This is a genomic window from Stenotrophomonas sp. STEN030, assembly GCF_056759995.1.
The window spans coordinates 1-46038 of record NZ_JBRREB010000037.1; the positions used below are offsets into that span (position 1 = coordinate 1).

The 46038-nt window shown below is 62.6% G+C and carries 46 protein-coding genes; 30 read left to right on the forward strand and 16 right to left on the reverse strand.

Annotated elements, in window-relative coordinates; all coding sequences use genetic code 11:
- Positions 1 to 150: 150 nt before the first annotated feature.
- Positions 151 to 810 carry a response regulator gene (locus ACVOLR_RS13510; RefSeq protein WP_481536885.1) on the reverse strand — a complete coding sequence of 220 codons (660 nt, stop codon included), beginning with the start codon at positions 808 to 810 and terminating at the stop codon, positions 151 to 153.
- A gap of 116 nt (positions 811 to 926) precedes the next feature.
- Between ACVOLR_RS13510 and ACVOLR_RS13515 the strand changes: the two genes are divergently transcribed.
- The 8 genes from ACVOLR_RS13515 to ACVOLR_RS13550 all read left to right on the forward strand — a co-directional run bounded on the left by ACVOLR_RS13515 (position 927) and on the right by ACVOLR_RS13550 (position 10443).
- A complete protein-coding gene (locus ACVOLR_RS13515; RefSeq protein ID WP_481536886.1) occupies positions 927 to 2075 on the forward strand; it encodes an OprO/OprP family phosphate-selective porin in 1149 nt (382 codons plus the stop codon).
- A 122-nt stretch (positions 2076 to 2197) separates the two neighbouring features.
- Entirely contained in the window at positions 2198 to 3463 is a 1266-nt protein-coding gene (locus tag ACVOLR_RS13520) for an amino acid deaminase (RefSeq protein ID WP_481536887.1), read from the forward strand.
- Between the two features lie 23 nt (positions 3464 to 3486).
- Positions 3487 to 4842: a GntT/GntP/DsdX family permease gene (locus ACVOLR_RS13525; RefSeq protein ID WP_481536888.1), complete on the forward strand. Its 1356-nt coding sequence runs from the start codon at positions 3487 to 3489 to the stop codon at positions 4840 to 4842.
- Positions 4843 to 4844: 2 nt separating this feature from the next.
- The gene (locus ACVOLR_RS13530) at positions 4845 to 5720 is read left to right on the forward strand and encodes a MurR/RpiR family transcriptional regulator (RefSeq protein WP_481536889.1); all 876 of its coding nucleotides are present in this window, start codon (positions 4845 to 4847) and stop codon (positions 5718 to 5720) included.
- A 3-nt stretch (positions 5721 to 5723) separates the two neighbouring features.
- A complete protein-coding gene (locus ACVOLR_RS13535; protein ID WP_481536890.1) occupies positions 5724 to 7163 on the forward strand; it encodes an N-acyl-D-amino-acid deacylase family protein in 1440 nt (479 codons plus the stop codon).
- 33 nt (positions 7164 to 7196) lie between these two features.
- Positions 7197 to 7595 (forward strand): RidA family protein, encoded by a 399-nt coding sequence (locus tag ACVOLR_RS13540; protein ID WP_481530132.1) that lies wholly within the window; start codon positions 7197 to 7199, stop codon positions 7593 to 7595.
- A 315-nt stretch (positions 7596 to 7910) separates the two neighbouring features.
- Positions 7911 to 9116, forward strand: coding sequence for a sodium/glutamate symporter (gene gltS, locus ACVOLR_RS13545; RefSeq protein ID WP_481536891.1), 1206 nt, complete (start codon positions 7911 to 7913; stop codon positions 9114 to 9116).
- Between the two features lie 85 nt (positions 9117 to 9201).
- On the forward strand, positions 9202 to 10443 hold the full coding sequence (locus ACVOLR_RS13550) for an FAD-dependent oxidoreductase (protein ID WP_481536892.1): 1242 nt from the start codon (positions 9202 to 9204) through the stop codon (positions 10441 to 10443).
- Between the two features lie 6 nt (positions 10444 to 10449).
- Here the strand turns inward: ACVOLR_RS13550 and ACVOLR_RS13555 are convergent, their stop codons facing one another.
- The gene (locus ACVOLR_RS13555; RefSeq protein ID WP_481536893.1) at positions 10450 to 11706 is read right to left on the reverse strand and encodes a flavohemoglobin expression-modulating QEGLA motif protein; all 1257 of its coding nucleotides are present in this window, start codon (positions 11704 to 11706) and stop codon (positions 10450 to 10452) included.
- Between the two features lie 235 nt (positions 11707 to 11941).
- A complete protein-coding gene (rsgA, locus tag ACVOLR_RS13560; RefSeq protein WP_481530128.1) occupies positions 11942 to 13039 on the reverse strand; it encodes a ribosome small subunit-dependent GTPase A in 1098 nt (365 codons plus the stop codon).
- Between the two features lie 312 nt (positions 13040 to 13351).
- Here rsgA and ACVOLR_RS13565 point away from each other — a divergent pair, with 312 nt between their 5' ends.
- The 4 genes from ACVOLR_RS13565 to ACVOLR_RS13580 all read left to right on the forward strand — a co-directional run bounded on the left by ACVOLR_RS13565 (position 13352) and on the right by ACVOLR_RS13580 (position 16378).
- Positions 13352 to 14623 carry an aminotransferase class I/II-fold pyridoxal phosphate-dependent enzyme gene (locus ACVOLR_RS13565; protein ID WP_481536894.1) on the forward strand — a complete coding sequence of 424 codons (1272 nt, stop codon included), beginning with the start codon at positions 13352 to 13354 and terminating at the stop codon, positions 14621 to 14623.
- A gap of 9 nt (positions 14624 to 14632) precedes the next feature.
- Positions 14633 to 15274: an SGNH/GDSL hydrolase family protein gene (locus ACVOLR_RS13570; protein ID WP_481536924.1), complete on the forward strand. Its 642-nt coding sequence runs from the start codon at positions 14633 to 14635 to the stop codon at positions 15272 to 15274.
- 23 nt (positions 15275 to 15297) lie between these two features.
- Positions 15298 to 15969: a class I SAM-dependent methyltransferase gene (locus tag ACVOLR_RS13575; RefSeq protein WP_481536925.1), complete on the forward strand. Its 672-nt coding sequence runs from the start codon at positions 15298 to 15300 to the stop codon at positions 15967 to 15969.
- Positions 15970 to 16048: 79 nt separating this feature from the next.
- Positions 16049 to 16378: a DUF6172 family protein gene (locus ACVOLR_RS13580; RefSeq protein ID WP_481511729.1), complete on the forward strand. Its 330-nt coding sequence runs from the start codon at positions 16049 to 16051 to the stop codon at positions 16376 to 16378.
- A gap of 273 nt (positions 16379 to 16651) precedes the next feature.
- Here ACVOLR_RS13580 and ACVOLR_RS13585 read toward each other — a convergent pair whose 3' ends face one another.
- Together ACVOLR_RS13585 and ACVOLR_RS13590 are read right to left on the reverse strand one after the other, a co-directional pair.
- Positions 16652 to 17908, reverse strand: coding sequence for a DEAD/DEAH box helicase (locus tag ACVOLR_RS13585; RefSeq protein ID WP_481536895.1), 1257 nt, complete (start codon positions 17906 to 17908; stop codon positions 16652 to 16654).
- A 41-nt stretch (positions 17909 to 17949) separates the two neighbouring features.
- Positions 17950 to 18729 (reverse strand): polysaccharide deacetylase family protein, encoded by a 780-nt coding sequence (locus tag ACVOLR_RS13590; RefSeq protein WP_481536896.1) that lies wholly within the window; start codon positions 18727 to 18729, stop codon positions 17950 to 17952.
- Between the two features lie 60 nt (positions 18730 to 18789).
- On the opposite strand from ACVOLR_RS13590, the gene grxD reads away from it, so the two are divergent.
- Positions 18790 to 19716, forward strand: a complete 927-nt coding sequence (grxD, locus tag ACVOLR_RS13595) for a Grx4 family monothiol glutaredoxin (RefSeq protein ID WP_481536897.1) — start codon at positions 18790 to 18792, stop codon at positions 19714 to 19716.
- A 321-nt stretch (positions 19717 to 20037) separates the two neighbouring features.
- Here grxD and ACVOLR_RS13600 read toward each other — a convergent pair whose 3' ends face one another.
- Positions 20038 to 20577 carry a DUF924 family protein gene (locus tag ACVOLR_RS13600; RefSeq protein WP_282272308.1) on the reverse strand — a complete coding sequence of 180 codons (540 nt, stop codon included), beginning with the start codon at positions 20575 to 20577 and terminating at the stop codon, positions 20038 to 20040.
- A gap of 248 nt (positions 20578 to 20825) precedes the next feature.
- On the opposite strand from ACVOLR_RS13600, the gene ACVOLR_RS13605 reads away from it, so the two are divergent.
- The 3 genes from ACVOLR_RS13605 to ACVOLR_RS13615 all read left to right on the forward strand — a co-directional run bounded on the left by ACVOLR_RS13605 (position 20826) and on the right by ACVOLR_RS13615 (position 22861).
- Positions 20826 to 21770 (forward strand): DegV family protein, encoded by a 945-nt coding sequence (locus ACVOLR_RS13605; protein ID WP_481536898.1) that lies wholly within the window; start codon positions 20826 to 20828, stop codon positions 21768 to 21770.
- 71 nt (positions 21771 to 21841) lie between these two features.
- On the forward strand, positions 21842 to 22180 hold the full coding sequence (locus ACVOLR_RS13610) for a hypothetical protein (RefSeq protein WP_481536899.1): 339 nt from the start codon (positions 21842 to 21844) through the stop codon (positions 22178 to 22180).
- Positions 22181 to 22183: 3 nt separating this feature from the next.
- Positions 22184 to 22861 carry a Dph6-related ATP pyrophosphatase gene (locus ACVOLR_RS13615; protein ID WP_481536900.1) on the forward strand — a complete coding sequence of 226 codons (678 nt, stop codon included), beginning with the start codon at positions 22184 to 22186 and terminating at the stop codon, positions 22859 to 22861.
- 291 nt (positions 22862 to 23152) lie between these two features.
- On the opposite strand, the gene ACVOLR_RS13620 is transcribed toward ACVOLR_RS13615, so the two are convergent.
- A complete protein-coding gene (locus ACVOLR_RS13620; RefSeq protein ID WP_481536901.1) occupies positions 23153 to 24412 on the reverse strand; it encodes a GGDEF domain-containing protein in 1260 nt (419 codons plus the stop codon).
- A 487-nt stretch (positions 24413 to 24899) separates the two neighbouring features.
- Here ACVOLR_RS13620 and ACVOLR_RS13625 point away from each other — a divergent pair, with 487 nt between their 5' ends.
- On the forward strand, positions 24900 to 25712 hold the full coding sequence (locus ACVOLR_RS13625; protein ID WP_481536902.1) for a hypothetical protein: 813 nt from the start codon (positions 24900 to 24902) through the stop codon (positions 25710 to 25712).
- A gap of 99 nt (positions 25713 to 25811) precedes the next feature.
- Here ACVOLR_RS13625 and fghA read toward each other — a convergent pair whose 3' ends face one another.
- The 3 genes from fghA to ACVOLR_RS13640 form a co-directional block, all read right to left on the reverse strand.
- Positions 25812 to 26639 (reverse strand): S-formylglutathione hydrolase, encoded by an 828-nt coding sequence (gene fghA / locus ACVOLR_RS13630; RefSeq protein WP_481536903.1) that lies wholly within the window; start codon positions 26637 to 26639, stop codon positions 25812 to 25814.
- Positions 26640 to 26727: 88 nt separating this feature from the next.
- Positions 26728 to 27837: an S-(hydroxymethyl)glutathione dehydrogenase/class III alcohol dehydrogenase gene (locus ACVOLR_RS13635; RefSeq protein ID WP_481536904.1), complete on the reverse strand. Its 1110-nt coding sequence runs from the start codon at positions 27835 to 27837 to the stop codon at positions 26728 to 26730.
- A 48-nt stretch (positions 27838 to 27885) separates the two neighbouring features.
- The gene (locus ACVOLR_RS13640) at positions 27886 to 28161 is read right to left on the reverse strand and encodes a metal/formaldehyde-sensitive transcriptional repressor (RefSeq protein ID WP_282268719.1); all 276 of its coding nucleotides are present in this window, start codon (positions 28159 to 28161) and stop codon (positions 27886 to 27888) included.
- Between the two features lie 362 nt (positions 28162 to 28523).
- On the opposite strand from ACVOLR_RS13640, the gene ACVOLR_RS13645 reads away from it, so the two are divergent.
- Positions 28524 to 29225, forward strand: coding sequence for a response regulator transcription factor (locus ACVOLR_RS13645; RefSeq protein ID WP_481536905.1), 702 nt, complete (start codon positions 28524 to 28526; stop codon positions 29223 to 29225).
- Here the strand turns inward: ACVOLR_RS13645 and ACVOLR_RS13650 are convergent.
- On the reverse strand, positions 29190 to 30746 hold the full coding sequence (locus tag ACVOLR_RS13650) for a sensor histidine kinase (RefSeq protein ID WP_481536906.1): 1557 nt from the start codon (positions 30744 to 30746) through the stop codon (positions 29190 to 29192). The genes ACVOLR_RS13645 and ACVOLR_RS13650 overlap by 36 nt on opposite strands.
- 125 nt (positions 30747 to 30871) lie before the next feature.
- Positions 30872 to 31201, reverse strand: coding sequence for a hypothetical protein (locus ACVOLR_RS13655; protein ID WP_481536907.1), 330 nt, complete (start codon positions 31199 to 31201; stop codon positions 30872 to 30874).
- Positions 31202 to 31311: 110 nt separating this feature from the next.
- Between ACVOLR_RS13655 and ACVOLR_RS13660 the strand changes: the two genes are divergently transcribed.
- The 4 genes from ACVOLR_RS13660 to ACVOLR_RS13675 all read left to right on the forward strand — a co-directional run bounded on the left by ACVOLR_RS13660 (position 31312) and on the right by ACVOLR_RS13675 (position 34785).
- On the forward strand, positions 31312 to 31668 hold the full coding sequence (locus ACVOLR_RS13660; protein ID WP_481536908.1) for a hypothetical protein: 357 nt from the start codon (positions 31312 to 31314) through the stop codon (positions 31666 to 31668).
- A gap of 731 nt (positions 31669 to 32399) precedes the next feature.
- Positions 32400 to 33173, forward strand: coding sequence for an SDR family oxidoreductase (locus ACVOLR_RS13665; RefSeq protein WP_481536909.1), 774 nt, complete (start codon positions 32400 to 32402; stop codon positions 33171 to 33173).
- 137 nt (positions 33174 to 33310) lie between these two features.
- Positions 33311 to 33580, forward strand: coding sequence for a hypothetical protein (locus ACVOLR_RS13670; RefSeq protein ID WP_481536910.1), 270 nt, complete (start codon positions 33311 to 33313; stop codon positions 33578 to 33580).
- An 8-nt stretch (positions 33581 to 33588) separates the two neighbouring features.
- Positions 33589 to 34785 carry a low temperature requirement protein A gene (locus ACVOLR_RS13675; protein ID WP_481536911.1) on the forward strand — a complete coding sequence of 399 codons (1197 nt, stop codon included), beginning with the start codon at positions 33589 to 33591 and terminating at the stop codon, positions 34783 to 34785.
- Between the two features lie 129 nt (positions 34786 to 34914).
- Here ACVOLR_RS13675 and ACVOLR_RS13680 read toward each other — a convergent pair whose 3' ends face one another.
- The 3 genes from ACVOLR_RS13680 to ACVOLR_RS13690 all read right to left on the reverse strand — a co-directional run bounded on the left by ACVOLR_RS13680 (position 34915) and on the right by ACVOLR_RS13690 (position 36792).
- A complete protein-coding gene (locus tag ACVOLR_RS13680; RefSeq protein WP_481536912.1) occupies positions 34915 to 35364 on the reverse strand; it encodes a hypothetical protein in 450 nt (149 codons plus the stop codon).
- 194 nt (positions 35365 to 35558) lie between these two features.
- Complete coding sequence (locus tag ACVOLR_RS13685) at positions 35559 to 36101, reverse strand: hypothetical protein (RefSeq protein WP_481536913.1); 543 nt, start codon at positions 36099 to 36101, stop codon at positions 35559 to 35561.
- Between the two features lie 106 nt (positions 36102 to 36207).
- The gene (locus ACVOLR_RS13690; protein WP_481536914.1) at positions 36208 to 36792 is read right to left on the reverse strand and encodes a TetR/AcrR family transcriptional regulator; all 585 of its coding nucleotides are present in this window, start codon (positions 36790 to 36792) and stop codon (positions 36208 to 36210) included.
- 133 nt (positions 36793 to 36925) lie between these two features.
- On the opposite strand from ACVOLR_RS13690, the gene ACVOLR_RS13695 reads away from it, so the two are divergent.
- From ACVOLR_RS13695 to ACVOLR_RS13725, 7 genes are all read left to right on the forward strand, one after another.
- Complete coding sequence (locus tag ACVOLR_RS13695) at positions 36926 to 38131, forward strand: MFS transporter (protein WP_481536915.1); 1206 nt, start codon at positions 36926 to 36928, stop codon at positions 38129 to 38131.
- Between the two features lie 33 nt (positions 38132 to 38164).
- Positions 38165 to 39364, forward strand: coding sequence for an MFS transporter (locus tag ACVOLR_RS13700; protein ID WP_481536916.1), 1200 nt, complete (start codon positions 38165 to 38167; stop codon positions 39362 to 39364).
- A gap of 125 nt (positions 39365 to 39489) precedes the next feature.
- Positions 39490 to 40506 carry an AraC family transcriptional regulator gene (locus ACVOLR_RS13705; RefSeq protein ID WP_481536917.1) on the forward strand — a complete coding sequence of 339 codons (1017 nt, stop codon included), beginning with the start codon at positions 39490 to 39492 and terminating at the stop codon, positions 40504 to 40506.
- Between the two features lie 90 nt (positions 40507 to 40596).
- The gene (locus tag ACVOLR_RS13710; protein ID WP_481536918.1) at positions 40597 to 41496 is read left to right on the forward strand and encodes a type 1 glutamine amidotransferase domain-containing protein; all 900 of its coding nucleotides are present in this window, start codon (positions 40597 to 40599) and stop codon (positions 41494 to 41496) included.
- A gap of 123 nt (positions 41497 to 41619) precedes the next feature.
- Positions 41620 to 42006 (forward strand): nuclear transport factor 2 family protein, encoded by a 387-nt coding sequence (locus tag ACVOLR_RS13715; RefSeq protein WP_481536919.1) that lies wholly within the window; start codon positions 41620 to 41622, stop codon positions 42004 to 42006.
- Between the two features lie 383 nt (positions 42007 to 42389).
- Positions 42390 to 42935 carry a hypothetical protein gene (locus ACVOLR_RS13720; RefSeq protein ID WP_481536920.1) on the forward strand — a complete coding sequence of 182 codons (546 nt, stop codon included), beginning with the start codon at positions 42390 to 42392 and terminating at the stop codon, positions 42933 to 42935.
- Positions 42936 to 43034: 99 nt separating this feature from the next.
- Positions 43035 to 44108 (forward strand): serine hydrolase domain-containing protein, encoded by a 1074-nt coding sequence (locus ACVOLR_RS13725; protein ID WP_481536921.1) that lies wholly within the window; start codon positions 43035 to 43037, stop codon positions 44106 to 44108.
- A gap of 76 nt (positions 44109 to 44184) precedes the next feature.
- On the opposite strand, the gene ACVOLR_RS13730 is transcribed toward ACVOLR_RS13725, so the two are convergent.
- Positions 44185 to 44940, reverse strand: a complete 756-nt coding sequence (locus ACVOLR_RS13730; protein ID WP_481536922.1) for an alpha/beta fold hydrolase — start codon at positions 44938 to 44940, stop codon at positions 44185 to 44187.
- Between the two features lie 134 nt (positions 44941 to 45074).
- On the opposite strand from ACVOLR_RS13730, the gene ACVOLR_RS13735 reads away from it, so the two are divergent.
- Positions 45075 to 45956, forward strand: a complete 882-nt coding sequence (locus tag ACVOLR_RS13735) for a LysR family transcriptional regulator (RefSeq protein WP_481536923.1) — start codon at positions 45075 to 45077, stop codon at positions 45954 to 45956.
- Positions 45957 to 46038 lie beyond the last annotated feature (82 nt).

Genomic DNA, 46038 nt, shown 5'->3' on the forward strand with positions numbered 1-46038 from the left:
TCGGCTCGTCTGTCGGCTGGTACCCGCAGATATCATGTTGACGGTCCCTCCACCCTAGCTCTTACATACCTCGTAGGAGCCGGGAGGAACATACAAGCCATGCTCGGCTGGAGCCTTACCGGGAAAGCCTCTGCCGAGCATGGCTCGGCACTACCCAGCTGTTCCAGGCGACTCCGGCTCCCACTCCGCCTCAAGCGTCTTCAACAACACCGCCGCCTGCGTGCGGCTAATGCATTCAAGCTTCTTCAGCACGGCGGTGACATGCACCTTCACCGTGTTTTCGGCCAGCCCCAGCACGTGGGCGATCTGCTTGTTGAGCAGGCCATCGGCCATGCACAGCAACACGCGGATCTGCTGCGGGGTCAGCCGTGCCAGCCGTGAGGCCAGCAACGCGTCGTGCTCGGAGCGTACCGCTGCCAATGGCGGGAAGCAGGTATCACCGTCCATCACTGCGGCCACTGCCGCACCTATCGACTCCACCGGTGCGGATTTGGGAATGAAGCCGACCGCACCAAACTGCTGTGCGCGGCGGATTACCCGCGGATTGTCATTGGAGGAAATGATGATCACGGGCAAGTCGGGCCTTTCCCCGCGCAGCCACACCAGCGAGGAAAACCCGTGCGCGCCTGGCATGGTCAGGTCAAGCAGGACCAGATCCACATCGGCTTGCTTGGCCACGGTCTCGGTCAAGGCCGAAACACTGGCCACTTCCAGCATCTCGCCCACAGCTCCGCCATCACGCAATGCATGCAGCACGGCGGCGCGGAACAGCGGGTGGTCGTCGGCGACAAGCACCTTGATAAAGCTCATACCGCCAGTCTGGCACGCGCATAGCCCGCCCGCTCTAGCCCTAGTCCCAAATCGCTATTGGTGACCACACGGGCGCTGCCTATCTTCCGCGCTCCCCTACTGCACCGAGGCAACGGATGGCCGTTTTCCCCCTGCGCGCTTCATTTACCGGCCTGCTGATGCTGGCTGCCACACCCGCCGCGCTAGCCAACGACAACTTCACCGCCACTGCCAGCGGGCGCCTGTATTACGAATTCGCCCATTTCGACAACGACGAACGCGGCCCGGCCGAACGTAGCGGCGATGATCTGCGCGCGGCGTGGCTGGGTGTTTCCGGCAAGGTCCACAGCGTGGGCTACAAACTTGAAGCCGACTTCGCCGGCCATCGACCGGTCGCCCGCGATGTCTACCTCACCTACAAGGTCGGCAGCACCCAGCTGACCGTGGGCCAGTTCAAGCAGTTCTATACGCTGGACGACCGCAGCAGCGCCAATCACACTCCCACCATCGAGCGCAGCTTTCTGGTGCAGTCGGTGGGCACGACTTACCGGTTAGGGGTCGGCGCACAGGGAAATCGCGACGGAATCTTCTGGAGCGGCAGCGCTTTCAGCCTGGAAAGCATCGACGTATGGCAGGCGAAGGGCCATGGAATCGGCGGCCGTGCCGGCCTCGCGCCTTGGAGCCAACCCGGCCATGTTCTGCACTTTGGTGTGTCCGGTGCCCGTGAACGCCACAGCCATCCGGGCGCCGATGGTGCCCTGCCGCTGCGTGCTCAGGCCCGTACCACCGGCCACTATGGTGACAACGGTCGCTTGCCGCTGGTGGACTTCCGCAGCGGTCGCGCGGTCACGGTCAACCGCTACAGCTTCGAAACCGCCGGCGTCTCCGGCCCGTGGTCGTGGCAGGCCGAGTACGGTGGCGCCCGCTACAACGATGGTCAGCAACGTGGCGAAATCCAGGCCGGCTATCTGCAGGGCAGCTGGCTGCTCACTGGCGAAGCCCGCCCCTACGACGCCAAGGGCGGCCGTTTTGTCCAGCTGGAGCCGGAGGGTGTCTTCGGCACCTGGGAGCTGGTCGCTCGCTATGACCGCATCAATGGCCGCCAGTGGCCGGCGCAGCAGCGCGATATCACTGCTGAAGCCTGGACCGTGGGCGTGAACTGGTACGCCTGCAAGAACGTCCGACTGATGCTGGACTGGACCGACAGCCGCCGCCGTGATGAACTGCGCGGGCAGACGCTGGACCACACCGGCTTACTGGCCGGCCGCGCACAGCTGCACTTCTAAGCCCCTGCCCGGCGCCAGCTGGCTGGCGCTTCGCACACAAGAAAATAATTTTCACGTATTCTCCACCTTTCGCCCCAATAGCCACCCATAATCCCGGGTGACCACGGCAAGAGGTAGGATTCGTGCAGGAAAATTACTTTCATTCCGAAGCAGTTCTAGACGGCAAGGGCCTCCCCAGCGGTGGCCCGTGGACGCCGGCATCGCTTGCGACCGCCGCACCGTCCATTCTCGAAGAGCAACTCAGCCTGCCCGCCGCGGTACTCAGCGCCTCGGCGCTGCAGCACAACCTGCAGTGGATGCGTCAGTTTGCGCAGGCCTATGGCTGCCAGCTGGCGCCGCATGGCAAGACCACCATGAGCCCTGCGCTGTTCCGCATGCAGCTTGATGCCGGCGCCTGGGGCATCACTCTGGCCACCGCGCCGCAGACCGTGGCTGCCCATGCCGAAGGCGTGCAGCGCGTGCTGCTGGCCAATCAGCTGGTCGGCAAAGGCAACTTCGAACTGATCGCCTCTCTGCAGCAGAGTGATCCGGGCTTCTGGTTTGCCTGTGTGGTGGACTCGGCCGCCAATGTGGCTGCGCTGGGCAGCTACTTCAGCGCGCGCGGGCAGCAGATAAAGGTATTGCTGGAGATTGGTCTGGCTGGTGGCCGTACCGGCGTGCGCGATGACGCGCAGGCGCAGGCCGTACTGGCTGAAATTGCACGTTGGCCGGAAGCGGTCGCGCTGGTCGGCGTGGAGGTCTATGAAGGTGTGGCCGGCGACGAGGCCGGTGTACGCGCCATGCTGCAGCGCAGCCTTGCGCAGTGGCTGGCGATCCGCGCCAACGGCGGCTTCCGTCAGTTGCCGGCCATCCTCAGCGGCGCCGGTTCGGCGTGGTTCGACGTGGTCGCAGAAGAATTCTCCGTGCTTGCCAATGATGCGGATGCGCAGATCGTGCTGCGCCCGGGCTGCTATCTCAGCCACGACGTTGGCATCTACCGGCAGGCGGCCGAGCGCATCCACGCCAGCAACCCGGTTGCGCGTGAGATGGGCAGCAGCCTGCAGCCGGCATTGCGGCTGTGGGCCTATGTGCAATCACGGCCGGAGCCGGGCAAGGCCATCATCGGCCTGGGCAAACGCGATGCGGCCTTCGATGCCGGCTTGCCGGTGCCTGCGCTGCACTATCGCCCCGGCAATGCAGCGCCGAGCGCCGCCGCCGCGCATTGGAAGGTCACCGCGATGATGGACCAGCACGCCTTCCTCGAGCTGCAGGCCGACGATGACCTGCAGGTAGGCGACATGCTCTGTTTCGATATTTCCCACCCCTGCCTGACCTTCGACAAATGGCGCCACCTGCTGGTGGTCGATGACGCACACCGCGTTGTCGGCGCTGTTTCCACGCAGTTCTAACCGCTTCCATCGAGCCTGTACGCATGACCGACGGTAATCTGCTGTTGATCTACGCCGCATTGTCGATCCTTGCACTGATCGTGCTGATCGCCCGCTTCCGACTCAATCCCTTTATCAGTGTCACCTTGGTATCGGTAGGCTTGGCGCTGTTTGCCGGCATGCCCGCACCGGAGATTCTGCCGGCCTATGAACAAGGCGTCGGCAAGACACTGGGGCATATCGCGCTGATCGTCGCGTTGGGCACCATGCTCGGCAAAATGATGGCCGAGTCCGGTGGCGCCGAGCGCATCGCGCGTACCTTGATCGCCCGTTTCGGCGTCAAAAATGTGCACTGGGCGATGATGCTGATCGCTTTCTGCGTGGGCTTGCCGATCTTCTTCGAAGTCGGCTTCGTGCTGCTGATCCCGATCGTGCTCAATGTCGCCCGCCGCACCGGCGTGCCGCTGCTGTTGGTCGGCCTGCCAATGGTGGCCGGCTTGTCGGTGGTACACGGTCTGGTGCCGCCGCACCCGGCGGCGATGTTGGCCGTGAATGCCTATGGCGCCGATGTCGGCCGCACCGTGTTCTATTCCCTGTTGATCGGTTTGCCGACCGCCGCCGTCGCCGGCCCGATATTCGCCAAGTTCGTCGCGCCACGGGTCAAGCTACCCGCGCACAACCCGATGGAAGCAGCGCTGCTGGACGAAGGCCATGGCCGCATTCCCGACGAGCAGCTGCCCAGCTTCGGCATCACCCTGGCCACCTTGTTGCTGCCTGTAGTGCTGATGCTGCTTGGCGGCTGGGCCGACCAGATCGCAACACCCGGCTCGCCCCTCAACCACGGTCTGCGCTTCATCGGCCATTCGGTGGTGGCGCTGCTGCTGGCGACCCTGATGAGCTTCATCACCCTGGGCCTGATGCGCGGCTTCAGCCGTGAGCAGATCCTCAAGTTCACCCAGGAATGCCTGGCACCTACCGCCGCGATCACCTTGCTGGTGGGTGCTGGCGGCGGCCTCAACGGCATCCTCGTGCACACCGGCGTCGCCGCCGAGATCATCGGCCTGTCGCAGCGCTTCGAGCTGTCGCCACTGCTGATGGGCTGGACCATGGCCGCGCTGATGCGTATCGCCACCGGCTCGGCAACCGTGGCGATGACCACCGCCTCCGGTATCGTCGCGCCGATCGCTGCTGCCATGGGCTACGCCCACCCTGAATTGCTGGTGCTGGCCACCGGTGCCGGCTCGGTGGTGCTGTCACATGTCAATGACGGTGGCTTCTGGCTGGTGAAGGAATACTTCAACATGACTGTCGCCCAGACCTTCAAGACCTGGACGGTGCTCGAAACCCTTATTTCCGTCATCGCCCTGTCCTTGGTGATGGCCCTGTCCATGGTGCTTTGAACATGTCGCAGAATACGTTCGATATCGTCTATGAGCTGCGCCAGCGCCAGCACGAATTCAGCCCGGTGGAAGCGCGCATTGCCGCGGCCATCCTCGCCGACGTGGATGCCGCCGCGCAGTACGGGGTCAGCGAGCTGGCCGAACGCGCCGAAGTCAGCGCCGCCGCCATTTCGCGCTTCGCCAAGGCACTGGGCTGCGAGCATGTGCGCGAACTGCGTGCACGACTGGCCTCTGCCAGCGCGGTGGGCAAGCGCTTCCTGGAGCAGCAGAATGCGCCGCCGGTGTCCGCCCTGTACGCGCAGATCTGCGATGACATCCAGGAAAGCCTGCGCCACAACATCGCCAACCTGAAAGAAGACGTGGTGCAGAGTCTGGCTGACGCACTGTGCAAGGCGCGGATGATCCACATCTTCGGCCTGGGCGGCTGCTCCACCGTATTCGCACAGGAACTGCAGAGTCGCCTGGTGCGGTTCGGCCGCCCGGTCTCGGCCTGCAGCGATGCGTTGATGATGAAAATCATCGGCGCCACGCTGGGGCCGGAAGATCTGGTATTGGTGCTGTCGGTCAGCGGCATCACCCCGGAAATCGTCTCCGCCGCCGATATCGCCCGCACCTACGGCGCCCGCATCGGAGCCATTACCCAGGCCGGCACCGCCTTGGCCGAACGCAGTGACTGGCTGCTGCCGATCCAGATCGAGGAAACCGATTTCGTGTTCAAACCTTCCGCGTCGCGCTACGCAATGATGCTGGCGATCGACGTGCTCGCCACCACCACCGCACTCAGCGATGCCAACGCCAACCACGAGCACCTGCGCCGCATCAAGCTGGCGCTGGATCGCCATCGCGGCGGTGATTCGCGCCTGCCGCTGGGTGACTGATCCATGCATGATTTTTTGATACGCAATGCCCTGATCTTCGATGGCAGCGACCAAGCCGGCGTGCAGGGTGATGTGGCCATCAATGCCGGGCGTATCGTCGCGGTCGGCCAACTTGGCGACGCGGCGGCAGCAAATGTGGTTGACGCACAGGGCCTGGCCTTGGCACCGGGCTTCATCGACGTGCATACCCATGACGACCTTGAAGTGATCCGCAACCCGGACATGCTCAGCAAGCTGTCGCAGGGCGTGACCACGGTGGTGGTCGGCAACTGCGGCATCAGCGCCAGCCCGGTACAGATCCGCGATCAGGTGCCGGACCCGATGAACCTACTGGGCGACGCCGAGGATTTCCGCTACGCGGATTTCGCCAGCTACCGCAAGGCGGTGGAGCTCGCCGGCCCTGCAACGAACGTAGCCGCACTGGTCGGCCACACCGCATTGCGCCAGAACCATATGGACCGGCTCGACCGTGCCGCCAGCGACACTGAGATCAGCGCGATGCGGGCACAGCTGCGCGACAGCCTCGCTCAAGGTGCATTGGGACTGAGCAGCGGCCTGGCCTATGCCTCGGCCTTCAGCGCACCGTCTTCGGAAGTGGATGCGTTGGCTGCGGAGCTGCCGCGCAATGGCCTGTATGCCACGCATCTGCGCGACGAATTCGGCGGCATCCTTGATGCGATGGAAGAAGCCTTCCACGCCGCACGTGCACCGCAGGCTGCAGTGCGCGTCTCGCACCTCAAGTGCGCCGGCATCGACAACTGGGGCCGCAGTGGCGAAGTGCTGGCCAGCCTGCATGCCGCCTCGGCAACCCAGGATGTCGCCTGCGACTGCTATCCCTACGCCGCCAGCGCTTCGACCTTGGATCTGAAACAGGTCACCGATGCCTTCGACATCCTGATCACCTGGTCCGAGCCCGAGCCTGATCAGGGCGGCCGCCTGTTGGCCGCGATCGCCGCCGATTGGAATGTCTCGTTGATGGATGCCGCGATCCGTCTGCAACCAGCCGGTGCTGTCTACCACGGCATGGACGAGGCCGACGTCCGCCAGATCCTCGCCCATCCGTTGACCATGATCGGCTCGGATGGTTTGCCACGCGATCCGCGTCCGCATCCGCGGCTATGGGGGACTTTCCCGCGCGTGCTTGGCCATTACGCCCGCGATGAGCAGTTGTTCCCGCTGCATACCGCCGTGCACAAGATGACTGGCCTGCCCGCGTCGCGCTTCGCGATGGGCGCGCGCGGCTTCATCCGTGCCGGCTGGTACGCCGACCTGGTGCTGTTTGACCCGGCACGGGTACGCGACACCGCCAGTTTCCACGACCCGATCCGCGCCGCCGATGGCATCAACGCAGTCTGGGTCAACGGCTGCCTGAGCTACGACGGCAAGCAGGTCATTGCCCGCGCCGGCCGCTTTGTCTGCCCCGAGGCTGCACCAGCAGCCTGAGTTGCAACCGCTGTACTTATATAAGGAATACCGATGAGTGACATCAAACGCTATGGCGCCGAAGGCGGCGTTGGCCAAGGCAAGCAGCACATGCCGTTCTCGCGCGCGGTCGAAGCCGACGGCTGGCTGTTCGTGTCCGGACAGGTACCGATGCGCAACGGCGAACTGGTCGCCGGCACCGTGACCGAGCAGTCGCACGTGGTCATCGGCAACGTACTGGAGATCCTGGCCGAAGCCGGCTACGGCCCCGAGCATGTCGTGCGCTGCGGCGTATGGCTGGACGACGCCCGCGACTTCTACGCCTTCAATGGCGTGTTCAAGCATTACTTCGGCGACAACCCGCCGGCCCGCGCCTGCGTGGAAAGCCGCATGGTGGTGGACTGCAAGGTGGAAGTGGATTGCGTGGCCTACAAGCGCCCGCAGCGCGACTGATGCACCTGCAACGCTCGTCAGGGACACGCTTCGCTGTAGTGCCGAGCCATGCTCGGCTGGGGCCTTATCGGTAATGCCTCTGCCGAGCATGGCTCGGCACTACACCTGGATTGCTGGGAAAGCCTCTGCCGAGCATGGCTCGGCACTACGTTGCTGCGGCATTACCGGTAAAGCCTCTGCCGAGCATGGCTCGGCACTACACCTCTCCATGCACCGATCTGGCCCTTATGCCGGTCCAGTGCCAATAGGCCCGGTTGCTATTGTGCGTAAGGAACGACAAAGTTCGCCCTTCGCTGGTGTAAGGTCCCCACCCCTATGATTCAACTTGACGCCGTACAGACGGTCGCCTTCGCGGGCTTGACCCTGTTCGCCGGCTACGCATTGTGCCGTGCCATCCCCTTTTTCCGCCGCTACAACCTGCCTGAACCGGTGGTTGGCGGCCTGCTGGTGGCATTGGCCGTATGGTGGGCGCATGGTCAGCAGACCACCCTGTTCACACTCGACACCACCCTCAAGACCCCACTGATGGTGGCGTTCTTCACCACGCTGGGCATCAATGCCAGCGTGCGGCTGCTGCGGGTCAGCGGCAAGCAAGTGATGTTGTTCCTGCTGATCGGCAGCATCTTCGCGGTGCTGCAGAACCTGATCGGCATCAGTGTGGCCAAGATGTTCGGCCTGAACCCGATGTTCGGCGTGCTGGCCGGCTCGGCCACCCTGACCGGTGGCCCGGCCACCGGCCTGGCCTTCGCCGGGCATTTCGAGCAGGCCGGTCTGGTCGGCGCGGAAAGCCTGGCGGTGACGGCGGCAATGGCCGGCATCATCTGCGGCGGTCTGGTTGGCGGCCCGGTGATCACCGTGCTGATGCAGCGTTTCAAAGTCAGCCATCCCAGCCAGAAGGCGACCGGCGCGCAACTGGGCGAGGACGAAGCCGTAACCGTGCGCTATCCCAGCGAATCGGCACGTGAGTTCGACGCGCTCAAGAGCATCGTCGTGCTGCTGATGGCGATGTGGCTGGGCGTGTGGGTGGGCAAGGGCTTCGAAGGCATCGGCCTGACCCTGCCAACCTATATCGGCGCGATGCTGGTCGGCGCCGTCATCCGCAACATCGATGATTTCACCGGCTGGATCAAGCTGTCGGTACCGACTACCGATCTGATCGGCAATATCAGCCTGGCCTTGTTCCTGGCCATCGCGCTGATGGATCTGAAACTGTGGGAACTGGCTGGAATGGGCCTGCCCTTGCTGGTCAACCTGATCATCCAGGTGTCGGTGGTGGCGCTGTTCGCAGTGCCGATCTACTGGCTGATGGGCCGTGACTACGACGCGGCGGTAATGGGCGGTGGCTTCATCGGCTTCATGCTCGGCACCACCGCCAATGCGATGGCCGTGATGCGGCGGCTGGCACAGCGCTACGGGCCGGCGCCGCGCGCCTTCCTGGTGGCACCGTTGGTGGGCGCGTTCTTCATCGACTTCATCAATGCACTGATCATCACCGGATTCCTCAACTTCTGGCCGCACTAAGCCGCCGGTTCCGTGCGCCATACCCGTGCCTTGTGCGCGGGTTGGCGCGACAATGAGGCCTCACCTGCCCTGTACTGTTCTGCTGATGACATCCAACGCTGCGCCCCACGTTTCTTCCAGTCATGACCTCGTCGTCATCGGCGCTGGCGTGGTGGGCCTGGCCACCGCTTATGCCGCAGCAAAACGCGGCTGCTCGGTGTTGCTGCTGGATCGCAATGCTGGCCCGGCACTTGGCACTTCGTTCGCCAATGGCGCACAGCTCAGCTACGCCTATACCGACGCCATGGCCGGCCCGGCGACCTGGGCACAACTGCCGGAAATGGCCTTCGGCCGCAACGGGCCGTTCCGCACGCGCTGGTCGGCCGATCCGGATTTCCTGCGCTGGGGGCTGGCTTTCCTGCGTCAGGCCAACACGGCAGGACTGCAGCGCAACACCCTGGCCACACTGGAACTGGCACTCGAATCGCGCCAGGCCATGCAGGCCCTGCTGCAACATCACGCCATCGATTTCGACCACGAGGTCTCCGGCAAGCTGCACCTCTACCCGTCCGCCGAGGGCGTGCAGGGAGCGGCGTCAATGATCGCGCTCAAGCGCAGCTACGGCGTGCAGCAACATCTGGTCGATGCAGCCGAAGCCACCGCCATCGAACCTGCGCTCAGCGGCGCACCGTGGTTGGCTGGCGGAGTTTATTCACCCGAGGAAGAAGCCGGCGATCCCTACCGCTTCAGCCAAGGTCTGCTGCAGATCCTGCAGCAGCAATACGGCGTGCAGGCACTGTTCGACTTCGATACGCAGTCACTGCGCCGTGCTGATGGCCGCTGGCAGTTGCAGGCCGGCGATGGCCGCAAGCTGCAGGCACAACGTGTGGTGGTTTGCGCCGGTATCGACAGCTCGGCGCTACTCAAGTCGCTGCGCTTACGCATGCCGGTGATGGCGATCAAGGGCTATTCCTTCACCGCACCATTGGGCGCCAATGCACCCAAGGTCAGCATCACCGACACCAAGCGCAAGCTGGTGTTCTGCCGCTTGGGCGAGCGCATCCGCGTTGCCGGCTTGGCCGACCTCAACGACTGGAACCCTGCACCTGAGCCGGCGCGACTGGCAACACTGATCGCACAGGCACGCGCCTCGCTGCCTGAGGCAGCCGACTACGATCACATTGAAAGCAGCTGGGCCGGCCTGCGCCCGGTCACGCCATGGACCTCGCCGATCATCAAGAACCTCGGCGATGGTCTGGCCTGCAACATCGGCCACGGCATGCTCGGCTGGACGCTGGCGATGGGCAGTGGCGAACGCGCGGTACAGCAGTTGCTGGGCACGCCCTGAGCCAACTCAGCTTTCGCTGATCTGGTCCATGCGGATGCGGTTGGCGAACAGCGAGAACGCCAATGCGCCGGCAAGGCCATTGGCGCGGTTGATCCACTGCGGCAACCAACGCGGCGGTGCCAGCACTCCGGCCTCGAACAGCGGCGTCAGCGTCTGTGCGTCTTCCAGCGTCATCTTGCCGGCGAACAGCCATCGGCAGGTCTGCAGCTGCTCATCGCGCAGCATCTGTCGGAAGAAGGTGTGCACCGATACCAGCCCGCGCAGATACACGGTGTCCTTGGTGAAGGCTGCTCCGCCCGTAGTCGGAACGCCACGGAACACGCGCTGTGCCGAGGAAAAACTTTCCTCGGCGGTCTGCCCTGCGCCACGGAAATAATTGAAGACCTCGATGAAGTCGGCACCATCGCGCGCCATCGCAATCGCCTCGATGCGCAGGCTGATGCGCTTGAGTCGCTGGATGTCGATGCTGCCGGTGATCTGCTCGGCAAACGTCGCCAGGCCTTCCTGGGTCGCGGTGATACGCGGCGAAGACAGCGCCAGGCTGGGCAATACCACTTGATCACGACCGTTGAGCGCGGTCAGCGAATGCACCAGCGCCTCATGGTGGTAGAGCTGTGCACGGTCGTAGGCACTGAAGGTGGCGCGGGTGCGCAGGCGGATGCGGGTCGCGCCGGCGGCAGCCTTGGCAATCAGTTCCGGGTCCAGCTCCACGGTGATCATGCGCCCGGCGAAGAATTCATCCAGGTCGCTCTGCAGCATCAGCTGCAAGGCCGTGGCCGATACCGGCACCTGTTCTTCCGGCGCCAGCAACTCATGGTCCAGTTCCTGCGCGATCTGGATGAAATGCCGTGCTGCGTCGCGCGTAGTCGGCCCATTACCCGGCATCGGTTGCTCGGGCACGCCGAACAGCTGGGTGGAATAGTCGTCCACAGCGCGCGTTCCCAGGCCTTCCAACAGGCTGGCGGCCAGATCCCAACTGCGCGCCGAATCCTGGATGTAACTGCCCAGCGGATGACTCGCATCCACCGCTTCCATCACCGCGGCCAATTCGCGCCGCGTTTCGCTGAAGTCGAGCTTGGGGTAGTCCACCTGCGGTAGCAGCGGGTTGCCACGCGCCACACTTTCCAGAAACGGCGCCTGCGTGTTTGCCGGCCAGCTGGTCAGGCTCAACAGACGGATGCCTTTGACCGCCGCCACCATCCGCGCATCCAGCGCGGCGTGATGGCTGATGGCTGGATCGTTGTGGGTATCAACTGCAGCCATGTCTGCCTCGTTCAAATCAGGTAATAAAACGCGGCCATCGCGCTCTTGTAGGAGCGGCGTAAGCCGCGAAGCCACAACCGCGTCAACGCTGCGAACAGCTTACCCCTCCCCAACCCGTCCGGCCCGAAGGCATGGCCTTCGGTCGTTCATCAGGCCGCGCGCCAGTGGCGCGCAAGCGGGCCTTCTTCACCCCCGTTGCTACGCAAAAGGGAGGGAGCCGAAGCGGCAAACGGCTTCAGCGCCGCTTGCCTTTGTTTATTGGCCGCCACTGCGCACCGCGCCCGGTATGTTTGCGCTCGGTGGCCTGCTCGGCCTGACGCTGCGCCAATTTTGCTGCTGCCAGCGCTACTTCTTCGCGCAGCTTGAGATAACTCTCCAGCCGGCTTTCGTCGATATCGCCGCGCTCGATGGCTTCCTGCACCGCACATCCCGGCTCACTGTGATGCGAGCAGTTACGGAATTTGCATTGCGTGGTCAGTTCTTCGATATCGGCGAAGCCACCTTCGGAAAGGGTTTCCTCACCGGTCGGCTTGAGCTCACGCATGCCGGGTGTATCGATCAGGCAGGCGCCGTAGGGCAGCGACATCAGCGCGCGATGGGTGGTGGTATGGCGACCGCGCGAATCATTGCTGCGCACTTCATTGGTCTTCATCCGGTCCTCGCCCAACAGCGTGTTGGTCAAGGTGGATTTGCCGGCGCCGGAAGAACCCACCAGCACCACCGTATTGCCCGGGCCCAGCCACGGCAGCAGGGCGGAGACGCTTTCCGGGTCCTTGCCGTTGATCGCCAGCAGCGGAATCTGCTGCGCGGCCAGATCTTCCAGCACCGCCAATGCGTCTTCGCTGTATTCGGTCTGGTCGGCCTTGGTCAGCACCACCACCGGTGATGCACCACCGCCACCAACCAGCAGCAGATAGCGCTCGATGCGGCGCGGATTGAAGTCGGCATCCAGACCGCAGACGATGAATACCGTATCGATATTGGCCGCGATCACCTGCTGGTGATAATGCTCACCGGCGGCACCGCGCTTGATCGAGGTATGCCGCGGCAGCAGCGCAACGATGCGCTTGCCGTCCAGCAGCACCCAGTCACCTACCGCCGCACGCTCATGGCTGGGAAAACGCGGCCGCTGCCATTCCGGCGGCGACTCGGTCTTGAGGCTGTTGTCGGGCGCATCGGCGACCACGTAGCCGGACCGGTGCTGCTCGATCACCCGCCCCGGACGGGCCTGCGGGTGGGCGGCAAAGGCTTCCTGCCATTGCGGGTCCTCGGGGGCACCGGGCCAGGGCCAGCCGATATGGCGCAGCGAATCGAAGTCGATGGAATCAGTCATTGGGGGATTCTACCGGGGCGGGGCTTGGCGCCGGGAATCCGCCGTGGTCAGCAGCAGAACCAAGGCAGATCAAGAACACCCCTCCCCGGCCCTCCCCTTGTCTGCGCCAACGGGAGGGAGCCAAACGCCCCTCCCTTGCGCGCAGCGCATAGGAGGGTTGAGGAGGGGTGCCTTTGCCCTTGCTTCAGCAGTTGCTTTTACCTGCAACCAATCCCCAATCCAGGCCCCCTGCTGCCGGCCCACAACCCCCCGCCCCGCAGCGCAACAATTCAGCTACCATGCGAAGTCCATGCCCTTGATGGCCCTGAGAAAATGTCAAGCCCTGTCAAACCGCTAGCCACCCGTGAACGCCTGTCTGAAGTCCGCTACGAAATCCGTGGTGAACTGGCCCGACGAGCGCGGGAGTTGGAGGCCCAGGGCCGCAAGCTCATCAAGCTCAATATCGGCAACCCCGGCGCGTTCGGGTTCCGTGCGCCAGCCCATCTGCAGCACGCCATCGCCGATGACATGGGTCGCACTGATCCCTACACCCACCAGCAGGGTCTGCCGGTCGCCCGTGAAGCCATCGCCGCCGCCTACGCCCGTCGTGGTGCGCCCGATGCAGTGGCTGACCGCGTGTTTCTGGGCAATGGCGTATCCGAGCTGATCGACCTGTCGCTGCGCGCCCTGCTCAACCCGGGCGACGAAGTGCTGGTGCCCTCGCCGGATTACCCGCTGTGGTCGGCTGCCACCATCCTCAACGATGGTCGCCCGGTGTATTACCGCTGCCGTCCGGAAAACGGCTTCCTGCCCGATCCGATGGAGATGGAAGCACTGGTGTCCTCGCGTACCCGCGCTATCGTGCTGATCAACCCGAACAACCCAGTCGGCGCCAGCTACCCGCGCGAGCTGCTGGAAAAAATCGTCGCCATTGCCCGCAAGCACAACCTGTTGCTGCTGGTGGACGAAATCTACGACCAGATCCTGTACGACGGCACGCAGTTCCAGCCGGTCGCACCGCTGGCCGGCGATCACCCCTGCCTGACCTTCAGCGGCCTGAGCAAGGTGCACCGCGCCTGCGGTTGGCGCGTGGGCTGGATGCTGCTGTCCGGTGCCGGTGAGCAGCTGGGCGAATTCCGCGCCGCACTCGACCTGCTCAGCGCCCTGCGCCTGTGTGCCAACGTGCCCGGCCAGTACGCCATCGAAGCCGCGGTCAACGGCCCAGATACGATCTCTGAACTGTGCAGCCCCGGCGGCCGCCTGTACGAAACCCGCCGCGCGGTGATCGAGGCCTGTGAGGCCAGCGAGCATCTGTCGCTGGTGGTGCCCTCGGGCGCGCTGTACGCCTTCCCGGCGGTGATCGGCCCTGCCGCACAAGGCTTCGACGACCACGACTTCGCTCTGCAGCTGATGGAAGAAGAAGGCGTGCTGGTGGTGCCGGGTTCCAGCTTCAACGTGCCCTACCGCAACCACTTCCGCGTGACCCTGCTGCCCGAGGCCAGCGTGATGCGCGAGGTGTTCGGCCGCATCGACAAGCTGCTTAGCCGACGCGCCGAGGCGGTCACCAAGGTCGTGCAGCTCAAGCCACGCAGCGCGGTGGGCTGATTGGCCTTGATCAGCGAAACCACAGCCACCTCCACGTCTTACCTGGCGCTCGGCGACTCCTACACCATCGGTGAAGGCGTCGCCCAAGCCGGTACCTGGCCGTTCCAGCTCGCCGCCGCGCTACGCGCACAAGGCATCAAGCTGGACGACCCACAGGTCATCGCCACCACCGGCTGGACCACCGACGAGCTGGCTGCCGCCGTCGACGCCGAAGCCCCGCAAGGGCCGTACGCACTGGTGAGCCTGTTGATCGGGGTCAACAACCAATACCGCGGGCGGCCGTTGGCCGAGTACCGGCAGCAGTTCGAGCAACTGCTGCAGCGCGCGATCGCGCTGGCCGGCGAAGACCCGCGGCGGGTGCTGGTGCTGTCCACGCCGGACTGGGGCTTCACCCCGTACGCGCAGCAGAACGGTCGCGATGCGGCCCAGGTCGCCCGCGAGATCGACGATTTCAACGCCGCCGCACATGCTTGCTGCGGCGACTATGGCGTGGCCTTTGTCGACATCACCCCGACCAGCCGCGATGGTGGCGAAACCGTGGAAATGCTGGCCGATGATGGCCTGCACCCTTCGGCCGCCATGTACCAGCGCTGGGCGCAGCTGGCGCTGCCGGTCGCTGCTGAGCTGCTCAACCCAACGTCGGCCGCTTGAACCGCCCGCAAGCCACCCCGGCAATGGCCGGCGAACGCGCGCGCGCGATTGCCCAGGCTTTCGCACCGCAACGGTTCTGGAACCATCGCGGCGACTATTACTACGCTCTGCTGAAGCTGCGCAGCGACCCGCTCTATCCCGGCGTGCTCGACGCGCTGCGCGGCAGCAGCGCGCCGTTGCTCGACATGGGCTGCGGCCTGGGCCTGCTGGCCCATGCGCTGCGTCAGGACGGGCAGCACATGGCCTATCTGGGCGTGGACAGCGACACCTCCAAGATCCAACGCGCCACCACCGCAACCAACCGAAGCAACCTGAACGACGCCAGCTTCGCCCCGATCGACCTACTGGCAGAATTGCCGGCCCATCAGGGCAGCGTCGCCATTCTCGACGTACTGCAATACCTGCCTGCGGCCGCCCAGCCGGGGCTGCTGCAGCGTGCGGCGGCGATGCTGAGTGCCGATGCACGGCTGGTGATCCGCATGACCGTGGCTGACGGCAGCCGCCGCAGCGGCGTCTCACGGGTGGCCGACCGCGCCGCCAACCTGATTGGCTGGATGCGCTCGCGCCCACGCGACTACCTGGATGTGGACGCTGTACGTGCCCATTTGCAGCAGGCCGGGCTGACCGTCAGCCTCACCCCGCTGTACGGCAACACCCCATTCAACAACTGGCTGCTGGTCGCCGAACGCGGTTGAACCACGGTCAAGCCGTTTGCACCGATAATGGTGCCATTCCCTGCCGGCCCAACCGGGCTGGCGCAGCAACGAGATTCCCGTGAAGAAGACCTATAGCCTCGCCATCGAAGGCAAGCACCCCGACCGCCTGCTGGAAGCCAGCAAGCACGACATCCGCAAGTACACCAAGCGTGAGCGCGGCAAGGCACTGCCGGCCGGCGCCGATTCCTGGGGTTTCGACAGCAAGCTGGGCGTGGACGAAGCCTCGGCCAAGCCGGTGGGGTATGACGAGCTGTTCCGCGCAATCGACGCGCTGGTAGCCGCTGGCAACACCCAGTTCTACGTCGAAGTGCTCAGCAAGACCGCCAAGCGCAGCCCGCGCCCGGTAGCCGACGCAGCCCCGGCAGCAGAGACCGATTTCGAAGATTGATCGCCCAAGCCCCTGTGCCAAAGGCAAAAGGGGCTTGTTGTAGTGCCGAGCCAAGCTCGGCAAGGGCCTTCCAGGCCATCCATTTGCGTGCAGGAACAGATGTGGGAGCGGCGTAAGCCGCGAAATCGGCACCATTGGAATCACCGACTGGTCCGCAATCTGCCGGATCTTGGGCTTCGCGGCTTACGCCGCTCCTACAGACGCTTGGCCGGTAAGGCCTCTGCCGAGCATGGCTCGGCACTACAGATAACGCCCCAGCCGGCTGTGGCCCTCTCAGGACCCGGCTTTTTCCGCCGCCGCAGCACGCGCGCGGTCTTTCTTGCTCGGCCTGCGGCCCTTGATGCCGCCATTGTCATCGGCAACCACGCTTGCCACCGGCGCGGCCTGCGTAGGCTCAAAGCCCTCAATCACTTCGGTCGTGCCCTGCAGCCCATGGCGTTTGCAGATCAAACGCCAATGCGCCATCGCCGCCGAATCGACAAAACTCAGCGCCAGTCCCTTCTCCCCCGCCCGCCCGGTGCGGCCGATGCGGTGCAGGTAATCCGCTGGCGCACGCGGCAGGTCGTAATTCACCACCACCGGCAAGCGCGTGATATCGATGCCGCGCGCAGCCAGGTCGGTCGCGACCAGCACCCGCGTTTGACCATCCTTGAAATCCTGCAGCATGCGGAAGCGACGGCCTTGCGACAGCTCGCCGTGCAGCGCCTGCGCATTGATATCGGCTTTGCGCAGCTGTGACGCCAAACGGTCGCCGTCACGGATGCTGCCGACAAATACCAATACCTGCTGCCACTGCGGATCTTCCAGCAAGGACAGCAGCAACTCAGCACGCCGGGAGCTATCGACATGGATGGCACGCTGCTCGATATCTGGCGCTGATTGCTCGCCGATTTCCAGCCGCTGCGGCTCATGCAGGCCCGCTGCAGCCAATGCCTGGATATCGGCTGCAAATGTGGCCGAGAACAAGGCGGTCTGCCGCTTCACCGGCAACTCGGCCAGGATCTGCCGCAGCTCATCGCCGAAGCCCAGCTCCAGCAGACGGTCGGCCTCATCCAGCACCAGCATCTGCACCTGCTTCAATGACAGGGCGTTGTGCGCCAGCAGATCCAACAAGCGCCCCGGGGTCGCCACGACGATGTCGGCGCCACCGCGCAGCGACATCATCTGCGGATTGATCGACACACCACCGACCGCACAGACCAGATGCGGGCGACGCGGCAACTCGCGGCCCAAGGTGGTGAACACATCGCTCACCTGCATGGCGAGTTCGCGGGTCGGCACCAGTATCAGCTGGGCCAATACGCGCGGCTTGCGTGGCGTTGCCATGAAGAAGCGTTGCAGCGCCGGCAGCACGTAGGCGGCAGTCTTGCCTGAACCGGTGGGCGCCAGCGCGACCACATCACGGCCCTTCAACAGCAAGGGCACGGCCTGCTGCTGGATCGGCGTTGGCGCCAGATAACCGGCCTGCTGCAAGGCCTGCTGCAGCGCTGGCAGCACGTAGGGAGACAGGCCGAGTTGGGAGAAAGGCATGATGCGGTTCCAGAACGCCGCGCGATGGCGGGGAGGCGAGTCTACGCTGTTGTCTGCGGCAGGCGGGCGCGCAGACCACGGGCATGCAGCTGCTGCAGCACGGCTTCGATGATGGCCAGATTGTGGCCGTGGGCGGCACCTTCATGCAGCAGGACGATGGCGCCAGGCGCCAGATCCGGTGCAATCCGTGCGACCACACCCTCCGGCGTGCAGTTCACGCCGTCGTAGCCACGCGCACTCCAGCCAATCCGCGCCAGCCCATGGCGCTTGAGCGCGACAGCCACAAACGGGTTGGTCATGCCGACCACCGAGCGATACCAGCGCGGCGGCGCCCCGGCGATGGCGGTCAGCACCTGCTGGCAGTGGCCGATTTCACGTGCCATCTGCACCGGACCCAGCGCCCAGAAGCGTGCCTGCGGGTGTGAATGGCTGTGATTACCAAGGTCATGGCCCCGCCGCAGCACCTCGTGCACCAGCTCCGGGCGGGCCTGCGCGCGCTCGCCGACCATGAAAAAGGTGGCTTTGGCGTCATGCTGATCGAGCAGATCGAGCACCGCCAGCGTCTCCAAGGAGGGGCCGTCATCAATTGTCAGCCACACGTCCCGGCCGGGCGCGCGACTGGTAACCGGCGCGTAAAAGCGGCTGTTGGGAAGGAATACCGGTACTACGAACAAAGCGTGACTGAGCAGCAACAAGGGCAAACCCCACATCCAGCCCAACCGCCACCACAGCAGTGCAACCAGCAATTGCGAGACAAGCAGCCAGGGCAACCAACGCCAAGGGTGTACGGGAATGCGATGCAGGGTTTCCGGGGCAGTCATTCCCTATGATGCCATGCAGCGTAGAATCAGCTGGTCTACGACCACTTATACGAGTTCACGATGTCCCTGGACCCCGCCCTGCGTTCGCGCATTGAATCCATCCTCGGCGCCGACCGCGTCGTCCTGTTCATGAAGGGCCAGCCGACCATGCCGCAGTGCGGCTTCTCGGCCAAGGCTGTTGGCGCGCTGCAGGACCTGGGCGTGCAGTTCGGCCACGTCAACGTGCTGGCCGACCAGGAAATCCGTGAAGGCATCAAGGCCTACGGCGACTGGCCGACCATTCCGCAGCTGTACGTGGACGGCGAACTGATCGGCGGCAGCGACATCATCCTGCAGATGGCCAGCAGCGGCGAACTGAGCAGCCTGCTCGGCCTGGCTGCGCCGGACCGCACCCCGCCGTCGATCACCGTCACCCCGGCCGCGGTTGAAATGCTCAAGGGCGCACTGGCCGACTCGCCCGGCGCTGCCCTGCAGCTGAGCATCGACGCCAGCTTCCAGCCGAACTTCCAGCTGGCCCCGTTCGACGACAATGCCATCGCTGCCGAATCCAACGGCCTGCGCGTGCAGTTCGATTCCTCCAGCGCGCGTCGCGCCGACGGCATCACCATCGACTGGGTCGACGACATCCGCGGCCAGGGTTTGGCGATCAACAACCCGAACGCGCCCAAGCCGGTGCAGGATCTGGACGTGCGCAGCGCCGACGACCAGCTGCGTGCCGGTGCCATCACCGTGGTGGACGTGCGTCCGGCTGACGAACGCGCCATCGCCGCGATCAATGGCAGCTTCGAAACCTTCGACGGCGACAACCGCGCCAAGCTCGAAGCCCTGCCCAAGGACACCGCACTGGCGTTCCTGTGCCACCGTGGCGGCCGCAGCGCCCAAGCTGCCGCGCAGTTCCTGGCACTGGGCTTCACCAATGTGTTCAACATCACCGGCGGCATCGATGCCTGGTCGGAGAACGTGGACAACAGCGTTCCGAAGTACTGATCGGAACACCCTGCAGGAAAAAAAACGCCGGCCCAGCCGGCGTTTTTTTTGCGTTGAACAAGCGCGGGAACGGCAACCTGATGACTGCCGTGTAGGAGCGGCGTCAGCCGCGAAGCTGATAGAACGTCCGATCGCAAAGGTAGCTATCGCTGCAGCAATGTCGGCTTCGCGGCTGACGACGCTCCTACATCCAAACCAAAAGCATGCCGCCTGTGCCTTTTTGTGAGCCCTGCACTGCATGCATAGCACGATGATCAGTGCTTAACGGACAGGCGTATATCCAACAACACCATCAGCAACACACCAGTCGCTCTGGCGCACTCAACCAGCAAAGCCACCTTCAGCAAGGAAGTGCAGTTCTTCCGCAGTGGGAATCCGGCCAAGCACCGCATTGCGGTGGGGGAAACGACCGAAGCGACGAATGACATCACGATGCACTTCGGCGTACTTCAGGTATTCCAGGTCACCGAGCACCTCGAACATCGCTACCGCGCGCTCCTGGTCCTGAGGATCCTCGGAGTGCTCGAACGGCAGGTAGATGAAAGCCCGCAGCTTGAGCGGCAGTTCACGGTCCCAACCTTCCTCGATGGTGCGGGTAGCGTAATGCCGCGCCAGCCCGTCGGTAGCGTAAGAGTGCGCAGTGCCACGGAAGCAGTTGCGCGGGAACTGGTCCAGCAGTATCTGCAGCGCCAACGCGCCCTCGGCATTCTCCAGCCAGTCCTCACAGCCGCGTCGGGCAGCCTGGTAGTGCAGGTCCAGGAAGCGCTCCCGGAACTCGACATCAAAGGCCTCATCACGCACAAACCAACGCTGCGGGCCAGCCGCGCGCCAGAACTCAACTACCGAACTTGCAGTTTCCATTACTGATCCCTGGTTCACCGCCTACCCTCAGGCGGTGACACTTCCCACCGATGTCGTCGCATCCGGGGACAGGGCCTCAGTTGCTTGGCAGTAGCTTAATAGGCTACCCCTGTCGATGAAATGAGGAAAAGGTGAAAAAACCTACCCGGGATTGCGACGCCGTCCGCACAAACCACCAACTCCATCCCAGGTTTTGAGATAGGGTTCCTATCTTTCGTGACTGTTACGACCCTTGGGGGATACAAAGCGTGCGCATAGGAATAGTGGTCGACTCGGCCTGCGACCTGCCCAAAGGCTATCTGCAACAGAACAATATCGTGCTGCTCCCGATCAGCGTACGGATCGGCGACACGGTGCTCCCCGACCACCGCGACGAGGAATCCACCCTGGCCTTCCTGCAGGGTCCGCTGAGCGAGCGCAGTGCCGAGGCCGAAACCATCCCTTATAGCGCCGAGCAGATCCGCGATCTGTTCCTGAGCCATCTGGTCACCGATTTCGACCAGGTGTTCTGCATGACCATCACCCGTACCCGCAGCCCCATCCACGACAACGCGGTGCAGGCGGGCTACAGCATCCTCAACGAGTACAAGCCCATCCGACAGGCGGCCGGTTACAACTCGCCGTTCAGCCTGCGCGTCATCGATACCCAGAACCTGTTTGCCGCACAAGCGGTAAGCGCGGTGGAAGCGGTTCGTCTGCGTGACAGCGGCGCCAGCGTGCCGCAGATGCGCGAACGGCTGGAACTGGTGGCAAGCAATGTGCACGGCTACATGGTTACCCGCGACCTCTACTACCTGCGCGCCCGCGCCCGCCACAAGGGCGACCGCAGCGTCGGCCTGCTCAGCGTCGCGCTTGGCAGCGCGCTGGACATCAAACCCGTGCTGCATGGTTACCGTGGCAATACCGAGCCGGTGGCCAAGATCAAGGGCTTCGACCCTGCCGTGCAGGCTTTGTTCGATTTCGTCGGCAAGCGTGTGGTGCGCGGCCTGATCACCCCGACGGTATGCGTCAGCTACGGCGGCCCGCTGGACGAGCTGCGCGCCCTGCCCGGCTACCGGCAGTTGCGTGATACCTGCGACCAGCACGGCGTCGCCCTGCTGGAAGCGGTGATGAGCCTGACCGGCATGGTCAACGTGGGCAAGGGCGCGGTGACGATTGGCTTTGCCGATGAACCGCATACCTTCGGCAGCTGATCAAGCTGCATCATCTGGACAAAACCACTACATCTGACGCGCTAGTCTGACGCCCTACCAAGGAGGCTCCCATGTCCGTGCTCTATTCCATCTCGCTGCCCGACCCGGCCAAGGCCCGCGGCAACGATCCACGCCTGTCCTTCACCGCCAGCGGCGCGGATGCCTTCGCTGAGCAACTGCAGGCAGCTCTGCGTACGCCGGAGCTGTTCGAGCGCTGGAAGGCCACCCAGGACGAACCCGACGACGTGGACCCCGGCCTGGGCGCAGTCGATCCAAACGCCACGGTTACCGGCAAACAGTCTGACCTGCGCATCGACCTGGTCGCCACCACCAGCCTGGCTGGCGAACTGTTCAAGCAACGCATGCGTATGCTGGCCGGCAACCACTGGGAACTGCGCGATGTGCGCTGAGTCTTGAGCACACCGGTCCTGCTGTCCTGGAGCGGAGGCAAAGACGCCGCTTGGGCACTGCACGAACTCCAGCAACGCGATGACATCCAGGTCGTCGCGCTGTTGAGCACGCTGACCGAAGGCTATGACCGCTCCTCGATGCAGGGCGTACGCCGCGAGGTAGTGCTGGCCCAGGCGGACGCTGCCGGGTTGCCGCTGCTGGAAAGCTGGATACCGCAGGTCTGCGACAATGCCGCGTACCTGCAGCGCATGACAGCGACGCTGGACGAAGCACAGCAGCGCTGGCCCGGCCTTGCGACCATCGCCTTCGGTGACCTCTTGCTGGAAGACATCCGGCTATGGCGCGAACAGCAGTATGCGGCGCAAGGCTGGCAGACGCTGTTCCCGTTGTTTGGCCGCGACACTACGGTGCTGGCGCGGCAGATGATCGCGAACGGCCTGCGCGCGCAGCTGTGCTGTGTGGATAGCGAGCGGCTGGATGCCAGCTTTGCGGGCAAGGCGTTCGATCAAGCATTGCTGGATGCATTACCGGCAAGCATCGATGCCTGCGGCGAAAACGGCGAGTTCCACACCTGCGTAAGTGCCGGACCGATGTTCCGCGCGCCATTAAGCCTTGAACAAGGCGACACCGTGCTACGCGAAAGCCGCTACGCCTATACAGATTTCACCTTGCAGTTGTAGGAGCGGCGTAAGCCGCGAAGCCACAACAGCAAGAACAACAGCGCTTCATGCAATTGCAGCACTGCTCGCAACGCCAGCTTAGGCAGCTTCGCGGCTTACGCCGCTCCCACAAGGCTGTGCTGGGCTGGGTGACGCTGCGATGCGCTTCTGTGGGAGCGGCGTAAGCTGCGAAGCCACGATAGAAAGAACAACAGCGCTGTGTGCAATCGCAGCGTCGCTCCCGCCGTCAGATTTGCTAGCTTCGCGGCTTACGCCGCTCGCACAAGGCTGGACCCCCGCATCGAACGATCATCAGAAGCCCGCCACCGCATCATCCCGAACCGACACACGGTTCCTGCCGCCACGCTTTGCCGCATACAACGCCCTATCGGCATCATCCAGAAGCTGCGTCGTAGGCACCTTGGCTGAAGACTGCAGGAAAGCCACACCAACGCTGATACTGACGGTTCCCTCCGGCAACACAAGTGTTTCAACGGCCAGCCGCAGCTTCTCCGCGAGAGCGATCGCATCTTCCCTTCCACAGTCCGGCACGATCACCGCGAACTCTTCTCCGCCGTAGCGCGCCAGACAATCGCCCGCGCGCCGGACATTGGCCTGCAGCCGCGCTGCAACAGCTTGCAGGCAACGATCACCGGCCGGGTGGCCGTGCGCATCATTGAAAGCCTTGAAGTGATCGATATCGACCAGCAGCAGACCCAATCCGGCGCCACTGCGATGCACGCGGCTGGCCTCGGTCTGCAGGACCGCGTCGAACTGACGGCGGTTGGCAACGCCGGTCAGCCCATCCCGCCTTGCCAGCTGATCCAGTGCGGCCTGTCCCTCCAACAGGTCGATCTGTAGCAGCGTGCTGCGCAGGCTGAAGCCAATGGTCGCAACCACGAAGCCGGCCACAGCCAGCGCCCGCGCATGGTCCACCACCAAGGTACCCACCACCAGCAACAACAGAGGCAGGATCATCGGACCGCCAGCCTGCACCAACCGCGAGAGCCGCGGGTCCGGCACGAAGACCGGTGCCGATACCTTGCGCACGGCCAGCAACATCAACAGGAGAAATGGCAGATCGATCAGCAGATCGTTGTATGCGCCGAAAGAATCTTCCGACGCAAAGTGGTTGATGTAACCGGCAACCAGCAGATACGCCAAGGCATACAGCGCCAGCGCACGGAAAAAACCGCGCCACTCCGGCACATCACCGGCCAGCCAGCGCACGGTTGCGAAGCTGGCAATGCACAGGTTCTGGATATCAAACATGTAGCGCATGTTGCTCATCGCCTGTTCGTCAACATCGACGCGGTCGGCGAAAAATCCGGTATGCACGAAGAACAGCACGCCCAACAGCGCTGCCATCGCCGCATCGATCAGGCTGATGCTGGTGCGCTCGCGCCGTGCGCGGGCAAGGATGAACACCAGCGGCACGGCGTAAAGCACATACAACAACATGCTGGCGCGCGGCGTGATATCGGCACGGCCCGCGCCCACTGCATCGACCAGATTGAGGGTCATGCCCCCGGCCCATAGCAGCATCGCCAGCGCCGTCGCGTACCAACCCAATGCCGCCCTATCCTGCCGAGCACGCCAAACGCAGCTACAGGCAGCAAGCAGCGGCGCCGCCACCAGGAAGATGAAGGACCCAATGCCAGCTGGCCCCGACCCAACAGCGAGGACCAAGCCATGGCAAAGGATGAACAGCAGAACCAGCACTAGCGGCATGGATTCCCTATCAAGCAGGCGCTATGCCCGCACGATAGCGCGACGGCCACTTCGACAACGTGACCCAGACCTCGCCACGGAAACCAACCCGCAGTGCCGAGCCATGCTCGGCAAGAGCCTTCCAAGCGAAACACCAACCCCTCCCCAGCCCTCCCCTTCGCTGCGCGAAAGTGAGGGAGCAGAGCGTAGTGCCGAGCCATGCTCGGCAGTGGCCTTACCGGTAACGCCCCAGCCGAGCATGGCTCGGCTCTACCAGAAACGTGCGCCGCACACGGCCTGCGATATGCTCACCAACGCGACGCCAAGACCGCGCATCCTGGGAAGGAACATGGAAAAGTTCGCTGCCTATATCATCCTTTTTTACATGCTCAGCGCAGGCTTGGCTGGCGCATCGATACGTTGGCGCACCTTTTCCGACCCAGCCTGGATCGCACCGTCACTACTGCGGCGCAGCCTTGCTTATGCGCTGTGCAACGGGCTGTCCTGCTCCGTGCTGCTGCTACTCCTCATGGGAAGTACCGCCCTGTACACCTACTGGACAGGACAGACCATCAGCTATCCACGTGACCCGGCGATCAATCTTGCGCTCCTGCTACTGGCGCCGGTTCCGCTGGCCATCTGGTTCACGACGGTATCGCTGGACTGGCTACGCTCCTCAGCCACCGGCACCGCAAGACGCAATGCTTTCCGCTATCGAAGAAGCGGGCTTACCCCATCTCTGCGCCTGAATCCCGCCACCGCGCTTCCAGTTCAGTTCCGCAGCCAGGACTTCTCCAACATCGATCTCAGCGATGATGAAATGGTCAGGGAGCTGGCCCATACGCACTGGCGGGCAATCAATGACGCAGCTGCCAGTCATGGCGATACCACACCAGCGCTTGCTGCGCGGACACAGCTTCTGGAGGCGCATCTGAGATCCCTGCCTGCGCAACAAGCCGAGCGCATCCGAGGCATCTACGAAGCAGCCAGCATGCCCCATGCCGCAGAACTGACACGCATTACAGCGGAGCACAGAAAGCAGCTGGAACAGAGACTGCAACGTCGAGCCCTTAGCCTGCGCAATATCCGCCGGAACACCTGGCTTTTTATCGCTGCAATCGGTGTCGCAAGCATCCTGCGCTTGATCTGGCTGTTCTCCTGAAGCCAGCGCGCGTAAACGCGTAGTGCCGAGCCACGCTCGGCAGGAGTTTCACACATGTAGTGCCGAGCCGTGCTCGGCACTACAGAAAGCGGATAGGGCTCAGCGCATCGCTTTGGCGTGGTGCGCGATGTGATCGTCGATGAAGCTGCTGATGAAGTAATAACTATGGTCGTAACCCGGCTGCATGCGCAGCTCCAGCGGGTGCCCGGCCACCTCGCACGCCGCCTGCAACAACTGCGGGCGCAGCTGGTTTTCAAGGAACTCATCAGCGCCGCCTTGATCGATCAACAGCGGCAGCTTCTCCTGCGCATGCGCAACCAGCTCGGTCGCGTCATATGCCTTCCATACCTCGCGATCCTCGCCCAGATAGGCCGCAAATGCCTTCTGTCCCCATGGCACCTGCGACGGCGCCACGATCGGCGAGAACGCGGACACGCTGCGGTACCGCCCCGGGTTCTTGAGAGCGATGGTCAAAGCACCATGCCCGCCCATCGAATGCCCGCTGATCGCACGCACATCGCTGGCCGCCGGATCGGCTTCCACCCATGCCGGCAGCTCGTCGACGATGTAGTCGTACATGCGGTAGTGGCGTGCCCAGGGCTCGCGCGTGGCATTGAGGTAGAAACCCGCGCCCTTGCCCAGGTCATAGCCCTCGGCATCGGCCACCGCTTCACCGCGCGGGCTGGTATCCGGCGACACCAGGATGATGCCGTGCTCGGCCGCATAGCGCTGTGCGCCGGACTTGGTGATGAAGTTCTGTTCGGTGCAGGTCAAACCGCTCAGCCAGTACAGCACCGGGCAAGGCCCGTGCTCGGCCTGCGGCGGCAGGTACACACCAACCGTCATCTCGCAACCCAACACCTTGGATTCGTGCCGGTAAACGTCCTGCCAGCCGCCGAAGCAGGCGCGGTGTTCGAGTCGTTGCATGGGTTTAGAATCCTTGGGGGTTGGGTTGTTGGATGTGCGGCTGACAAAGTACGAGCTTCGCGGCTTACGCCGCTCCCACAAGCCTGAATCAGTAATGGATTACCGAGCGGATCGACTTGCCTTCGTGCATCAGGTCGAAGGCTTCGTTGATCTTGTCCAGTTCCATCGTGTGGGTCACGAACGGGGCAAGTTCGATATCACCCTTCATCGCGTCTTCGACCATGCCCGGCAGCTGGCTGCGACCCTTCACGCCACCGAACGCGGTGCCCATCCACTTGCGACCGGTCACCAACTGGAACGGACGGGTGGAGATTTCCTGACCCGAACCAGCCACGCCGATGATCACACTCTGGCCCCAACCACGGTGCGCGCATTCCAGCGCCGCACGCATCACGTTGGTATTGCCGATGCACTCGAAGCTGTGGTCCACGCCCCAACCGGTCATTTCGACGATGACCTGCTGGATCGGTTTGTCGTGCTCCTTCGGGTTGACGCAGTCGGTGGCACCAAACTGCTTGGCCAGCTCGAACTTGGACGGGTTGGTGTCGATTGCGATGATGCGACCGGCCTTGGCCTGGCGCGCGCCCTGGATCACTGCCAGGCCGATACCACCCAAACCGAACACCGCGACGCTGTCGCCTTCGGCCACCTTGGCGGTGTTGTGCACAGCGCCAATACCGGTGGTGACGCCACAGCCCAGCAGGCAGACGTGCTCCGGATTGGCTTCCGGGTTGACCTTGGCCAGCGACACTTCGGCGACCACGGTGTACTCGGAGAAAGTGGAGCAGCCCATGTAGTGGTAGATCGGCTCGCCGTTGTACGAGAAGCGGCTGGTGCCATCCGGCATCACGCCCTTGCCCTGGGTGGCGCGCACGGAGGTACACAGATTGGTCTTGCCGCTCTTGCAGAACAGGCACTCGCCGCACTCCGCGGTGTACAGCGGAATGACGTGATCACCGGCCTTCACCGAGGTGACGCCCTCGCCCACTTCAACCACAATGCCGGCGCCTTCGTGGCCCAGCACGCACGGGAACAGGCCTTCCGGGTCGTCACCGGACAGGGTGAAGGCATCGGTATGGCAGACGCCGGTATGGGTGATCTTGACCAGCACTTCGCCGGCCTTCGGCGGTGCGACATCGATCTCGACGATCTGCAAAGGCTGGCCCGGACCAAAGGCAACGGCGGCACGTGATTTCATGACTTTCTCCTGCTGGAATGACGAAGGCGACGCAAGGCGCCGCCGGAATTATTTGAGATAGGAACGGATCAGGCTGGACATCTCGGCAACGCGTGCAGCGCGCTGCGCATCGGAGCGCGCCGGTTGGCCGAACTCCTCGCGCAGGTGCGCCTCCATCACCTCGGACATCAGCCCGTTGACTGCGCCGCGGATGGCCGCGATCTGCTGCAGCACCGGGTTGCAGTCAGCACCAGCTTCCAAGGCGCGCTCCAGCGCATCGCACTGGCCGCGGATGCGTTTGACCCGGGCCAGGACCTTTTTCTTCTCTTCGGGGGAGTGCGGCATGGCTGCGCCCGTATCCTGTACTGGGGGATAGTATATTTTGGGACAACTGAAAACGCCAATCGACCGGCTTCTTGTGCGAATTGCGTCACCGTCACCTTACAGCGAGCTCGCCCACCAACTGCGGTTTTATAGGCCATTGCCTGCTCCAATCCCCCCCATTCAGGCCAGGCAAGCGAGCCACTACGATCAAACCTGCTGGAACTGCCTGTCGCCCAATGCCCGCATGGTCACCCACGGCCGGTTACCAGGCTTCGCTGCCCACGAAAAGCTGGGTGATTCCCGCGTAACTCAAGTAGTCTTGGCAAGACAATCCAGACATCACCAACTTGAGCTACCAAGTCGACAAAAGCCCTGACCTTCCAATGAGGGTGGCCATTACCGAAGACGACGCGATGCTGCTTGAACGCATCCTGCTTCCTGGCCTGCGTGACTATGGCTTCAAGGTGGATGGCTTCAATGACGCCACTGGGCTCTACCGCAGCCTGCTGACCCAGAAGTTCGATGTTGTGATCCTGGACATCGCCCTGCCGGGCGAGGATGGCTTGAGTATTGCGGCGCACCTTCGCCAGATACAGCCCGGGCTTGGCCTGATCATGCTGACCGGCACGGAAAGCCGGGACAACCATCTTCGGGCAATGCTCCACGGCGCCGATGCCTACCTCGCAAAACCAGTCGACATCGACATCATTGCAGCCACGCTGCACAGCTTGTCACGCCGTCTTGACCGCCCCCGGAACGAGGCATGCAGCACCGATACCGAGAGCGTTGGTGACCGCTGGGCCTTGGTATCTGACGACTGGTGCCTGGTGCCTCCGTCCGGGCGAATCATCGCCCTGACTACTCCAGAACGATCACTACTGAGCCTGCTGAATACCAACCGCGGGCAGGCAGTCGAGAAGGAGCGCTTGATCGAGGCACTGACAGACAATGCCTCCGACTTCGATCCGCACCGCCTCGAAGCCCTGGTGCACCGAATCCGTAGAAAGGCCGCCACGGCAGCTCCCGAATCGCCACCATTGCCGCTGCTGTCAGTCCGTGGAAAGGGTTACCTGCTCGCCAACTGAGTCCCTGGTACTTGCCGGCAGATGCGCCAGCGGGAGAAGTATCTTCACCGTGCTTCCCTGTGGTTGCCGAACGGCAAGTTCAACGTTCCCACCTGCTTCAAGAACCATGTCCAGCACAACCGACAATCCCAGACCTGTTCCCATGCCAATGGGCTTGGTGGTGAAGAACGGATCGAACGCTCTCGCACGAATGGCCTCTGTCATGCCGTGGCCATCATCCTGCAGCGTCAGCGAGACCCACGCTTCCCCTTCCCGCTCGGCTTTGACCTGGAAAGTACCCGCCCCGGGAATTGCATCCCTCGCATTGGCCGCAATATTGAGGATGACCAGCCCGAAGCGGTCAGCATCCATGCGCACGGGCAAGGCCTCCTCACCGAAGTCGAGTTGCAGCAGCACGCGCCCTCCAAAGAGCTGCTTCAGCATCGGCGACAGCTCAGCGAGCGAGGCGCGCACATCGAAGACCTGCGGACGCGCCACATCCTGCCTGCTGAAATTCAACAACTTCCTGCTGATCGCCAGCCCACGCTTGGCAGCGAGTTCAACGTCTTCCAGCGCGCCGTAGAGCGCCATGGCCCCCTTGTCTGCCAGGCGCTCCCGCTGCCCGGCCTGGCCCAGGACTATGCCGAGCACGTTGTTGAAGTCATGTGCCACGCCGCTGGCAAGGCGCCCAACCGCCTCCATCTTCTGGGCATGAATCAACTGCTCGCGGGTACGTTCACGCTCTGCGACCTCTTCCTGGAGCCGGCTATAGGCCAGCTCGAGTTCGCGGCCACGGGCATTTGATTCCTCCAGGCTGTTGCGCAATGCAGCCACGGTCCGATCCAAGGCAATCGCAATGATCAACCAGATCCCGGCCAACGAAACCGCCTTGCCGACCCCCGCGACCGACGCTGCGCCCACTCCGAGGTTTGCCCGCAGGTAATCGGCAAGCAGCGTCGCAGCCAAAATGGCAACGCAGGTCGCGAAGGTGATCCACAACGTCCGCCGCCCCAGGACCAGACCTGCAAGGGCCAGCAGGATCATCGGCATTGGATCAAAGCGCAGCCCCAGCATTCCGGTCGCGGTGTAAATGACCGCCATCGACAGCAGCACCACGCCGAGGAACAGGTGCATGCCGCGACGGAAACGCCCCGTTCGGATCAACCAGACGCAGGCCCATGCTGCCGACGTCATCAGCACGTCCGTCGTCAGGTCGGCGAGCATGGCGCTGCGCGCCGGCAGATCAGCCGACCAACGCCCGCTCAGCACAGCATAGAGATACAGCGACTTGTTGAGCGGAATGAAAACCCCAAGGAAGATCAGCAGCACCTGCAGGAACGGCGCATTGCGCCGGTCCACCGGATCCTGCACCGGGATATCGGAAAGCCAGCGCTGCGCCGGCCTGAAAATAGCTAGCTGTTTGATAAAGAATCTCCTGGCACCTGGCCTACGCGCGAACCAACCGACACCGGCGTCCGCTCCCATCTCGAATTCCTCATCGTTTCTCACCTGGCCCGGTGAAGAATGATGCGTGTATTCCAAGGACCGCTTTTGTAGCTTACGTTCAAGACCTCCTTCCTGTCGCGAGGGGGTAACTCACACGAGGAACAAGGGTTGCCGCAGACACTCACGCTTTCACAGCTGCAACGCCACAGCTGAGTACAGCTTCATGCGATGTATACAAACCAACGCTTCCCAAGGGAGCCTGCGACCTTCTCCAGGAACTCAAGGTCCGTCGCGCCCAGAATATCCAAGCGCTGCCTGACAAACTCTGCAGGCATGTCCAGCCTCCGCGACAGGGAATGATACGAGACATCCTTTTTGATCATCTCGTTCAGAACAAGGACCTTCAAGGATTCACCCAGTGACAAGCGTGCAGCTATCTCACCACGCAGCTTGCCACGCGGCAACGGAACAAGCTTGGAGGAGGCCGTGCGCTCCTGTACAGCCACCCTCAGGGCAGCGTTGATTTTCTCTTCCGAGAATATGGGGCCCATTACGCATACCTCCGGCCAATCCGCGAGCTGGAGCTGAAAACTCAGGGGTGTTCCAAGCGACCTTACTGGATAGATAAGCATATGCCCTGCCACATCCATGGATATTGGTGTTGCTTCCCGAGTTGATGGGGCTGCACGCCAAACATCTCCTCGCCAATTACCGCATTACATACGCGTTCTGGATCAACCTGATGAAGCACGCAAGCATCGATCAACTGAAAGTTCTGATTGACTCCCTGGACGACATTTCACTGGACGCAGACAGTCGGATTGAAATCCTCCAGAAGATCAGGCGATCAGCTGCCAGCCTTTACTTCAATGGTTCGAACAATTCCGTCGACCATTGCGACCAGATCGACGTGATGGTACTGGCAGCAATTGAAGTTGCGTTGCTCCCATTCGAACGGGAGCCGCTTGGCCATTCCAACGCAGCCCCACTCCCCGCTGCGGAATATATCCAGCCATAGCGCACGGAACACGCATGCTTTCTCATGAAACCGGTGATAAATGATGAGCTTCCTGACCACGGCCAAGCAGCCAGGATTCCAGCGTTCCGCGTCACATGCGCCGGCAGGCCAGCTCGCCCCGCCACCCGGGAACAGGTTTCCGAACGCGCGATCTCCTATCGCCCTCCGCCGATTTCCGCACCCAGACGTCACTACCCACAACAACGAACCCTCAGTCTGCCATGCCCAAGAATCCGCGTTTGGACAACGAAGCGAATCTCCTCATCGACAGGATCACCCGACGCCTCGCCGAAGCCAGGCCGCTGGACCCTGCGACTTCCGCACTGCTTGAGGATGTAGCCGCCCACCTGCAGCAGGCTGTGCTTGCGGATCCCGCACAACGCCCCTATTCCCCGTTACACGTTCGAACCATGCGTGAGCTGCAGCCAGTGCTGACTGCACTAAGGGAACAATGCATCACGGAAGCAGCTACCGCTGCATTGGGAGCTGCTGCAGGACGTTGGCTGAGTAGCTCAGAGAGCGAAGCCGGTGCAAGCCGCCTTGATGTATCCAAGGAAAGCCGTGCGCAGCTTCTACGAATGCGTGCTGCATTGAGCAACACCAAAGGTATTCATCGACGGTGCCATAGCCGTTGACGAGTCCACGCGCATTTCCCTTCTTCCAGGAATTTCCTGCGCGTGAAGTACCCGGACCAAAGCTGAAGCCACTTCCCAGATCAAAGGACCAACCACATGACTGAGCATTCCCTGAAAAACAAAGTCGCGGTAATCGCAGGCGGCGGCAAGAACCTCGGCGCCCTGGTGGCCCATCAGTTTGTCGATGCGGGAGCCCGCGGTATCACAATCCACTACAACAGCGACTCCTCGAGAAAAGATGCAGAGAGAACGGCCGCCGAACTGAAAGCAAAAGGAGCGGACGCCATCCTGTTCCAGGGTGATCTGGCGGTAGTCGCAAACAACGTGCAATTGTTCGAACAGGCCAAAGCGCATTTTGGCCAGGTCGATGTCGCGATCAACACCGCGGGCGTGGTCATCAAGAAGCCGATCGCCGAAATCACCGAGGCGGATTACGACAAGAGCTTCGATGCCAACGCCAAAGCCGCGTTCTTCTTCATACAGCAGGCAGGCCGGGTACTGGCTGATGGCGGCAACATCGTCACCATCGTCAGCTCGCTGCTGGCCGCATACACACCGTTCTATGCGATCTATCCCGGCAGCAAGGCGGCTGTCGAACACTACACCCGCGCGGCCTCCAAAGAGTTCGGCGACAGGGGTATCTCGGTCAATGCCATTGGCCCTGGCCCAATGGATACCCCCTTCTTCTACGGTCAGGAGCAGCCCGATGCAGTGGCTTATCACAAGTCGGCAGCCGCACTGAGCAAGTACAGCAAGACCGGGCTTACCGATATCGAAGACATCGCCCCCATCGTCAGGTTCCTGGTAACGGACGGCTGGTGGATCACCGGGCAGACGATCTTCGCCAACGGCGGCTACACGACGCGGTAAGCCTTCAGTGATGTGTTTCCACCGCACCGCAGCAAGGACGTCGCAGGTAGTCTGAGCGTATTCTCATCAGCACAGACGCACAGCCAGGCGCGACCAGGCCCGGCCACGCCTGATCTTGATTCCGGGGAGAGATGAACATGCATGTGATTCTGGTAGTCGTCGGTGGCCTGGTTCTGCTTGGCCTGTTCCTCCTGTTCGGCTGGCTATGGGCCGCCACCACGGCCGGCATGGCGTTGGCAGCCAAGGCGTTCATTCCGGTCTGGCTGGTGGTTGCAGCTATCAACATGTGGGTGGGCGTTGCCCATGCCGGGTACAGCTTCCGTGAGGAATTGCCCATCCTGGTTCTGCTCTTCGCCGTACCCGCGATCATCGCCTGCGTCGTGGCCTGGCGGCTCTCGCTGTCATGAAGCCTGTGATGACCGACGTGCCTGCCACACAATTTCCCAGCCATCCCCTGCTACGTCGTCGCGACGGGCACCATGCGCGCGTGACCTATGAAGAACTGTTCTTCGATCTGGTCTACGTGTTCGCAGTGACACAGCTCAGCCATGAGCTGCTGCACAATCTCACCACTGCCGGCGTGGTCGAAACGTTGATCCTGTGGTTCGCGGTATGGCTGGGCTGGCAGTACACCTGCTGGGTCACCAACTGGTTCGACCCGGAGACACCGCGCATCCGTGGTTTGGTGTTCGTGACCATGCTGCTTGGGCTGGTGATGGCCGCAAGCATTCCCATGGCCTTCGCTGACAGAGGCCTGATATTCGCCTCCGCCTATGTGGCAATGCAGGTGGGTCGAACCGCCTTCATTGCGCTGCAGTTGCCGGCCGGCCATCCGCTGGCGCCCAATTACCGGCGCATGCTGGGCTGGCTGCTGATTTCGGCAGTGTTCTGGCTGTCCGGGGCGATGGTGCAGCACGAGGCCCGCGCACTGCTATGGCTGGTCGCCATTCTGTGCGAATACGTTTCGCCGATGTTCGGCTTTGCGTTGCCTGGCATGGGCCGCTCGCGCACGCAGGATTGGACCATCGAAGGTGGTCACCTCGCCGAACGCTGCCAGCTGTTCGTGATCGTGGCACTCGGCGAAACCCTGCTAGCCAGCGGCGCGACGCTTGCCGGTTCCGCCGAATGGGATGTCCCTGTCTTGCTTGCATTGCTGGCCACTTTCCTCGGCACCTTGGCCATGTGGTGGCTGTACTTCGGCACGTCGAGCAAGGATGCGACCAACGCGATTTCGCACTCGGACGACCCCGGCCGCATCGGCGCGTACTTCCACTATGTCCATGCCATTCTCATCGCAGGTGTCATCGCCTCGGCGGTTGGCAACGACCTGGTGCTGGCGCATCCGCACGCCCATCCAGCCGTCGCGCAGATCGCAATTCTGCTGGCCGGGCCCGCGATCTATCTGCTCGGCAGTGCCGCGTACAAGCGAATCGTCTATGGCGCCATACCGATATCCCACCTGATAGGCGCGCTGCTGTTGCTGGCGCTCGTGCCGGTTGGGCTGGTTGCGGACATGCTGCTGATGGGTTGGCTGACCACAGCGGTCGTAATGCTCGTGAGCTTCTGGGATGCACGCCTGCTCCTTGGGCGTCGCAGGGGCAATGCGGTGTGAAAATGTCTGGCCAGCAGCAGGTATGGAACATCTGAACCAGACCGATTAGCGATCCTAGGTTCGGCTGGAAGCAATTGTCAGGCCCAACCCAAGCGATTTGACCAAAGCCCTGCCTGCAGCTGGAACACCTCAAACCAGGCGCCAAGCCAACATGTATCCGGGGCCGGTTGGTTCGTATCGTGCTGTTCGCTCGATGTAGCTGATCTGCGCAATGGCTCGTCTAGCCAACGCGGGCACTTCCGACCGACTTGACGTCAGCAATGCCTCAATCTCGTCCCATCTCCTGCTACGACCTCCATGCCCTGGATGTGAGTCCACACCAACCTCAGCGGCCTCGTACAACAGATTCCATCCCACAAAAATGCGCCACTGCTCAATCTCCAGCTCCACCACCTTCTTCTCTATTGGCCACACCAGGAACGTCTCGAGGTACTCGTCTTCCGTCTCATCGAAAATGGACTTGAAACGATGGGGAATACCGTCGACGTCCGCTACGCCTGCGCGCGGTCCGTCATACCACTCGTTCTCCACATAGACCCTTTCCGGTGATCCGAACTTCAGCACGACTTGCTTCTCCATGTGCGATGCCCTACCCGATAGCCGTATCCCAAGACCAGCTATACAACTTGTGTGCAGCGCACCCGGTGGTCGCTTGCCACTTTGCAACGGTTCGATATTGGGCATGGTCGGGCAAACAAACAACAGCAGCCGTTCGTATTGCCTGAGCTGACCCGGGTTGCACGGAGTATCAGCCTCAAATGGAGTACCACTGATCAACGCACGACAAAAGATGCACTCAGCGGTATTTCCACCCCACGAAGCCGATCCTTCACGGTCACCGAAACGATCCATCGGCCGCGCTGGTCCGTGGGCTCGGCCACGTACTTCAACGCTGCGCTCGACAGGTAAACGCTCCTGGGGTCACCCGGCAGCTTCACGGTGAAACACGGCAGATCACGTTCCCTGGTCGAGTCAGATCCATCCGGCCGGAGAATGACGAAGTCACACGCAACGTCGGTCATTCCAGACGCAGAGTCGACTTTCGGATTTGACAGAAAGGTGAGGATGAAGAGCTCGCCATCGGGGCCTACCTCATCGGCCTCGGAGAAGCGCGGAATGGTCTCCGGTGGCGTATCCCACTTCTGCTGCCAATCCTGGTCAGGGGTTATCACCAAGGTGGCGCTGAAGCCATCACGTGACTTTGCCGAATCGGTCTCGGCAACCGGCTTTCCCTTCATGTCCACCCATCCACTCTGCGCGACAGATGGCAAGGGAAAGAGAAGCAGGCCGACAAGCCACAGGCTACGGATGTTCATGATCGGTCAACTCCTGAGCTGGCCCGGGCCGCGGAGCGGATGCAGCGACCTTGGCCACGCGGGTTATGTGCATATATCCATGCTGCCACCGTAGCAGCGCACCCGGCTAGCGCTGCATCAATCCCCGCAACATCAGCTCCAACGCGGCCGCGCATTTGCGCAAACGGACATCGGCATCAGCGCCGTCCGCTATCCAGAAGGCAGCCTCGGCCAGACTGCCGTAGATCAGCGATGCCAAGGCCTGCGCGTCCACTTCGGCAACAACGCCCAAGCGAACCAGATCCTCGATCAGCCGCTGCATCGAGTCCACGCAATGCCGCTGCGAATCCAGCGATGCGCCGCCAAGCACAGCGCGCGCATCGCGCAGGACGATGCGCTGGATCTCCGGTTCAAGCGCCATGTCCAGATAGGCCCGGCAGCGCTGCTGGAAGCCCAACCAGGGATCACTTGCGGCACTGCTGATGGCCTGCAGCCGCGCATCTGTTTCTGCATCGATCTGCTCGACCACCGCGGCCAGCAAGCCCTTCTTGTCGCCGAAGTGGTGATACAGCGCGCCCCGGGTAAGCCCCGCCTGTGCGGTCAGCTCATCCATCGACGCGTCCGCATAGCCGCTTTCGGCGAAAACGCGACGGGCGGTGGTCAGTAGCAAGGCACGGGTTGCCTCCATTTCAACGCGGGTGCGGCGGACCACGGCAATCTCCTTTCATACGAAGCGCATGTTTATTTACATTCACGGCGTATGTATGTAGCCTTTTACATACACCTCGTATGTATTGTTGCGACCAGCCATTGCCTTGGCAAGCCGCAGCGCCCCGGAGACTCCAATGGCCAACGCTTATCGTGCCCTCTTCGCTGCACCCGGTACCCCCGGGTTCGCTCTGGCCGGGCTATTGGCCAGGCTGCCACTGCCCATGACCGGCATCGGCATCATCACCTTGCTGGCGCAGCTACGTGGCAGTTACGCACTGGCCGGCGCGGTGTCGGCCACCTTCGTTCTGGCCTATGCACTGGCGTCCCCGCAGATTTCGCGGTGGGTGGATAGACACGGCCAGGCCAAGATCTTGCCGTTGGCGTCGGGCGCCAGCGTCGTTGGCATGTTGCTGCTCATCCTTGTCAGCTATTGGCAGGCACCGGATTGGCTGCTGTTTCCCTGCGCTGCCTTGGCCGGATGCATGCCCAGCATGTCGGCGATGGTCCGAGCGCGTTGGGCTGCCCTGTATCGCGGACAGCCGCAGTTACAGACCGCCTACTCACTGGAAACGGTGTTCGATGAAATGAGTTTCATTGCCGGACCTCCGCTGTCGGTTGGCCTCTGTGTTGGCCTGTTTCCGCAGGCGGGCGTACTGCTGGCGACACTGCTGCTGGCCATAGGCACCGCTGCACTTGTACTGCAGCGGGCAACCCAGCCACAGCTCGATTCGAATGCCGCAGGCAAGCCCGGTCAATCGGTGCTGGCAATTGCAGACGTGCGATTACTCACCCTGCTGATGGTAGCGATGGGCGTCATCGTTGGAACCATCGACATAACCAGCGTGGCCTTCGCCGAACAGCACGGCCAACCCATGGCTGCCAGCATCGTGCTGTCTGCCTATGCGTTGGGCTCCTGCGCAGCAGGCCTCATGTTTGGTGCGCTGAAACTCAAAACCCCTTTGCACCAATTGCTGCTGTGGGGCGGCATCGCGACAGCGCTGACCACACTGCCCTTGCTGTTGGTAGCAAACCTGCCAGCGTTTGCAGCAAGCGTGCTGCTGGCGGGCATGTTCTTCGCACCAACGATGATCGTGGTGATGTCGTTGGTAGAGCGCAGCGTGCCAGAGCAACAGCTGACCGAAGGCATGACCTGGCTGCTGGCCGGACTGAATATCGGCGTCGCATCAGGCGCCGCAGCAACCGGGCAACGTGTGGATCTGGCCGGCGCCCAGGCTGGCTTCGCCATCAGCGTTGGTGCTGGTGCTGCAGTGTTGCTGCTGTCGATCTGGATCAGCCGACGCCTACGTCCCTGCCTGCAGCATTCGGCCAACGCTTGTTGACGCTGCCGACACATCTTCCTTCAGGAACAAACCATGCAAACCCAATCCTCCACGGCAGCCGCCGTGGCCCACCCGTGGCTGGCAGTTCTTGCCATAGCCCTGGCAACCTTTTCGGTAGTCACCACCGAGATGCTGCCGGTCGGCTTGCTTACCCCCATCGCCGCCGATCTTGGCATCTCCACCGGCAACGCGGGTTTGCTGATATCGGCGCCCGCATTGCTGGCCGCACTGTTCGCGCCGCTGGTGGTGATTGCCGCTGGTGGCATCAACCGCCGCTACATTCTCTGTACGCTGCTGGCCTTGCTGGTGGCGGCCAATGCAGCGTCGGCGATCGCACCGAACATGCAATGGATGCTGGCTGCCAGATTGCTGGTGGGCGTGTGCATGGGTGGGATCTGGGCAATTGCGGGCGGGCTGGCGATGCGATTGGTATCCGCGCAGCGCGTGGGGCTGGCCACCTCGATCATCTTCGGTGGTGTCGCTGCCGCCTCCGTGCTTGGCGTTCCGCTGGGCGCATGGGTCGGTGAGCTGCTTGGATGGCGCAAGGCGTTCGCGGGCATGGCGCTACTTAGTGCCACCGTGCTGCTGCTTCAGCTTGCTGTGATTCCCTCGCTGCCAGTCGTAGCGTCGATGCAACTGCGTCACTTCGCAGAACAACTGCGCAATCCACGCGTGCGACTCGGGCTGGGGGTGACGCTGCTGTTGGTGACCGGCCACTTCGTGGCATTCACGTTTGTCCGGCCACTGCTGGAGCTGGTATCTGGCGTGGACGCCGCATGGATCGGCGGGCTGCTGCTTGCCTACGGCGTAGCGGGGATCGGCGGCAATTTCCTGGTGGGGCTGATCGCCTCGCGGCAGGTGTCCAACACGGTGATGGCCATCGCAGCTGGCTTGCTGGCTACCTCAATCCTGTTTCTCTCCGTCGGCGCTGCGCCACTGCAGGGAAGCATGCTGCTGTTGCTCTGGGGGCTTGCCTATGGCGGCGTGTCGGTTGGGCTGATGACATGGATGATGCAGGCGGCTCCGCGCGCGGTTGAGGTGACCAGTGCCCTGTACGTGGGTGTATTCAATATAGGCATCGCACTTGGCGCGTGGGGAGGCGGCCTGCTGCTGGACCAGCTTGGCCTGAGCGGCAACCTATGGGCGACGGCTGTGCTCGCCGCCAGCGCGTTGCTGCTGTGCATCGCTGGCGTTGATCGTGGGAGACGCCCCGACGTGGTTGACGGCAATTGAACTCCCAACACGGGGACCCGGCCATCTCGAACCGCCCCCATGACAGGCCGCATCCACCGTTACGCGCTGGCTCGCGCATGACCTCCGCAACTTGACGAAAGGCTGGCTTTCTCAATAATTCGCCAATGCTGAGCCAACACTTCCTGTTCTTCTTTGCCATGCTCGGCGCCTTCATTGGCACCGTCCTGGCATCGTTCCTGTGGTGGCGGGCCAAGGGCGAGCCCAGCCAGCGCTGGCTGGCGCTGCTGATTCTGGTCGTAGGCATGCGCACCGGCAAATCGGTCGCCTATTACTTCTGGCCGGACATTCCCCGGGTGTTCCTGCAACTGGGTTTGACCGCCTGCTTCATGATCGGGCCGTGTCTGTTCTTTCTGCTGCGTTCGGGCCTGGCCGGCACTCCCGGTCCACGGCTGGCAGACCGCTGGCACCTCAGCGCGTTGCTGGCCATTGTCATCGGGGTAAATGTATTCCTGCCCTACACCGGCCATCCCGAGCTGTGGCGGCATACCATCACCCCGGCCATTCAATATGTCTGGCTGGGCTACCTGCTATTGGCCAGTGGACTGCTGTATCGGCACCGCACCCAACTCAGCGGCACGCCCTCTGCCGTGTTGTTGCTGGGAGCGCTGCTCGGCGTGTGGCTGATCTGGGCCGCCTATTTCACTGCCGGCTACACCTCTTACATCGTCGGCGCGCTGTCCTTCACCTTCATCCTGGCCGCGAGCGTGCTGGTCTACCTGCGCCTGCGTTCCGGCCAGGCACCGATCGAGCCCTACCAGCACCGACGGATTTCCGAAGACGAGGCAGCACCACAACTGCAGGCCTTGGCCGAGCTGATGGCCCGCGAGCGCCTGCATCTGGACCCGGGCCTGACCTTGCCCCGTCTTGCTCGTCGGCTCGGCATTCCGCAGACCCGGCTGTCGCAGCTGCTGAATGACAACAAGCAGACTTCGTTCAAACAATACCTGGCGCAGTTGCGTGTCATCGAAGCAAAAGCACTGTTGCTGCAGCTGCCGCCAAAGCCGCTGGAGCTGGTCGCCGAGGAGGCTGGCTTCCAATCGATGTCCACCTTCCACGCCGCCTTCAAAAAGCTGGAGGGCCGCCCCCCAGGGGCGTTCCGCGCCGCTGCCGGCAACTCCTGAAATTGATTCCAGCACTCCGGAATTAAACAGCAAGACATTGATTTAAAAGGGGAGATATAGGCTGCAGGCTCACCCCAACGAGCCGGCGCCATGCCCTTACATCGACTCCTCAAACCCCTGCTGATCCTGCTGCTATGCGCATGGCAGGGCGGCATTTCCAACGCCGCTGCGAGCGCCGGGCCCGCCATGGAGCGGCCGCTGCCTGACACATTCGTGCACCAGGCCGGCAACAAGCAGCTTGTCGCCAGCACCGGTCTGGCCGTCCCCAACAGGGCCGAACAGCAACGCATTCTGTTCATCCTCGCCAGCAGCAAGGTTCACGGCAGCTCCAACATCCCGGCCAGCATCAGCTTCGGCGAGGTGGTCCATGCCTGGGATACATTCCAGGCCGCCGGCTATGCGGTGGACTTCGTCACCCCTGACGGCGGCGACGTGCCCATCCTCGACCCCTACGTGGGCAAGGAAGTGGAGCCGCGCCTGCGCGATGACCGCATCATGCGCGGCTTGCGCAACACCGCCACGCCAGCGCAGATCGACCCCAACCTGTACCGCGCCGTCTATTACGTGGGTGGCAGCAACGCCATGTACGGCGTGGCGGAGAACCGCGCCCTGCAGGACATCGCCATGCATGTCTACGAACGCAATGGCGGGGTGGTCTCGGCGGTGTGCCATGGCACGGCCGGAATCGTGAACCTCAAGCTCGCCGGCGGCCAAAGCCTGCTCGCCGGCAAGCGCATCACCGGCTACCCCGAAGAACACGAAGACCGCAGTGCCGCCTACTTCAAGGAATTTCCGTTCCAGATGCGGCAAGCGGTGCAGTCCCGTGGCGGCCTGTTCAACGTCGTGGACAGCAACGACCCCTATATCGAAGTCGACGGCCGGGTGATGACGGGCCAGAACTATCAGTCCGCGGCACCGCTGGCTGCAGCCGTAGTCGATGCGCTGCGCACGCTCCCCAATCCGCAACCCGGCCAGACCAGGAGGGATTGAGCAGCCAGAACTTCGTCCACCTCCAATCACATCCACCACCCAACAACACCAAGGACACCAATGAAGACTTCAATCCGATCCGCGGTTCTCGCCGCAGCCCTGCTCCTGCTCCCGACATCGCTGATGGCACAAAGCAACGAGCGTGCCGAGGTTGACCGCGCCATGCAGACCCTGCTGCGCGGCTTCGAAGCAGGCGACGCCAAGCTGCTCAGCGGCGTACTGCGGAAAGACGGCGTGGTTATCGGCTATTCGACCAATCGCGGCGCTGTTGTCATGGAGACCACGGAAGAATGGGCCAATGGATTCCCCGGCAAGCCAGCGTCGGACGAGGCGCAACGTCATCGCCAGTACCAGATCCTGGATGTCACGGACAGCGCGGCCGTGGTCAAGCTCACGCTCGACTATCCGACATGGGACGGCTCGGACTACCTCGCGTTGGCGAAGATCGACGGCAACTGGATGATCGTCAGCAAGTCATGGAGCGGCAAGCGCAAGACGCCGGCAACCTGAGCGGCACGTTGCTGCTTGCTTGAGTTACGTGGTGATGCGCCTGGTGAAAGCCGGGCGCATTGCCTGTGTGGTGTTGGCGGATATGGCTGCATGAACTATCGCGTGAGACAACCCCGCGGTTATGCATGATGGCCATGCTGGCGAATGCATCATTCAAGTGCCGAACACGGATCGGCGCGTTGGCCTCAACTGCCCGTTTGCTCTAGCCGCAAGAAGACAGCAGAACCAAGCGATCTCCATGGCAGTCCAGAGGAGTGATTGGCTGGTCTCTCTACAATCACTACCGCCGTTGGTCATGGTGCCGCCAGTCACATTGCGCGCTGCTTGTGCCGTTCCTATTCTGTCGCCATCACAATCCGGACTCCCTTCATAGGGATTTGATCATGACGACGCAGAAGCCCCGATGGCTGCTTCCCTTTGCCGTGGCACTTGGCATGGCCACCGCACTCATGCAGTTGTTCTGGGAACACACTCACGGCGGCATTCTGCGCCACCACCTGCTCAATGATGCGAGCCTGCCGGCAATCTCCAATCTGTGGGCGCTGCTGGTGATGCCGCTGTTGGGCGCATTGGCAGGTTGGGTAGTTACTCGACGAACGCGCGAGCGGTCAGGTGCACTCGTTCCGGCCATCGCCGGCTTCCTCGGAGCACTGCTGGGAGGAGCCGCGCTGTCGGTGGCCTTCGTGACCAGCGGCGAGGCGGCGGCAACGCAGGTGATGATGGCGCTGCTGGTGGCTGCTGTGTTGTTCCCGGCCTACCGGGCAGAGTACCTGTTCGGCTTCGTCATGGGGATGACCTTCGTCTTCGGCCCAGTACTTCCGGCGCTGGTGGCTTGCGTGCCGATGCTGATCGCTGCGGTCAGCCGGCTGGTTGCATGGCCGGCCTTGCGATGGGTGTTGCGTCGCGCGCGCCCTGCTACGGCAGCATGATGTAGCAACCGGAGGACTTACCTGCTCCACCTCAGGCCAGTGGATGTCTCTCGGTCACCAGCACATACGCAACTGAGTCACCGAATCAAAGCGAGCGATATGAAGAGATTGGCTGCCTTGTTGTTTCTTCCCGCTTTCGCGCTTGCGCAGGCGGCGTATTCGACGCCGGTGTCGTCACAAGCAGTGCATGAGGAAAGGCTTGATGACCTCCTCAACCATGTCGAAGACAACAATGGTGGCATCGGCAGTGTGTCCATTTTCAAGGGCGGCCGCGAGGTCTATGCCAGGAGCTTCGGTCAGCAGTATCTGACTGGTGTTGCGCATGATGAAAACAGCAAATACCAGGTCGCATCCGCAACCAAGATGGTGACGGCGATTCTGGCGTTCAAGCTGATAGAGAACGGGCGCCTGAGTCTGGATGACAGCTTGTCCGACTTCTATCCTGATATGCCGTCTTCGCAGAAAATCACCATCAGGAACCTGCTGGAGCATTCAAGCGGGCTTGGGAATTTCGGGATAAAGGATGGCTCGCTTTGGGTGGTCGACCAACTTAGCCAGAACGAGATCCTGGAGGAGATCAAGAGGCAAGGCACAACATTCGAGCCCGGCGAACGCGTTGCGTACTCCAACTCCGCGTACTTCCTGCTGAGAATGATCCTTGAGAAAGTCTATGGGCGCGACTATCACGAGATCGTTGCCCAGGAGATTGCAGCGCCGCTGGGTCTCAAAAATTTCGCATCAATAAAGTCTCATCCAACCAATACCTTCAAGTCCTATGCCTTCGCTGGACAGTGGGGGGAGATCAAGGATGTCGACTATTCCAATGTGATCGGTGTTGGTGATATCGCTGCCACTACACACGACCTGAATGTGCTGATCACCGCTCTGTTCGAGTACAAGCTGTTGCGCAGGGAGACCGTGGACCAGATGAAGCCGCGGCCGGCTGGCAGCGGTTGGGGACGAGGGCTGGCCGAGTTCAACTACGGCGGGAATCACTTCCTAGGTCACGGTGGCGACGTTCTCGGCTCGCACTCGCGCGTGATCTACAACCCCAACGATGGAGTAGCGATCGCGTACTCCACCAACGGCGAACGCATCCCGACCAACGACTTTCTGCAGGCAATCGTTGATCTTATCTACGGTAGCGAGGGGGGTTTGGGTGTTAGAAAGTAGACGGGGAAACGGGGGGCGAAACCGGGGGTCAGAGTGGGGTTTGGTAACTAAACCCCGCTCGGACCCCGGTTTTCGCTTATCTGGCTACCTGCTCCACCGCCGCAAGGATCACATCCGCCACCTTCTGGGGTTGCGACAACTGCGGAACATGGCTTGTATCAAGCGTGGTTACCAGGGCACCGATCTTCTTCGCAAGGTCCTTCTGCAGGCCGGTATCAAGCATATGGTCCTGCTCGCTCACGACGTACCACGACGGGCGGCTGGTCCACGCTGCAGCCGATGTCTTTGCAGCGAAGTTGGCGCTATTGGTCGGGTTCTGGGTAGCGGCCAGCAGCTTGGCGTCGGCCAGGCTCAGATCCTGTGCAAGGTGGTGCGCTACGCCTTCCAGCGTCAGCGTCAGATAGCCGTCCTTGTCTGCGTTGAGGTGGCTGAAACCGGAAGGTGTCGGGTAGTCCTTGGACAAGTCACTCACCGACTGCCCTTCTGACGGTGCGAACGCTGCGACATAGACAAGTGCTTTCACGCGCTCATCTTCACCTGCATCGGAAATGACAGCGCCACCATAGGAGTGACCAACCAGCACAACCGGGCCAGTTTGCGCCTGGATCGCCCGCTTGGTTTTGGCGACGTCATCCTCCAGTGAGCTGAGCGGGTTCTGCACCGCGACCACATTCAATCCTTTGGCCTGCAATAGCGGAATCACCCGATCCCAGGCATGGCCGTCGGAAAAGGCTCCGTGGACCAAGACGACCGTGGGCTTACCCATCACCGGGGCTGGAGCCGCACCGGCTGTTCCAGCACTCAGCGCAGCGGCAAAAAATGCGCTTTTCATAAGAAGTTGCATGACAGTAGTTCCTGTTGAAGGGATCAAGGCAACCGGACTCGGCTGCGTTTGATCACTCTACATACGCAACCATATGGGATAAATTTGCATCCAGTTCAATCACTAGAACCATCTGGATTCAAATGGACCGCCTCTATGCGATGCAGGTGTTCACCCGGGCCGTCGAGCTCGGCTCGTTCTCTGCGGCCGCGACTGAACTGGACATCTCCCCCCAGTTCGCCGGCAAACAGATCCAGGCACTGGAAACGGCGCTGGGCATCAAGTTGCTCAACCGCACCACCCGCCGCCAGAGCCTGACCGAGAGCGGCCAGCTGTTCTATGAGCGCGCAAAAAACATTCTTGCGGAGATGGAAGCAGCCGAAGCACTGATGGCGGAGTCACGGGCCACGCCACGCGGCAAGCTGCGCATCAGCGCTCCCATCACCTTCGGCAGTCATGCCTTGGCCCCACTTTTGCCGCGCTACCTGCAGGAGCATCCGGAGGTTGCCATCGACCTGAGCCTGAGCAACCGTACCGTCGATCTCCTTGACGAGGGCTTTGACGTTGTCTTCCGTACCGGGCAACTACCGGACAGCAGCCTGCAGGCACGCGAGCTTGCACCGCTGCAACTGGTGCTTTGCGCTTCACCGGCCTACATCCAGCGCAGCCCGCCGCTGGCGCGGCCGCAGGATTTGAAGCAGCACGAATGCCTGGTCTTCGCGCACACATCGATGCGCACCGAGTGGAAATTCGAAGGGCCCGAAGGTCGCACCTCCGTGTCCATCACCGGCAGGTTCAGCACCGACAGTGGTGAAGCGCTCAGGGCAGCTGCCATCGCTGGTCACGGCATCCTGCTGCAGCCAAGCGCCCTGGTTGCCGACGATGTCGCTACCGGCCGCCTGCAGCGTCTGTTGCCAGACCACGTATCGCCAGCGCGGGAACTGCACATGCTGTTTGCACCGGACCGCCGGATGACGCCGAAGCTACGAAGCTTCCTGGACTTTGCTTTGGAGAACTTTGGCTGATCGGCAAACCGGGGTGCGAGTGGGGGTTGGGATCGGCACCCCCCGGGGGCCCCGGGTTGCCCCGGGGTGGCCGCGCGGGGGG

Bases quoted from the DNA above. Each gene is read 5' to 3' on its own strand.
- ACVOLR_RS13510 (WP_481536885.1), bottom strand. From the start codon at position 810: ATGAGCTTTATCAAGGTGCTTGTCGCCGACGACCACCCGCTGTTCCGC.
- ACVOLR_RS13515 (WP_481536886.1), top strand. From the start codon at position 927: ATGGCCGTTTTCCCCCTGCGCGCTTCATTTACCGGCCTGCTGATGCTG.
- ACVOLR_RS13525 (WP_481536888.1), top strand. From the start codon at position 3,487: ATGACCGACGGTAATCTGCTGTTGATCTACGCCGCATTGTCGATCCTT.
- ACVOLR_RS13530 (WP_481536889.1), top strand. From the start codon at position 4,845: ATGTCGCAGAATACGTTCGATATCGTCTATGAGCTGCGCCAGCGCCAG.
- ACVOLR_RS13535 (WP_481536890.1), top strand. From the start codon at position 5,724: ATGCATGATTTTTTGATACGCAATGCCCTGATCTTCGATGGCAGCGAC.
- ACVOLR_RS13540 (WP_481530132.1), top strand. From the start codon at position 7,197: ATGAGTGACATCAAACGCTATGGCGCCGAAGGCGGCGTTGGCCAAGGC.
- gltS (WP_481536891.1), top strand. From the start codon at position 7,911: ATGATTCAACTTGACGCCGTACAGACGGTCGCCTTCGCGGGCTTGACC.
- ACVOLR_RS13550 (WP_481536892.1), top strand. From the start codon at position 9,202: ATGACATCCAACGCTGCGCCCCACGTTTCTTCCAGTCATGACCTCGTC.
- ACVOLR_RS13555 (WP_481536893.1), bottom strand. From the start codon at position 11,706: ATGGCTGCAGTTGATACCCACAACGATCCAGCCATCAGCCATCACGCC.
- rsgA (WP_481530128.1), bottom strand. From the start codon at position 13,039: ATGACTGATTCCATCGACTTCGATTCGCTGCGCCATATCGGCTGGCCC.
- ACVOLR_RS13565 (WP_481536894.1), top strand. From the start codon at position 13,352: ATGTCAAGCCCTGTCAAACCGCTAGCCACCCGTGAACGCCTGTCTGAA.
- ACVOLR_RS13575 (WP_481536925.1), top strand. From the start codon at position 15,298: ATGGCCGGCGAACGCGCGCGCGCGATTGCCCAGGCTTTCGCACCGCAA.
- ACVOLR_RS13585 (WP_481536895.1), bottom strand. From the start codon at position 17,908: ATGCCTTTCTCCCAACTCGGCCTGTCTCCCTACGTGCTGCCAGCGCTG.
- ACVOLR_RS13590 (WP_481536896.1), bottom strand. From the start codon at position 18,729: ATGACTGCCCCGGAAACCCTGCATCGCATTCCCGTACACCCTTGGCGT.
- grxD (WP_481536897.1), top strand. From the start codon at position 18,790: ATGTCCCTGGACCCCGCCCTGCGTTCGCGCATTGAATCCATCCTCGGC.
- ACVOLR_RS13600 (WP_282272308.1), bottom strand. From the start codon at position 20,577: ATGGAAACTGCAAGTTCGGTAGTTGAGTTCTGGCGCGCGGCTGGCCCG.
- ACVOLR_RS13610 (WP_481536899.1), top strand. From the start codon at position 21,842: ATGTCCGTGCTCTATTCCATCTCGCTGCCCGACCCGGCCAAGGCCCGC.
- ACVOLR_RS13625 (WP_481536902.1), top strand. From the start codon at position 24,900: ATGGAAAAGTTCGCTGCCTATATCATCCTTTTTTACATGCTCAGCGCA.
- fghA (WP_481536903.1), bottom strand. From the start codon at position 26,639: ATGCAACGACTCGAACACCGCGCCTGCTTCGGCGGCTGGCAGGACGTT.
- ACVOLR_RS13635 (WP_481536904.1), bottom strand. From the start codon at position 27,837: ATGAAATCACGTGCCGCCGTTGCCTTTGGTCCGGGCCAGCCTTTGCAG.
- ACVOLR_RS13640 (WP_282268719.1), bottom strand. From the start codon at position 28,161: ATGCCGCACTCCCCCGAAGAGAAGAAAAAGGTCCTGGCCCGGGTCAAA.
- ACVOLR_RS13645 (WP_481536905.1), top strand. From the start codon at position 28,524: ATGAGGGTGGCCATTACCGAAGACGACGCGATGCTGCTTGAACGCATC.
- ACVOLR_RS13655 (WP_481536907.1), bottom strand. From the start codon at position 31,201: ATGGGCCCCATATTCTCGGAAGAGAAAATCAACGCTGCCCTGAGGGTG.
- ACVOLR_RS13665 (WP_481536909.1), top strand. From the start codon at position 32,400: ATGACTGAGCATTCCCTGAAAAACAAAGTCGCGGTAATCGCAGGCGGC.
- ACVOLR_RS13670 (WP_481536910.1), top strand. From the start codon at position 33,311: ATGCATGTGATTCTGGTAGTCGTCGGTGGCCTGGTTCTGCTTGGCCTG.
- ACVOLR_RS13675 (WP_481536911.1), top strand. From the start codon at position 33,589: ATGACCGACGTGCCTGCCACACAATTTCCCAGCCATCCCCTGCTACGT.
- ACVOLR_RS13680 (WP_481536912.1), bottom strand. From the start codon at position 35,364: ATGGAGAAGCAAGTCGTGCTGAAGTTCGGATCACCGGAAAGGGTCTAT.
- ACVOLR_RS13685 (WP_481536913.1), bottom strand. From the start codon at position 36,101: ATGAACATCCGTAGCCTGTGGCTTGTCGGCCTGCTTCTCTTTCCCTTG.
- ACVOLR_RS13695 (WP_481536915.1), top strand. From the start codon at position 36,926: ATGGCCAACGCTTATCGTGCCCTCTTCGCTGCACCCGGTACCCCCGGG.
- ACVOLR_RS13700 (WP_481536916.1), top strand. From the start codon at position 38,165: ATGCAAACCCAATCCTCCACGGCAGCCGCCGTGGCCCACCCGTGGCTG.
- ACVOLR_RS13705 (WP_481536917.1), top strand. From the start codon at position 39,490: ATGCTGAGCCAACACTTCCTGTTCTTCTTTGCCATGCTCGGCGCCTTC.
- ACVOLR_RS13710 (WP_481536918.1), top strand. From the start codon at position 40,597: ATGCCCTTACATCGACTCCTCAAACCCCTGCTGATCCTGCTGCTATGC.
- ACVOLR_RS13715 (WP_481536919.1), top strand. From the start codon at position 41,620: ATGGCACAAAGCAACGAGCGTGCCGAGGTTGACCGCGCCATGCAGACC.
- ACVOLR_RS13720 (WP_481536920.1), top strand. From the start codon at position 42,390: ATGACGACGCAGAAGCCCCGATGGCTGCTTCCCTTTGCCGTGGCACTT.
- ACVOLR_RS13725 (WP_481536921.1), top strand. From the start codon at position 43,035: ATGAAGAGATTGGCTGCCTTGTTGTTTCTTCCCGCTTTCGCGCTTGCG.
- ACVOLR_RS13730 (WP_481536922.1), bottom strand. From the start codon at position 44,940: ATGAAAAGCGCATTTTTTGCCGCTGCGCTGAGTGCTGGAACAGCCGGT.
- ACVOLR_RS13735 (WP_481536923.1), top strand. From the start codon at position 45,075: ATGGACCGCCTCTATGCGATGCAGGTGTTCACCCGGGCCGTCGAGCTC.